This is a genomic window from Geobacillus sp. GHH01 (assembly GCF_000336445.1).
In the GTDB taxonomy this organism is placed as follows: Bacteria; Bacillota; Bacilli; order Bacillales; family Anoxybacillaceae; genus Geobacillus; species Geobacillus zalihae.
Genome location: NC_020210.1, coordinates 390,686 through 448,356, shown reverse-complemented (window position 1 = coordinate 448,356; position 57,671 = coordinate 390,686). Strand labels below are relative to the sequence as shown.

Here is a 57,671-nt window from a genome sequence, read left to right as displayed (position 1 = left end):
CACGGCGGTCAACCTCTCCATCACCTCGCCGTCTTCCATCTGCTCGAGTTCATCAAGCCGCAGCTTCCCCTCGGCAATGAGGCGCGACACATCGACGATATATTCGGCTTTCCGCCCGCTCAGCTGCAAGGCGCGCAAGTCATCGTACGAACGGGCGGCCACTTCTTCCGGGCGCGGGTAAAACCAAACGCCGTCCCGCTCCTCGCCAAACGCTTTCACAAACCGCTCTGTGAGCCGGTAACCGACTTTAAGATGAAGCTGCTGGTGGATCAAACATTTCATTAGGCAAAAATACAAGTCAAAATCGAGCACAAGCGGCAGCCCCTCATACTCGGCAAACAGCGGCGCCAGCTCGGTCGCGCGAAAATGATCATACACCAGAACGAGCGGCGTCCGCCATTGAAATAAATGAGAGACGCGCTCGATGATGTCTTCCTGCCGCTTGGGATGCGGCGCCGAGACGACAAAGCGAGGATCGTCTTTTGTGCCGATGCTTTCAATCACGACCGGCACCTTTAAACCATCGAGATGAAGCGGCACGGTGATGCGCCGCCGCTCTAAATCGACCGCCAGGAGCGGATCCAATGCAAGCCGTTCAAGCGCGTGGGCGAAATCATACGGCGCCGGCACAGTGATCGTTCGTTTCCACATCGTTCTCACCTTTCTCATTTGTCCGTGCCCCTATTATAACGAAAAACGCCCCGTCGAACCAACTTGTTGGCAGGACGAGGCAGCGGCATATGGTTCGGTTGACAGAACGAGGCGGGTTTTCGAATGGTCCAACACACAACGTTTCGTACCGCTTTTGTGCTCAAGTGATGAAAGCGGCTTATGGGCGAAACAGCCACGGATGAAGGCCGGTCTTTTTGGCCATAAGGTCATCAAGGCTGGCGAACGTGTACCCTTGTTTGCGCAAGTCGTCGATCACGTTCGGCAATGCTTCGGCGTTGTCTTTGGACACGGAATGCAACAGCAAAATCGCCCCCGGATGGATTTGTTTCATGATTTGGTCGTAAGCATATTGCCAGCCGCGCTGGCGGTCGGTTTGCCAGTCAACGAACGCCAGCGACCAAAAGACGTGATAATAGCCAAGGTCGCGGGCGAGAGATAACGTCCGCTCGCTGAAAATGCCGCGCGGCGGGCGAAGGTACATCATCCCTTTTTGCCCGGTCAACTCTTCTGTCTTTTCCTTGACTTTTTCCAGCTCTTCGCGCACCTGCTCATCGCTTTCAGTTGTTAAATCGGGATGATGCCACGAATGGTTGCCGATGATATGCCCTTCCGCCGCCATCCGTTTGACTAAATCGGGCGCTGTTTGCAAATAATGGCCGGTGACAAAAAAGGCGGCCGGCACATGTTTTTCTTTCAATACGTCCAAAATTTGTGCTGTATAGCCGTTTTCATAGCCGTTGTCAAACGTCAAGTAAATCGTTTTTTCACTCGTATCGCCTAAATAAAACGCGTCATATTTGGCAAGCAGCTCATCGAGCTCTTTTCCCGCCGACGGGGGCTCGTGGTTTTCGCTTCGCTTCAATCCCCAATGGATCGGCGCATTGCTTATGGCAAAAGCAGGGGCGGGAAAAAGCGCGAGCGCTAAAACGAGAGAAATGAGCCATCTCATGCCTAGTTCCTCCTTGGCCGCCATCTTTTCCTCTTTCTTATTGTTTTCACCCCTGACCGCTTTACGCGCGCCATTTTTTGCAAAAAAAAGCCCCAAAAGCGAGCGCTTTGGGGACAGAGAAGAAAACGGGATCAGCTTGTGAATACCAATAGCCATGTGCTTGAAATTCAGCTCTCCTAGCCATGTGCTTGAAATTCAGCTCTCCCTCTTACTTGAACACCGGCTCTTTGAACTGGGCCAGCTTTTCAAGCGACGATTTTTCCACATCTTCATGCAAGCTGTTGCCGTGCGAATCCATCGTGACAACAGCAGTGAAGTTTTCGACGCGCAAATGCCACATCGCTTCGGGGATGCCAAACTCCAGCAAATCAACGCCTTCCACGGATTTGATGCAATCGGCGTAATATTGCGCCGCGCCGCCGATGGCGTTCAAATACACGCCGCCGTGTTCTTTTAACGCTTGCAGCGTCTTCGCGCCCATGCCGCCTTTGCCGATGACAGCACGGACGCCGAATTTTTTCATGATGTCGCCTTGGTACGGCTCTTCGCGGATGCTGGTCGTCGGGCCGGCGGCTTTGGCGTGCCAGCGGCCGTCTTCGTCTTTTAGCATGACCGGGCCGCAATGGTAAATGATTTGCCCGTTCAAATCGACGGGGGCATCGTGATCCATCAAATATTTATGAATGGCGTCGCGGCCGGTGTAAATGACGCCGCTGATGCGGACGACGTCGCCGACGCGGAGCTTCCGCACTTGTTCTTCCGACAGCGGCGGAACGAGATCGATGACGCGCGCCTCTCCTTGTTCAAGCGCCGCGGCCGCTTCCGCTTTTTCCAACTCTTTTGCAAAATCGACGTCTTCGCCGTCTTGGTACAGCCATTCGATGATCTCACCGGTCGCCGGATCGATTTTCACGCCCATGCGCCGGAACGCCCAGCAGTTGTAGGCGACGGAGACGAAGAAGCTCGCCGGGATGCGATGCATGACGCCGATTTTACAGCCAAGCAGCGTCGATTCGCCGCCAAAGCCCATCGTGCCGATGCCGAGCTTGTTGGCGTTTTCCATAATGTATTCTTCCAGCTGGCGCAATTCTTCGATCGGGTTGACGTCATCAACCGGACGGAACAGCTGCTCTTTCGCCAACTCATAGCCGGATGAGCGGTCGCCGCCGATGCCGACGCCGATAAAGCCGGCGCTGCATCCTTGCCCTTGCGCTTGGTACACCGCATGCAAAATGCATTTGCGGATGCCGTCCAAATCGCGGCCAGCGCGGCCGAGCCCCTCGAGTTCACACGGAAGGCTGTATTGGATGTTTTTGTTTTCACAGCCGCCGCCTTTTAAAATGAGGCGAACGTCAATGTAATCGTTTTCCCATTGTTCGAATTTAATGACCGGCACGCCTTCCCCTAAATTGTCGCCGCTGTTTTTGCCGGTGAGCGAATCGACCGAGTTCGGGCGCAGTTTGCCGTTTTTCGTCGCTTCGGCAATGGCGGCCCGGATCGCTTTTTTCATTTCGATTTGATTGACGCCGACCGGCACTTTGATTTTAAACGTCGGCAAGCCGGTGTCTTGGCAAATGGGAGACACGTTTTCATCCGCCATCTGAATATTCTCGACGATCGTATTGAGCGCCATGGCCGCCCGCGTGCCGGCGTTTTCGCGCGCTTTCGCCCGAGCGATCGCTCGACGGACATCCTTTGGCAACTTCGTAGATGTTTCCACAATCAAGTCATACATGCTTTGCTGGAATTTTTCCATTTGTCTAAACGCCCCTTCCCCTGTTTATCGTCCATATGCAGTTGTCCCATCTTTTCCTATTATACTCCGTTTTCCAGCGTTGTGTAAAAAATCTTTCTTTTCGATCTCATGATTGTTCCATCCTCATCATACGAATGGGGTAGAGGCAAAACATCCAAAACGATTGACAAGCGCTGCTAAGGCGGCTAATAATGAACGATAGGACTTTGTCATGGAGAGAGGAGAAAGTAATGCGTTCATCGACCATACCGGCCATTACGCCGGCGTATGACCCTTGGGAAGCGTACGTCGATATTGAAGAATATGGACAACTACAACTGACGAATATTGAGTTTACCACAACGACGCTTTGCAATATGCGCTGTGAGCATTGTGCTGTTGGCTATACGTTGACAATGAAAGATCCCGAGGCGCTGCCGCTTGATATGTTGCTCCGCCGGCTCGAGGAAATTCCGCATTTGCGGTCATTAAGCATCACCGGCGGCGAGCCGATGCTGTCATTAAAATCCGTCGAACAATACGTCGTTCCCCTTCTCCGCTACGCGCACGAGCGCGGGGTGCGGACGCAGCTTAATTCGAACTTGACGTTGGATTTGTCTCGCTATGAACCAGTCATTCCGTATTTGGATGTGCTCCATATCTCGCACAACTGGGGGACGGTCGACGACTTTGTCGAAGGTGGTTTTGCCATGATGGAGCGGAAGCCGACGCGCGCCCAACGCGAGAAATACTTCCAGCGCATGCTTGACAATGCAAAAGCGCTGGCAAATGCCGGCGTGATGGTATCCGCGGAAACGATGTTAAACAAACGGACCGTCCGCCACTTGGAAGCGATCCACCGCCAAGTTGTCGAGGAAATGGGCTGTCGGCGCCATGAAATCCATCCGATGTATCCGAGCGATTTTGCCAGCGCTTTAGAGACGTTGAGCTTGGACGAATTGCGCGAAGCGATTCACCATTTGCTTGACATTCGCGACGAAAACGTCTGGATGCTGTTTGGCACGCTGCCGTTTTACCCGTGCAGCGACAACGAAGAAGATGTGCGCCTATTGAAGCGGCTGTATGAAAGCAAAAACGTCACCGTGCGCAACGATCCAGACGGACGTTCACGGCTCAATGTCAATATTTTCACCGGCGATGTCATCGTCACCGATTTCGGTGATGAACCGCCGCTTGGCAACATCATTCACGATTCGCTGCCAGACGTGTATGACAAATGGCGGCGCTCAAAGCTTGCTAGGGAGCTTCTTTGCCACTGCCCGTCGGCACGCTGCCTCGGACCGAACGTCCTTGTGAAGCAGACGTATTACCGCGGCGTCGATTTTACGAAGCGGTCCGCGCGCATTGGCCGATAAAAAACGTCAAGGAGCTTTTCCTTGACGTTTTATCTTGGCTGTTCACTCACCACATATGACATGTACAGGCGATCCTGCACCGGAATCCACGCCCCAACCCCTCTTGTCGTCACGTTTTTGACGACAATTTTCTTTTTGTTTCCTTTGAGCACGACGTACACTTCCCCGTATGTTACTTTCCCTTTTTCATTCACCGCCGGAGCGTACGCGTACAAATAACCTATTTTTTTCGCCGGTACGTTGTACGGTTGGTCTTTTTTCGTGCCAAGGCCGACAACCGTGCTGAAAGAGAGCGGCAAGTTCGTCTTTTCCATCGCTTTGTTTAACATCATCCGCTTAACCGCGTCTTCATTCGGCACTTTCACCGTCAACCCGCCGCGGACGTATTTTTGCATTTCTTGTTTATAGTACAACTTTTGCGCCGTATCGCCGCCGCGGTTATCAAGGAAATTCGTGTTGACCTTTTGATATTCCCAGTTCGTCGACGTTTCGATCGACTGGTAATTGAGCGGCCATTGGCCTAAATAAATCGTCGCCCTGAAGCCAATGGCCCATGGCGTGTCGGTCGCCGAAGATTCATTAAAGAGATGGATCAATTCGGGATTCTCAATTTTCACATTCGCCGATCTTAACAGCTGTTTTGTAAACGAGCTCGGTTCCAAATGCGGCAAATCTTGAGTCGGGTTCGGATACGTATTTTCCTTCGATATATCCATCACCGCACCGGGCGCCGGTTTGCCGGCAGCCGCCAGCGCCGAAAACGCCGCCGCATAAAGAAGAAGCACGCTCCCAAACAGCGAAACAGCCCACTTTTTCATCGTCTTCACTCCTTTCTTCCCACGTTATTCACTGTTAGTTTCTTTCAAAATGCGCCGTTTATCCGCGGCGGCGAAAATTTTCCCCGTTTGACGCCCCACTTCCCGCACCCGCAAAAAACACCCGGACGGCGAACGCCCGGATGCAGTCACTTACAGCAAGTAAAAACCGATGCCCATGATCGTATAGGCAGCGAGCAATGTTGCGCCTTCAAACCAGTTCGTATCACCATCATTTGACAGCACGATCATCAAAAGGACGGAAGCAGCCATCGCCACCAGCTCAGGAAGTGAAAAGACAAGCGGCATCTTTTCCGGAAACAAAAGCGAAACGAGCACAAGCACCGGCGCAACGAACATGGCGATTTGCAATGTCGAGCCGACGGCAATTTCCACCGCGACATTCATTTTGTTTTTGTACGCCATAATAACCGCGGAAGCGTGCTCCGCCGCATTGCCGACGATGGCCACGATGATGATCCCGATAAACAGCTCGCTCCAGCCGAATGACTCAGCGACCGTTTCAAACGTGTGAACGAGCCGTTCCGATAAATAGGCGACCGCAACCGTCGCCAGCGCCAAAATGGCGGTCGCTTTCCCTTTGCCCCATTCGGGCTCTTCATGTTCTTCCACTTCTTCTGATTTATGCTGATATACGCCGCGATGGGTGACAAGCCGGAAATAAAGGGCAGCGGCGTAAAGCAAGATCATGATGATCGAAATGCCAACGCTCAACGCGACTTGTTCGCTGTGATTCATATGCATGGTAAACACTTCCGGAATGACAAAAGCGATGAAGATGGCAAAAGTCAGCAGCCCGGCATTATGACGAGCATCATAAATGTTGAATTCTTGCCGCTTATATTTTAGTCCGCCGACAAAAAATGATAGCCCAGCCACCAAAAGCAAGTTCCCGAGCACCGAACCGGTTAAGGAAGCGAGCACGACGTCAATGAGTCCAGCCTGCAAGGCAAAAATGGAAATGATCAGCTCGACCGCGTTGCCAAACGTCGCGTTCAACAGCCCGCCAATGCGCGGTCCGGCGACGATCGCCAAGCTTTCCGTCGCTCGCCCCATGTAGCTGGCGAGCGCAATGATCGTCAAACAGTACAACACAAACATCAAGACAGTCGGCCAATGAAGAAACCCGCCGATGACCGACACCGGCACGCCGATCCATGTCATCCAAGCAAACACCTTGTTCATTTCTCTTCCACCTTTCCTCTTGATTGTTTTCGTTGCATTGACCGCCGTTTCTATGTACGATGGATAAGGGCATTCATTCGCCCTGGGAAACATCCGGCCTCGCTTGTTTGATCGGCCGGCGATTTCAACTGAAATGGGGATGCACGATGCGTTTTGCCATCTTAACCGGGATTGTCGCCGTCTCTGGTCTGTCGCAAGGGATGTTGCTGCCGCTTCTGGCGATGCTTCTTGATGAAAACGGCGTCTCTTCGTCCGTTAACGGGGCGCACGCCGCCGCCCTGTATATCGGTGTCTTGACCATTTCGCCATTTTTGGAACGGCCGCTGAGACGCTATGGCTATCGGCTCCTCATTCTCCTTGGTGGTTTCATTGTAATATGTTCGCTTATTCTTTTTCCACTTTTTCCTTCTCTTTTCTTTTGGCTCGTTCTTCGCTTTGCCATCGGCATCGGCGATCATATGCTTCATTTTGCGACGCAAACGTGGATTACGGACTTTTCGCCGCCGGCGGAGCGCGGACGGCGGCTGTCGCTGTATGGGTGGGCGTTCGGCCTCGGCTTCACCATCGGCCCGCTGTTGGCTTCACTCGCTTCGGTCGAGAAGGCGCTTCCGTTTTATTTAGCTGCTCTCCTTAGTTTCGCCGGTTGGATCGGCGTCTTTTGGCTGCCGAACGAAAAACCAAAGCCGCTTGAACGCTCTTCGTCGGCGGCCGGTCGGTTTATTGGCGCTTGGAAACAGGCATGGCCAGCGCTTTTGTTGCCGTTTGCGTACGGTTTTTTAGAAGCGGCTGTTCATTCCATCTTCCCGCTGTACGCCTTGCGTGAGCGGATGAGCGCTGAGCAGATCGCCTTCATCTTGCCATGCTTCTCGCTTGGGGGCATCATCTTTCAGCTTCCGCTCGGAGCGCTCAGCGACCGGTTCGGGCGGCGCGAGATCATCACCGGTGCACTCTTGGCCGGCGCCGGTTGTTTTTTGATTGCCCTCACTGTCGGTGCGTCCATGGTTGGGTTGGCTGCCTGTTTGTTCACCGCTGGCATGTTTACCGGTTCGCTCTTCTCTCTCGGCATCGCCTATATGACCGACCTGTTGCCGAAAGAACTGCTTCCCGCCGGCAATTTGTTGTGCGGGATGCTATACAGTCTCGGCAGCATGACAGGCCCGCCGCTTGCCGGCAGCGTGGTGGATCTCTCTAGTCGCGCCTTTTTCCTTGCGGTCAGCGCTGTCCTCCTCGTTCCGGCCATTTGCCTCGTCAGCCGCCGGGAACAGGAAACAGCGGCTTGACCGTTTTTTTGTTTTTTATTTTTTATTTTTTCAAAAAAATCGTTGACCATTTTGTTCCCTCTGTTATATAATAAAACCAAGATATCAAGTTTCTGTTTTAAAACAGTATAAAGGAGTGGCGATCATGAGCAGAACGGAACGGAAAAATATGATCGAGTTTATCGAAAAAGTGCGGGGATTGTCGCGCGAGGAACTCGCCTATATGACTGATGCAGAAATTGAATACATTTATGAGCGCTATTACCACCATCACGAAGAAATCGTTGAATAAAGCGGCAGCGGCTCGATGTGCCTGTGTTTGCATGAAAGGAAAGGTGCCCTCAAAAAAGGAAGGGCACCTTTTTTTGATTTCCATCTATACACATAAAACGACCGCCGGGGCACAATATTACAATATGTTGTGGTATGTTGAACGAAGAACCACCTTTTGAGACAGCTTCTTTCAATGATAGCCGTTTTGGCCGTTGGCGCTGCCACTCGTCTTATGCTTTGGTCTGTTTTTTCCTTTTTGCTTCGTGCCCCCGTCTTTTTTCGTATGTTTCGTCATCTTGATCCCCCCTATGCCAAGATCCCTTGCATTGTTACGATATCCCGCCTCGGCACCGTTTATGCACGCTAACGCTGCCGTCTTTTCCCTTCGCGCTCACAGTCAAACATGGCGTTGAGTTCCCCGCCTAAGACAAGAATCATGCCGGACAAATAAAACCAAACCATCAACACGATCATCCCGCCAAGGCTGCCGTACATCGCCGTGTAATCGGCAAAGTTGTTGACATAATACGCGAACGCCAGCGACGCCGCAATCCAGCCGGCGGTGGCAAACAGCGCACCGCGCACGACGTTGACGCAACGAAGCTGTTTGTTCGGCGCGAAATAATAAAGGGCAGTAAAGACAGCAAACAATAACAGCGAACTCGTCACCCAACGAAATGCATTCCAAACATTCAAAAACTGTTGCGACAACCCGAGAGCAGAGAACAAAAACAGCCCGATTATCCGCCCGAAGACCGGAAGCACGAGGGCAACGATGATGACCATGATCATGCCGAGCGTCAACACAATCGACAGCCCGCGTACGATCCAAAACGGCCGGTCTTCTTGCACATCATAAGCGCGGTTGAATGCCCTCATAATGGCACTCATGCCATTAGACGCTGACCAAATCGCTGCGATGATGCTAAACGACAACAATCCTCCGTTTTGCTCATCGATGAGGCGATGAACGTTCGTCTCAATGAGGTGAAGCGCCTCTTTCGGGGCGTATTGCCGCACGAGCGCAAGCACATCTTCATGCGGAATCGGCAAATACGCCAACAGCGTCATTAAAAACAGCAAAAACGGAAAGAGCGACAGAAGAAAGTAATATGCCAATTCCGCCGACAAGCGCGGGATTTCATCTTCCGTAAAACGGCGGGCCAACTCACGGATGAACGCCAAATTTACGACCATCGGCTGCCCTCCTTCCCCGTTTTTCCCTAGACGGGTGCGCCGCCCTCAAAGTCATTTTGTTTCCTCCACACCAAGTCGATGGTCGCGGATGATCCTCTCAAGCAAATGCTCGCACCCTGAGCGGACGAGGCGATACACTTCGGCAAAATTCCCGGTATAATACGGATCAGGCACATCGTCTTTTTCCCGGTCGGGAACAAAGTCAAGCAACCGGGCGAGCACCGCTTTCGAACGGGAGCCAGCCAATCGGCGCAAATCGTTCAAGTTGGCTGCGTCCATGGCGATGATGTAATCAAATTCTTCCAAGTCACGATGGTTCACTTGCCGGGCGCGGATGCCGGAGTAGTCGATCTTATTTTCCGTCAAAACCCTTCTTGTCCCCACATGCGGCGGCTCACCGACATGCCAGCTGCCTGTTCCCGCCGAATCAACGGCAATCAGACCGTCAAGCCCCCGCTCTTTCACCAAATGACGGAAGACCGCTTCCGCCATCGGCGAACGACAAATGTTTCCAAGACAAACAAACAGCACTTTAATCATCCAAACAGCCACCCCTCTCTCTATGTCCACGGTGCTTTCCACCGTTAGTTTTCCTTCATTTCTTTTCATCTAGCCCTTTTTGGCCCTAAAAGGACGGGGATGTCACGACAAAACAACTCCAGCGGGGGAGCGTGTGCGAATGGGCCAACAACTCTTGCGCGCGTTCACGACAACCATTTTGAAGAAAACGCGGTGTTTCACCAACCTTTTAGACTGGCACTATGCATGTGCACCTACATTTTACCACATCATCCGTTTTTCATCAGAAAAGCAAGCCATGCAATCTCTCCCCATTCTTCCTGCACCTATGGTACAATACATAGTAACTTGCCATGAAAGGAGTAAACGAATGGATTTATCAAAACGGTCGGCGGAAAACGTCGCCTACATGATCGAACAGTTGAAGCAAAAGTTGAAAGTGCTGAACTTGGATGCCATCAAGCCGTCCCATTTTTCCGAGGAATGGTACGATGAGTTGAGAGACATTTACGAGATGGTGATGAAACGCGAGACGTTCAGCCCAAGCGAAATGCAGGCGATTGTCGAAGAGCTCGGAAGCCTGCGCAAAAAATAACGCTCCCATCTGCTGTTAGGCAGGCAATGCAGCTGTTTCGTATAAAAACAATTCCTATCGAAAAACTATGATTGACATTATCGTCAATTGTGCTAAAATTTTAATCAATTAAATGACATGCGTTGCATACGTTGCTCGAGAGTGAGGGAGGAATGGGCTCAATGAACTCCGACAACCTGCCGCCTATAGCAAAGTGCCAATTCCAGCTAAAGAAGATCTTTAGTAAAATAAGGGGCTCCCTTTCTCCCGCTCTTTCTGATTCATGCAAGGAAGGATTTTTGCCGCCGAATTGCCGTTTGGCCGCTATATATCCGACTAATTACGTGGATTTTCTTTGATTTTGTGAGGAGGAGAAACCGATGCTCACGTATGATCAGTGGGAAACGGCGGAAAAACCGTCTTTTCCGTCCGATAATGAAACAAAAGGGGCGCTTGACGTCCTGGCCTGGGCGTATCGCGAATACGGCGATGAGATCGTATACGCGTGCAGCTTCGGCATCGAGGGGATTGTGCTGATTGATCTCATCTCTCGGGTCAAACCGAACGCCGAAATTGTCTTTTTGGATACCGGTCTGCATTTTCCAGAGACATACGATACGATCGCGAAAGTGAAAGAAAAATATCCGTCGCTTCGCATCGTGATGAAGCAGCCGCGCTTGACGTTGGAAGAACAGAAGGCGCAGTTTGGCGACGAGTTATGGAAACGCGACCCGAACAAATGCTGTGAGCTGCGCAAAGTCATTCCGCTGCGCGAGGTGCTGACCGGGGTGACGGCGTGGATTTCCGGCTTGCGCCGCGAGCAATCGCCGACGCGGCGGCATGTCGAGTACATTAACAAAGACGACAAGTTCCGTTCGATTAAAGTTTGTCCGCTCATTCACTGGACGTGGAAAGACGTTTGGAATTACGTGTATAAACACGGCCTTCCGTACAACGTGCTCCACGACCGCGGCTACCCGAGCATCGGTTGCGCCCCGTGCACCGCTCCGGCTACAGATCCGAACGACTTGCGCTCCGGGCGCTGGGCTGGCCAAGGAAAGACGGAATGCGGTCTCCATCTCGCCTAAGGAGAGAACATTGACATGCTCCTTGCCATTGCTTTGATCGCATCCTTTTTCTTTGCCATGAACATCGGGGCAAGCGGCGCGGCGGCCTCGATAGGCGTCGCTGATGAATCGGACGCCATTCCGAATCGTCAAGCTGCTGTTTGACAGCGACGTCTATACGGTCATCGCCATCTTGAGCGTCTGCTTGGCGTCATTAGCCTAAAAAAAAGAGCGCTTGCCTCATGAACATGGCAGCGGCATTTCACAACATCTATCAATCTAGGAGGTTATGAACATGAGCGTAAGCATCCCGCATGGCGGCACATTGATCAATCGTTGGAATCCGGACTATCCGCTTGATGAGGCGACCAAAACGATCGAGCTCTCCAAAGCCGAACTGAGCGACTTGGAGCTGATCGGAACGGGCGCCTACAGCCCCCTCACTGGTTTTTTAACGAAAACGGATTACGACGCGGTTGTTGAAACCATGCGTCTTTCTGACGGCACCGTCTGGAGCATTCCGATCACGCTCGCGGTAACAGAAGAAAAAGCGAAAGAGCTCGCCGTCGGCGATAAGGCGAAACTCGTTTATCGTGGCGACGTCTACGGCGTCATTGAGATTGCTGACATTTACCGCCCGGACAAAACGAAAGAAGCGAAGCTCGTTTATAAAACGGATGAACTTGCCCACCCAGGCGTGCGCAAACTGTTTGAAAAGCCGGATGTGTATGTCGGCGGGGAGATTACGCTTGTCAAACGGACCGACAAAGGCCAATTCGCCGCGTTTTATTTTGATCCAGCGGAAACGCGGAAAAAGTTTGCTGAGTTTGGCTGGAACACCGTTGTCGGCTTCCAAACGCGCAATCCGGTTCACCGCGCCCATGAATACATTCAAAAATGCGCGCTCGAGATCGTTGATGGCCTGTTTTTAAACCCACTCGTCGGCGAAACGAAAGCGGACGATATTCCGGCTGACATCCGGATGGAAAGCTATCAAGTGCTGCTGGAAAACTATTACCCGAAAGACCGCGTTTTCCTCGGCGTCTTCCAAGCTGCGATGCGCTATGCCGGTCCGCGTGAAGCCATTTTCCACGCAATGGTGCGCAAAAATTTCGGCTGCACGCACTTCATCGTCGGCCGCGACCACGCTGGTGTCGGCAATTATTACGGTACGTATGATGCGCAAAAAATCTTCTTGAACTTTACGGCTGAAGAGCTTGGCATTACGCCGCTCTTTTTCGAACATAGCTTTTACTGCACGAAATGCGAAGGGATGGCATCGACAAAAACGTGTCCGCATGACGCGAAATACCATGTCGTCCTTTCCGGCACGAAAGTTCGTGAAATGCTGCGCAACGGCCAAGTGCCGCCGAGCACGTTCAGCCGCCCGGAAGTGGCCGCCGTCTTGATCAAAGGGCTGCAAGAACGCGAAACGGTCGCCCCGTCAGCGCGCTAAAGGAGGATGGCGATGAGCACGAACATCGTTTGGCATCACACATCGGTCACAAAAGAAGATCGTCGCAAGCGCAACGGCCATCATAGCGCCATCCTTTGGTTCACCGGGCTGTCCGGCTCCGGCAAATCGACGGTGGCCAATGCCGTCTCCAGACGACTGTTTGAGCTCGGCATTCAGAATTATGTCTTAGACGGCGACAACATCCGGCACGGGCTCAATAAAGATCTCGGCTTTTCCGCCGCCGACCGGACGGAAAACATCCGCCGCATCGGCGAAGTGGCAAAGCTGTTTGTCGACAGCGGCCAGTTTGTGCTGACGGCGTTCATCTCGCCGTTTGCCGAAGACCGGGCGCTCGTCCGCCGCTTAGTCGAAGAAGACGAGTTTATCGAAATTTACGTCAACTGCCCGCTTGAAGAATGCGAAAAGCGCGATCCGAAAGGGCTGTATCAAAAAGCTCGCCGCGGGGAAATCCGTGAATTTACGGGCATCGACTCGCCGTACGAAGCGCCGGAAGCACCGGAGCTGACGATCGAAACACACCGTTATTCGGTTGACGAATGTGTCGAGCAAGTGCTCGCCTACCTGCGCGAGCGAGGAATGATCCCGGATGCGAAAACAGACTGATTCCCCCGTCCTCTGCCAAAAAAGAACGGGAGGTCATTTGACAAGGTCGTTTTCATCCCAAGGCAGACCATTTACAATAAAAGCAGCCGAGCATCCATGCCGTTTTCCGGCGGCTGGCTGAATCATGCACGAAGGGGCTGAAACAACGATGGGCAAAGTATATCTTGTCGGCGCCGGCCCCGGCGACCCGGAACTCATTACCGTCAAAGGATTAAAATGCATCCAGCAGGCGGATGTCATTTTGTACGACCGTCTCATCAATGAAGAGTTGCTTTCATATGCCAAGCCGGACGCCGAACTCATCTTTTGCGGCAAGCTGCCCGGCTTCCATGCCATGCAGCAGGAAACGATCAACCATGCGCTCGTCTGGCATGCCAAAAAAGGAAAAACGGTCGTCCGCTTAAAGGGCGGCGATCCGTTCGTGTTCGGGCGCGGCGGCGAAGAGGCCGAGGCGCTGGCCAAACATGGGATCGAATTTGAGATCGTTCCCGGCATCACCTCCGCCATCGCGGCGGCGGCTTACGCCGGCATCCCTGTCACCCATCGCGCGTTCAGCTCAAGCGTCGCCTTTGTCACCGGGCATCGGCGCGACGGAAGTCGTGACGAGATCAAATGGGAAAGCCTCGCCAAAGGCATCGATACGATCGCCATTTACATGGGGGTTCATCACTTGCCATACATTTGCGGCCAGCTGATGAAATACGGCAAAGCGCCGGAGACGCCGGCGGCGGTCATCGAATGGGGAACGACAACGGCTCAGCGCACCGTCACCGGCACACTCGCGACGATCGCCGGAATCGCCGCCAAAGAAAACATCCAAAATCCGAGCATGATCATGATCGGAGACGTCGTCCGGCTGCGGGCCAACATTCAATGGTTCGAACGGTTGCTTGCGTCATCGGCAGCCGCTGAGGCAACATCGTGAGGCGATGGCGATGGAAGCTGTTTTATATGTCAGCCACGGCAGCCGCATTGCCGCCGCGCGCCATGAAGCGGCGCGTTTCGTCGAACAGTGCCGGAGGGTCATCGATATTCCGATTCAAGAGCTATGCTTTGTCGAGCTCGCGGAACCGGACATTGTCACCGGCGTTGACCGTTGTGTCGCCCAAGGGGCGACACGCGTCATCGTCGTTCCGCTTCTCCTTCTTTCTGCAGGGCATGCCAAACACGATATTCCAGCGGCATTGGACATCGCGAGACGGCGCCATCCGTCCGTTGATATCCTCTGCGGCGCTCCGTTCGGCGTCCATGAAGCGATGATCGACATCATGATCGACCGCATCAGCGAACAGTCCGCACCGCTTGACGGCGAATCGATGATCCTTCTTGTCGGCCGCGGCAGCAGTGATCCAGACACGAAGCGCGACATGTCCGCCATCGCTGCGCTTTTAAAAGAAAAAACGAACGTGCCGCACGTGGACGTTTGTTTTCTCGCTGCCATCCGCCCGACGCTTGATGAAGGGCTCGAACGGGCCCATGCATCGGCGTATCGGCGTGTGTTTGTCGTCCCGTACTTATTGTTTACCGGCGTCTTAATGAAAACGATCGAACGGAAGTTGCAGGGGTTCTCTGTTTCCGACAAAGAGTGGCATTTATGCTCTTACCTAGGCGATCACCCGCGGCTTGTGCTGCTCATTCAACAACAAGTATTATCGCTATCATCCGTAAAAAAAGGAGCTTGAACCATCAAGCTCCTCTTTTCATGTACTTTCCGCCTCATCTATTATATGATGGAAACAGAACAACCGTGATGAAGGAGGACTCATCGGCGTGAAAAGAGTTCATGTCATCGTGGAAGGGCGCGTGCAAGGCGTCGGGTTTCGATACTTCGTCCAACACGAAGCGCTAAAACGGCAGCTGACCGGTTGGGTGAAAAACAATGATGACGGAACAGTGGAAATGGAAGTTCAGGGGGATGAAAGCGCCCTTCAACTCTTTTTGGACACCATTGAAGCCGGAACGATGTTTGCCAAAGTCGCCCGCATGCACATCGAGCCGCGCGATGTCCGCTCCGATGAAAAACAATTTCGCATTATGTACGGGAGCGGCTTTTGACAACTAGGCTCATCCCCTCAAGCAGCGGCCTTCCCGGCTTTTTCGGCCATCGAGCCGGCAGAAGCGCCGGCTCGATGGCCAAAATCCGAAGGGACAGCGTCTTCCTTGCTTTTCTGATCGCCAAACCAAAAGCGGTTCTGCCTTTCCCACGCTTCTCGCCGCTCGATTACGCCGGCCGCAAATGCGGCGCCGCATAGTGGAAATATGTCTCCAAGATGGCCATGTTCGCCTGCTCATTTTTTCCCCGCGCTTCGCGACAAAGCGGGTCGAACATGTCGACAGCGGAGGGCGGGTATTCGCCGCATATGTCCACGCCGAGCACTTTTTTATGGAATAAAAGCAACCGCAGGCAGGCGAGCAACCGGGATAGCGGAATCACTCCTTGATCCCAGTTCGTGACCGCGTCTTCGCGACGAAGAGCGTCTTTATCGATGCTGATATAGATGCTTCCGGTCGGGATGGCCTCGATGAGCGCTTTTGGCCATTCATCATGATCATCAAATGGAAGAACAGTCATTTTCGGAGATAAACGGAGTTGATGCGAAGAAGCAGTTGGGCCAACGATCACGACTTTTTGCAGCCGCGGATGCTTAAGTGCATAGGAGACCCATGAGCCGCACGAAATGACATCATCCCCTCCTTCAGCATCCGTATGGCGGTCAAAAAGCACAAGCGTAAACGGTTCGTTGATTTCTTTAAGCAATAAATACGTGACATAATGGTAGTTGCCGCTGCCGATCAGCACCGCCCCGCGCTTCCGCCGCCGCTCAAGCCGCCGCTCAATTTCAGCAAGCGCCGCTTCGCTGCAATACAAATTCGTCTCCGGCACGTCGGCGAGATCGACCCATTCGTGCGGGAACTGAAACAGCCGCTTTTGCGGCCGGTACACGCCGTCAAAATTCAACACCGTGACACCATTGCCTTGAAACCCCATCGATCATCACCCTTCTTTCGTTGAATCATCATTCAACGCTTTGTAGGTGCGGATGAGTCCAAGATGTGTCTCTTTTTTTATTATACAATAGAAGTCGAAATAGTTCCGCTCACACGCCTCGGTCATGTACAATAATAGAAAAACAAACAGCAAGGAGGGAGCCGCTTGCAACCGATCGACACGGCCGCCGTACAAGAGGCGCTGAATCGTTTTGCCAATCGCGACGTATATATTCATTTGGAAACGACGAACGGAGCATACGCCTCCCATCATAACGATGGCTTTTATTCCGTCGGCGCCTACATCCGCAACGCCTGCATTCGCTTCACCCGCGGCAAGATTACCGGCCCTGGGCCATATCGCGTCGGACTGAAGCTTGATCTTGGCTGGGTGTACGCCGAAGGGCTGACCCATTGGGAATGGACAGAAAAAGGACAGTTGCTGCTAGCAGGCCATGATGATCAAGGGAAATTGGCCGTGGCTCTCGAACTAAGCAACGAACCGTTTGTGTAAGGAGGGAGTTCCGTTGAATGAACGACATGTGCTCGTTGTTTTTCCCCACCCGGACGATGAAGCGTTCGGCGTGTCGGGAACGATTGCCGAGCATGCGCAAAACAGCACGCCGGTGACATACGTTTGCTTAACGCTCGGCGAAATGGGGCGCAATATGGGCGTGCCTCCGTTTGCCAACCGCGAAACGCTTCCACACATCCGCAAGCAAGAACTGGAGGAAGCATGCCGCATTCTTGGCATTCATGATTTGCGCCTGCTCGGCTATCGCGACAAGACGGTCGAGTTTGAGGATGAAGAAGAGCTGGCTGACCGGATCGCCGCCATCGTGGCGGAAACGAATCCATCGCTTGTCATTACGTTTTACCCCGGCTACAGCGTCCATCCCGATCATGACGCGTGTGGAGCCGCTGTCATCCGCGCCTTAAAGCGCTGGCCGAAAGAAGAACGGCCAACCGTCCATTGCGTTGCGTTTGCGAAAAACTGCGAACAAGACCTTGGCCAGCCGGATGTCGTGCGCGATGTCAGCTCGGTGATCGAGACGAAGCTGGCCGCCATTCGCGCCCACCGTTCGCAAACCGAAGGGCTGATGCAGGCAGCCTCCAAGCGCGGCGATGCGCTTGCCTGGCTGAAAACGGAGCGGTTTTGGACGTATCGGTGGGATGATTAAGCGGTCGGACACCGATTTGGGTGGGGGCGCTTTGTTCCGCCCCCCTATTTTCCTATTGGGTGCGATCCCATTGTCCAAACGCATGCAAACATCGCTGTCCGGCCAGGCAGCTGCTATCTTCATCTATAGCCAAACATACGCTTCTTCGGCCAATTCCCCCTTCAGCACAGTGACCGCTTTTCCTTCCAGATGCACTCTCTCCCCCGCCATCGTCACCCGCACAATGCCGCCGCGGGCTGAAGCTTGGTAGCCGACTAACGTCGTTTTCCCAAGCTTGTCCGCCCAATACGGCCCAAGGCAGCAGTGCGCCGAGCCGGTGACTGGATCTTCAGGAACACCAATAGTTGGAAAAAAGCCCGCGATACAAAGTCTACTCCCTCCGTCATCGAGCGGCTTGTTACGATCACACCGAGGGCATCCACTTGTTGAAGCAAGTGAAAATCCGGCTGCAGCTCATGCACGATTCGTTCTGAATCAACTTCCACTAAATAGTCAAACCGGTTTCGTCCGATAAACAGCGGCTTTACCGCCAAGGCGTCGGTGAGCACGGCAGGAGGCGACTCGTCCAACATTGGCGCTTCATTCGGAAAATCAAGCCGAATCCAGCCATCGTTGTTGACAGCCGTTAACACCCCGCTGTTCGTGAAAAAGGCAATCGCTTCATCTCGGCGGTGTTCCCCGCGCTCCCACAGCACATGGGCGCTCGCCAACGTTGCATGGCCGCACAAGTCAACCTCTGCTTTAGGAGTAAACCAACGCAGACGATAGCCGCCCTCATGTGGAACTAAAAAAGCCGTCTCAGACAAATTCATTTCTGCGGCAACACGCTGCATCCACTCATCACGGGCCGGCTGCGGCAACAAGCAGACGGCCGCCGGGTTGCCGGCAAACGGCCGGTCAGTGAACGCATCGACAATATACATCGGAATGTTCATAGCTCTTTCCCTCTTTCCCCATTTCGTTCTTTTTCGTTCGCCAATAGCTGGGCCAACTCTTCATCCCATCGGCCGCGCTGCCGGAAAGAATCAGCAGCGAGCGCCTGAAACAGCCGCTTCCGTCCCTCAGCGTCCTCCACTTCGCGCAATACAACGTCGCGGGCCCGCTGCAAAAACTGAAGATACGGCCCATACTCTTCGCCATACTTCTCCTCAAGCTGGCGGCGAATGCGGCGGGCCACCGCCGGACTTGCCCCCCCGGTCGACACGGCAATGGTAAGCGGACCGCGGCGGACAACAGCGGGAACGTGAAAATCGCATCGCTCCGGGTCGTCCACGACATTTACGAGTTGACCGGGTGTTGCTGCTTGCGCCACCGCTTCATTCACCTTGCGATCATTCGTCGCGGCAATCACCAAAAAGGCCTCCGCCAAATCGTCTGGGTCAAACCGCTTTTTCTTCCAAACGATCATCCCCCCCGCGGCCAACGCTTGAAGCTCCGGCTCCGCTTCAGGCGCAATCATCACGATTTCCGCCCCTGCCTCTAACAATCCATGAATTTTCCTTGCCGCCACCTTCCCGCCGCCGACAACGACCGCGCGGCGGCCGCGCAAATGAAGAACAATCGGATACCCCACGGCGCAACCCTCCCATTCCAGCATCAGGCAGACTGAGTCGGTTTCTGCGCAAAAACAGGCGCAATCTTCCCGGACTGCCTGCCTTGGCAGACAACCAAAAGGCGTTTCCAACCAAAATGTAAAAAAAGAAGCCGTGCATTGAACACGGCCTTTTTCTTCATTATATCATCCTTGTTTCACTTCCTGAAGCCATTTCGCCAACCGTTCATTTTTCTTTTTCATATGCTCAAGCCATTGCGGAAGCAGCTTTTTCATCGCCTCCTGGTCGTTGTTCTCCATCGCTTGCCTCGTTTGTTCATGAAGCTGGTGAAGCTGTTGTTTTTCTTCTTTCGTCATCCACCGTTTCTTTTTATGCAACTGTTTCAGCTCTTGTTTAAACTGTTCTTTGGTGATTTTTTTATTGGCCAGCTGGTCGATGAGCCGGTCAAGCGCTGCTTCGCGCTCTTTTTTCATCTTTTTGCACTTTTCTTTGATGGCCTGTTTCACATTTTCATCGTTCAACTGCTGACGCAACGCGTTCCGCTCATCCAGCACTTTTTTCCATTCTTCTTCCTGCTCAGGCGTATATTTTTGGACCATCTCCATCCACTTTTGCTCGTCAAGTCCCTCATGCTTCCACATATGGCCGACCGGCAAATGCACATCGGCCCCCCCGCCTGCATGGCTTCGAGCAGACACCCATGACGGCATCGCCAGAACGAGCGAAGCAAAAAAGGCAACCCATAATTTTCTCATCATGTGCACTCCTTTTTTCATTTCGTTCACGATCCATCAACGACTAGACAGCTGGGATCAATCATTCTTTATTTTCCCTCCTTTGCGCTGCCTCCTTTCCGATCATTTACTCCTTCCTTATTTTCCCCGTTTTTTGGACATCTTTGCATAAAAAATGAGGAAACCCGCAAAACAATCGTGTTTCCTCAAGATATGAAGGAATCGTCTAGCGAAATTTCTCTTCAATGCGCCGCCCGTAGTCGCGCAATGCCTTCGAGTTTGTCTGCCCCCGTTTCTTCATCAGTTCCGCAAACCGAAGCTGTTTTTCCGTCCGCTTTTTCTCCAGCTCCCGTTTTTCCTCATCATCCTCGCAGCAACGAAGCAAGTCCTCGAGCGTCAAAAGTTCTTTGCGCAACTCCGCTTCTTCCCTCACATAGCCGGCGTTTTTCAGCAACAAATACCCGAGCCGCAGCTCCTCTGGAATGCGGGAAAGGTCTTCAATCTCAAGCGGTTTGCCGAAGCCGGGCAAGTTGTCGAACTCGCCGTTTTTCATCGCCTCGCGAATTTTCTCCTCGGCGATGCGCCAAAATCCGTCCATGTTACGTCAGCTCCTGCGCCTGCCGCCTCACGCGCTGCTCGTTTAAGAACCGGACGAGCTCGTCATACGGAAGCGGCGGGGAAAAATAATAGCCTTGCGCCTCATCGCACCGTTTTCCTTGCAAATAAGCCGCTTCGGTCTCCGTTTCGACCCCTTCAGCCAGCACCTTTACACCTATATTATGCCCGAGTCGGATGATCGCCGGCAAGATGACATCTTTTTTTCCTTGAATATGCTGAACAAACGAACGGTCGATCTTCAGCCGATCGATCGGCAAATCCGTCAAGTAGCTGAGCGAACTGTAACCAGTGCCGAAATCATCCATGCTGATCGTCACACCAAGCCCCTTCAGCTTTGACAAAATATCGAGCGCACGCTCCGTATCCATTGTCATTCGTTCCGTAATTTCCAGATCTAAATGGTGCGGCGGCAGCCCGGTGTCGGCGAGCAGGCCGGCGAGCTTATCCACAAATCGGCGGCTTTCAAACTCGTATGGCGACAAATTTACCGAGACAGACAAGTGCGGAAACCGGTCAAGCAGCTGTTTTGTTTGCCGGCAAGCCGTGCGGATGACCCATTCATTGATCGGGATGATCATGCCGGTCTGTTCGGCAACCGGGATAAACAATGACGGCGAAACCATCCCTTTTTCCGGATGGCGCCAGCGAATCAACGCCTCCATGCCGATCACTTGCCGGTCGTGAAGCCGAATTTGCGGCTGATAGTACAATTCAAATTCCTCATTTTCAAGCGCACGCCGCAAGTCGCGTTCCATCGCCATCTTTTCATTGAGACGAATCGCCATCGGCTCCGTGAAAAAGAGAAAATCGCTCGCCGCTTTTTTTCGCGCCTCGTAGCGGGCAATATCCGCCTTGCGAATCAACGTTTTTGCATCCTCCCCATCTTTTGGGTAGACGCTGATGCCGATGTTCACGGTCACATATAGCTCAAGGCCGTTGACAACGATCGGTTCGTCAGCAGCTTCAATCAACCGTTTCGCTGCTTCCTCCGCTTTTTCATTGGCGCTATCCGGCAGCACAGCGATAAATTCATTTCCGCTCCAACGTCCAACCATAATTCCTTTCTGTTCTCGCCAAAGGCGGGCCAGCTGGAGCAAGACCTCATCTCCAACAGCATAGCCGTAAAAATCGTTGATCGTCTTAATGCCGCTCACTTCCAAAAACATGACAGCCGCTTCTTGGCCATTCCGTTTAGCGCCGGCGAGGCATTGTTCGATCTGTTTATACATCGCTTCCTTGTTCGGGAGACCGGTCAGTTCATCATGGCTGGCAAAGTATTGCAGCCGCCTTTCGTTTTGCTTCTGCTCGGTCAAGTCGCGGACGGCAGCAACCATCACATTTTGCCATTCGTAATCGTAACGGCGCTGCAACACTTCCGCCGGAAACACCGTTCCATCCTTTCGGCGCAGTTCGATTTCAAACCGCTTGCGCTCCCCATCCGAGCGAGCTTCTGTCATCGACCCTTGAACTACAAGATCATCTACAGGCAAATGAACCAATTCACTTTCTGTATAACCAAGCAAGCGACACGCCGCCTCATTGACTTCGATAATTTTGCCGCCCGCATAGACGATCAAGCCTTCCGTCGTCATTTCCGCCAGCCTCCGCAGTCGATGCTCGTTGGATGCGAGCGTTTTTTTATAGACAGCCAACGCCTTCCGTTCCATTTGTTGATGCAAAGCGAGCAAATAGGCAACCGCTGACGCCAAAAACATGGCCATCATCGTCCACAGGGCCTTTTTCCGTCCTCGTTGCAAATGTTGCTCATACGTTTTGGCATCAAAATCGATGCCAACAACCGCATCCACTGTCCCGTCCGATTGACGAATCGGCATAAACGCGCTGATGCTCCTTCCCCATTCATCCGTTGTCGGATGCTGTTCCATCGCAAACCGGCCGTGGAACGCCTCTTCGATCTCTGGAAAATGGCGGCGGTAAACTGTCCCAGGTGGAACCGCTTGTTCCTTTTCGCCGTCGATGCGGCCGTTCCGATTGTAGTCAGTCGCTGGCGCTGCCACGAAATATAGCTCACCGTGTTCATTCTTTTTTAACGTATACACGCTCAACACGCGGCCATAATGTTGCCAACGCTCCAGCACCGCCATCACCGTGTGATACGCAGGCAGATGTTCCGCCCTTTCATCGAGCCGTTCGTGCCCCATGGCGGCCAAATCGCCGGCGATCATGCCGGCGATTTGCTTTGTGGCTTCCTCATATTCACGATGTTCTTGTTTTTCAGCATAATGGATATAGATCATCCCTGCCCCTAAAAAAAGCAAGGAAACGGTGGCAAACACAACAGTCAGTCTCGGCGCCGCCAGCCATGGGATGCCTCCCCAGTGCCGTTTTGCCATCCAATGGCCGTATACATAGACACCGCCGACCGTTAAAAAAAGGCCAAAAATATACAAGATATATTCCAGTTGATTCGACATCCTCCATCACCGTCATCGATTCTTCGACGCTTTGCTTTCATTATAAGACGACCATTCTTCGCGCTGCCTCCCTCCACCGTTCCTATTTGTTCGACAGCTTACGACATTCATCTACCGGTCATAGGACTCGGGTATGAGACACCGTTTCCACGCTTACGACCATAAAGCCAGGTCGGCCGAAACGAAAAGATCTATCTATTGGTATAAGCCTTTAGGACGAGGTGCTATATTTGTAACGGCGCTGTAACATTATTTAATCCAACTGTAAAAAACAAGTCTAGTTTCCTCTGCTATACTCTAGTTGAGAGACGTCGAATCGGAAAAGATTTTGTCGGGGGTTAGGGGAAATGAAAAAATGGTATTCTCTCCTGTTCGTATCCATGATCGTTCTATTTTCCTCCTTCTTTGTAAGCACTTCCAGTTCTGACGCAGCCGCCAACAAGACGAGGCTGATCGCCGAGGCCAAAAAACTGGTCGGCACTCCGTATCGGTATGGTGGCACAACGCCAAAAGGATTTGACTGCTCGGGATTTGTTTACTATACCCATAAAAAAGTCGGCGTCACGTTGCCGCGCACGTCCAAAGAAATGTATAAAAAAGGAAAATACGTACATAAATCGAAATTGCAACCAGGGGATTTGGTGTTTTTTGACACTTCGAAACAGACAAAAGGCATCTCCCACGTTGCCATCTACATTGGGAACAATCAAGTCATTCATGCCGTTTCCCGCGGTGTCAAAATCGACAGCTTAAACAGCAGCTATTGGAAAACAAGATATGTCGGAGCCAAGCGTCTGTAGCGGTTCATTGCAAAAGCTCTCTGTCATATTAAGCGCGCTTAATAGGCAGGGGGTTTTTATTATGCAAAAAAAAAGCGGCCCTCCGAAACCGAAGGGCCCAATATATATTCATAGGGGATCGGGGGAATACTTGGAAAACGTTACGCTATTATTCATTTCCTCCCTTTTCGTCTTTTATACATGAAAACAAAAAAATTTTTTATGATCCCCAGCCGCAACAGCTTCTCCCTCTCGTTTCGACAATGTGGACATAAAACCGCCGTTCTTGTCGAATGGTATAGATGATGACTGGTTGTCCGTTCATCGATTTTTGACAAAGGCAGGTGTTTCCGTTGTTCGCTTCCTCACAGCTGGGCGTTGATTTAGGGACGATGAATGTCAGGCTGTTCAGCCAGACGAAAGGGCTTCTGTTTGACGAACCAGCAACAGTCGCCTATAACCGCCAGGCGGACAAGCTCATGGCAATCGGCCAAAAGGCAAAACAAATGATCGGCAAAACTCCGCCCCATGTTGAAGTGACGTATCCATTGCGAAACGGCGTGATCGCTGATTTTGACCGCGCCAAGGCGCTGTTGCAGCAAGTCTTTAAACAATCAAGCAAACAGCTCGGCCTCGCTTTCAAAAAACCAGACGTCGTCATGAGCGTCCCATTCCACGCCACCTCCGTCGAGCGCCGCTCTTTTTACGAAATCGCCAAACATTGCGGAGCAAAGCATATTCAGTTTATTGAGGAACCCGTCGCAGCCGCCATCGGCGCAGATTTGCCGGTCGGCGAGCCAGTCGCGAATGTCGTCGTCCATTTAGGGGCCGGCAAAACAGAAGCCGCGATTATCTCGTTTGGCGGCGTTGTTGCCTGCCGCTCGCTTCGCATCGGCGGCAACCAGCTTGACGAAGACATTATGCAATATGTCCGCCAGCACTACAGTTTGCTAATCGGCGAACAGACGGCCGAACAAGTGAAAATCGAAATCGGCAGCGCCCCGGGAACGGTCATGGAACAGTCGGTGACGATCCATGGCCGCGATTTTGTCACCGGCTTCCTCAAAGCGGTGTCCTTGGACCCAACCGAAGTGCAAACGGCCATCAAAGAATCGCTTTGGCAAATCGCCGAAGCCATTCGCGCTGTTCTTGAAGAATGCCCGGCCGAACTGAGCGGCGACATCATCGACCGCGGCGTCGTGCTCACCGGCGGAGGCGCCTTGCTGCATGGCATCGAGCAATGGCTGAGCACGGAACTGCACGTGCCCGTGCATGTCGCGCCCAATCCGGCTGAAGCGGTCGCCATCGGCACAGGGAAGGCGCTTCGGGCGATGCCAAAGCGCCTCGATGCAGCGCTGTAGCTTATTTCCAACTCCCAATCATGGAAGCAACTCAAAGCCCCCGCGTCATCGCGGGGGTTCTTGTTAGACCGGCTATGGACATCCCTGGCGCGCAAGAGGCCGCTCACTGTGGTGTTAGGACGTCTGCCAAATGCGCTCCTCCCCTTGCGCTGCCTGTGCTCCCTCGGCGGCCTCAAGCAGCAAGTCCACAATATGGACGGCGCGGACGCTTCCTGACAGCCCGGCCCGTTCAATGCCAAGTTTCATTTGCAGCAAGCAGCCTGGGTTCGCCGTCACGATCGTCGTCGCTTTCGTTTGTTTCGCCATTTCCATTTTGTAGTCTAAAATTTGCATTGACATCTCCGGTTCCACAAGGTTGTAAATGCCGGCCGATCCACAGCAGCGGTCAGCATCTTTCATCTCGCGGAACTCGACGCCGTCAATCGCCCGCAACAAACGGCGCGGGGCTGCCGCTGTTTTCATAACGTTGCGCAAATGGCACGAATCTTGGTAGGTGACCGTTTGCGGCGCCACGCGGAGCGGCCGTTGATGAAATCCCAGCTCGACAAGCACTTCGGAAATATCTTTCACTTTCGCCGCAAACGCCGCCGCCCGTCCGCGCCATTCGGGATCGTCTTTTAGCAAATGTTCATATTCCAACAAAAACGCCCCGCAGCCGCCGGCGTTCGTCACAATGTAGTCGACGTCGAGCTGCTCAAAAGCGGCAATGTTTCGCTTTGCCAGCTCTTTCGCCATCTCCTTCTCCCCGCCATGCCCATGCAATGCTCCGCAGCACCCTTGGGACGGCGGAATGATGACTTCGCAGCCGGCGAGCTGCAACAGACGCAGCGTCGCATCGTTTGTCGCCATAAACATCGTATCCATCAAGCAGCCGGCGAAAAAGGCGACCCGTTTTTTCACCGCATCATCTGGGTTGAAGCGATGCGGCCGGTTTTTCATCTCTTTTGCGGTCGGCACGTCCGGCAACACGCGCTCCATTTGCCGGAACGAGGCCGGAAGCAGGCGAAGCAGCCCGGTTTTGCGGGCAAGCGTCCGCAAGCCGGAGCGCTGATACCAACCGAGAAGCGCCGTCGCCTTCCGCATCCGTTCTTGATGCGGAAACAGTCCGGCAAACACAAGCTTGCGGATGAGGCGAACCGGAAGCGGCATTTTTTTATGCTGGGCGATAATGTCACGCGCCTCTTCCAACAGATGGCCGTAGCGGACGCCGGACGGACAGACTGGTTCGCACGCCCGGCATCCTAAACATAAGTGGAGCGCTCGTTCCACTTCCTCGTCCGGTTCAATCAAACCGTCCACGACCGCTTTCATCAACGCAATCCGCCCGCGCGGCGATTGGGCTTCTTGCCGCCCCGATTCGATATACGTCGGGCATGATGGCAGGCAAAAGCCGCAACGCATGCAGTTCATCAGCTCATTTTCATCCATCCGTTCTTGAAACGCTTTTTGAATGAGCGCTCGTTCTGTCTTCGTTGTCATCGTGCCACCACCACCCGTTTTCTCGTGCTTTTGGCGAACACTTTGCCCGGATTCATAATATTGTTCGGGTCGAGCGCCTGTTTGACCGCTTTCATGGCGGCAATGCCGGCCGGACCGAGCTTCCATTCCAAATACGGCGCTTTCATCACCCCGACGCCGTGTTCGCCGGTAATCGTGCCACCCAATTCAATCGCTTTGGCGAAAATTTCTTCAAACGCTCGTTCCACCCGCTCCATTTCTTCACGATTGCGGGCGTCGGTCGGACAGGTCGGGTGCAAGTTGCCATCGCCGGCATGGCCGAACGTACAGATCTTCAACTGGTACTTCTCGGCAATTTCATTGATTGCTTTGACCATTTTGGCGATTTCCGAACGCGGCACGGTTGCGTCCTCTAAAATCGTCGTCGGCTTTAAGCGCGCCAACGCCGACAGCGCCGCCCTCCGCGCCGTCCGCAGCGCCTCTGCTTCTTCCTCCGAACGGGCGAGTTGAACGGACACCGCCTGCTCGGCCCGGCAAATATCGGCCATCTTTTTCATATCGCGCTCTACCACTTCCTTCGGCCCATCCTGCTCAATGAGCAAAACGGCTTTCACATCGGTCGGCAAGCCGATGCGGGCGAAATCTTCGACCACTTCCAATGTCGGCTGGTCCAAAAACTCGAGCGTCGCTGGAATGATCTTGTTGGCGATGATTTTCGACACCGAACGGGCGGCCGCCTCCAAATCTTGATAAAGAGCGAGCATCGTCTGCTTCGTCTCTGGCATCGGAATAAGTTTTAACGTCGCTTCGGTGACAATGCCAAGCGTTCCTTCCGATCCGACAAACAGACGGGTTAAGTCATAGCCAGCTACATCTTTTGCCAGCTTGCCACCGGTGCGGATGACATCGCCGTTCGCTAGGACGACTTCCAACCCGAGCACATAGTCGCGTGTCACCCCGTATTTCAGGCCGCGCAAGCCGCCTGAGTTTTCGCTGATGTTGCCGCCAATCGTTGAAATTTTCATCGACCCCGGATCCGGCGGATAAAACAATCCTTTTTCTTCAACGGCTTTCGCCAAATCAAGCGTCACCACTCCTGGCTGAACGGTCGCGGTTAAGTTTTCCTCATCAATTTCCAAAATGCGGTTCATATGGTTAAACAGGAGAACGATCCCGCCTTCGATCGGACACGTGCCGGCGCAAAGGTTCGTTCCTGACCCGCGCGGCACGATCGGGATGCGATACTCGTTGCAAATTTTCGCAATTTCCGCGACCTCTTTCGTATTTCGCGGCGCAATGACCGCATCGGGGAGCGACTGAAACTGCGGAGTCGCATCATACGAATAGACGAGCCGCCCCGTTTTCGTGTCATCGTAGTTTTCAGCTCCCACGACTTGAATCAACCGTTTTTTCGCTTCATTTGGAATCAATGGTCTCACCCTTTCCACATCCATTTGCATTCGCCGACAGCGGAAAAGGGGCCGGGCTTGGCGTCTGTTTCCATCCAGGCCAAGCCTCGTCCCCCTTCGCTGCCGTTACGGAATCATCCACGACAATACCGTCGATTGCAGGTACACGAGAATACCAATCAAGATAATTAAGAATATGCTATGTTTGACCGTAAAGCGGAACAAGTCGGACTCTTTGCCGGTCAAGCCGACGGCCGCGCAGGCGACCGCGATCGACTGCGGCGAAATCATTTTCCCGACGACGCCGCCCGATGAGTTGGCCGCCAACGCCAGCACCGGATCCATGCCGATCGATGTTGCCGTCACTTTTTGCAAATTGCCAAACAATAAGTTCGACGACGTATCCGAACCGGTGATAAACACGCCGAGCCAGCCTAAAATCGGCGAGAAGAACGGGAACAACGGGCCTGTTTTGGCCAACGCCATCCCAAGCGTCGTGCTCATGCCTGACGAGTTGGCGATGTAGGCAAAGCCGACGACCGAAGCGATCGTCACAATCGGATATTTCAGCTCGTTAAGCGTTTCCACAAACGTGCGTCCCCAATCTTTCCACGAGATGCCGATGATGAACTTGGTGACGACCGCCGCCAACAAAATCGCCGTCCCAGCCGTGCCGAGCAGCTCAAGCTTATACACCGCCGCAATCGGCTGACCGCTTGGGTTCAAAATTTGGTTATTGAGCCCCGGCACAGGCGGCATAAACGTCAAATGGGCTCCGATGGCATTGACAAGCTTGAGCAAACCGTTTGTTCCTTCATAATGGCCGGTGAGCGCCGCTTTCACCTGCGGGATGCCCCAAAGCGAGATCAACGCCGTCAGCACAAGAAACGGCGACCAAGCGCGGAATACTTCCCCGCCGCGGTGCGCAGCGCGAGCGGCCTGCCCAGCAGCCGCCACTTCCGATTCCGATGCGAAACGGAACGTGCTTTTTGGCTTCCAATATTTCAAAAAGACGGCCAGCGCGACGATTGAAACAATCGAGGACAAAATGTCCGGCAGCTCCGGTCCTAAAAAGTTCGATGTCAAATATTGCGTGAGCGCGAACGAAACGCCGGAGACGATAATGGCCGGCAACACTTCGACTGTCTTTTTCCATCCTGCCATAATCAAAACGAGATAGAACGGAATGAACACCGATAAAAACGGCAGCTGCCGCCCGACCATTTTCGAAATTTCCATCGCCGGCACACCGGTCGGCCCTTCCATCGAGATGATCGGAATCCCGACCGCCCCGAACGCCACCGGCGCTGTGTTGGCGATCAAACAGATGCCTGCGGCGTACAGCGGGTTGAACCCCAACCCGGCAAGAAGCGCCGCTGAAATCGCCACCGGCGCGCCAAACCCGGCCGCCCCTTCCAAAAACGCTCCGAACGAAAAGGCAATCAGCAGCGCCTGCAGCCGCCGGTCTTCGGTGAGCGAGACAACCGAATTGCGGATAATGTCAAAATGGCCGGTCTTCACCGTCAGCTTGTATAAAAAGACAGAGGTGATGATGATCCAGCCGATCGGGAGCAGCCCGTACACCGCCCCTTGCGTCACCGACATGACCGCTTTGCCGGCCGGCATCCTGTAAGCGATTACAGCCAACACCAAAGCAAGCAGCAACGTCGTCAGCCCGGCGACATGCCCTTTCATCCGCTTGACAGCCAGCGCCCAAAAGAAATACAAAATCGGAATGAGTGCCACAATGGCCGATAACCAAAGCTGGTCGGCGATTGGCGTGAAGTCCTGCTTCCACATGCGGTTTTCTCCTCCCCTTTGCGCCTGACTTCGCGGCGTTTGCGATGGATCGTCCGCCCATCCTTTTCATTCTAGTCTTCTAGTCATCAGATGACCGGATAAGAAACGCCGTCTGTCTCACATTATAAAAGTACTCAACAAAAAAGACAATAGTATTTTTTCATTTTTCTAACTTTTTTCTCTTATCCCCTTCTCCTTTCCGTCCGCAAAAAAGCGCTTGTCCTTCCCCTTTATGCTGTATCATAATAGACAGTGCGGATGCATTGCTTTTGAAAACGGGAAATCCATTCTTCCGAACATTGAGGTGGAACCATTGGCATTTAAACGAATCAAAACGAAAAAAATCTATGAAGAAGTGGCCGAAGCGATTTTTGATATGATCAAAAACGGCGAGCTGAAACCCGGTGACAAACTTGATTCCGTCCAGCAGCTCGCTGAGCAATTTCAAGTTGGGCGCGCCGCCATTCGCGAGGCGCTCACTGCCTTGAAAGCAATGGGGTTGATCGAACTGCGGCAAGGAGAGGGGACGTACGTCCGTGAGTTCGATCCGACGATGATGACGTTTCCGTTATCCATGGCGGTCTTAATGAACAAAGAAGATATTTGGCATTTGCTTGAAGTGCGCAAGCTGCTTGAGGCAGGAGCCGCCTCGCTCGCCGCCTCCAAACGGACAGAGCGCGACCTTGAGGCGATGGCACAAGCGCTCCGACAAATGAAAGAAGGCATCGGCAGCGATGAGCTTGGGGAGAAGGCCGATTGGGCGTTTCATATGGCCATCGCCGAGGCGTCGCAAAATCCGATGCTCACAAGCATCATGAACAGCGTCTCCGGCATGATCGTTGAAACGATGCGGGAAACGCGCCGCATTTGGCTGTTTTCGAAACAAACGACGACCGAAAAGCTGCTTGCCGAACACCAAGCGATTTTCGAAGCCATTCGCGACCAAAATCCGGACGCCGCCCGGGCGTGCATGCTTGAACATTTGACCAATGTCGAAAACGTATTGCGCCGCTACATTCGCACTCAGCAGCCAAACTGAGTGCGTTTTTTGCAAAAAAGAGCTACGAATCTGAAAAAATGGTTTATAATAGACATATAGTCATCAGATGACCTGCTCACCCATCCCCAAAAAACAGGAGGGAGAAGAAGTGAAAGTATCGTTGTTTGTCACTTGCCTCATCGACCTCTTTTACACGAATGCCGGCAAAGCGACCGTCGAACTGCTCGAGCGGCTCGGCTGCGAGGTTGATTTTCCGGAGGCGCAAACGTGCTGCGGCCAGCCCGCGTATAACAGCGGTTATGTCAAAGAGTCAAAAGAAGCCATGAAACAGATGATGCGCGCGTTCGCCCACGCTGATTACGTCGTCACCCCATCCGGCTCGTGCGCGGCGATGTTAAAAGAATATCCGCACATTTTCCACGGCGACCCGGAATGGGAAGCGGAGGCGAAACGGCTCGCAGCGAAAACGTACGAGCTGACGCAATTTCTCGTTGACGTCCTGAAAGTCGAAGATGTCGGCGCCTCGCTTCACGGGCGGGCGACGTACCATACGTCTTGCCATATGACCCGCCTTCTTGGCGTGAAAGACGCACCGCTCCGGCTGTTGGAACATGTCAAAGGGCTTGAGCTCGTTCCGCTGCCGAACGCCCACCAGTGCTGCGGGTTTGGCGGCACATTTTCTGTCAAAATGGGGCCGATTTCCGAACAAATGGTCGATGAAAAGATCGGGCATATCGAAGAGGTGGAAGCAGACTATTTAATCGGCGCCGACTGCGGCTGTTTAATGAACATCGGCGGCCGCATCGGGCGGCTTGGCAAACCGATTCGCGTCATGCATATCGCCGAAGTGCTCAATCAACAAAAGTAAGAGAGGGGGACTCGGACATGCCGATGAAAATTGAAAACGGTCCGTTTTGGAAGCGGGTCGAGGAAAACTTGCAAAATGATTTTATGCGCGGGGCGGTCGCCGGCATGCAAGACCGCGGCTATGTGCGGCGGCTTGGCGTCATCGAAGAGCTCGGCCATTGGGAGGAGTGGCGCTCGCTCGCCGAACAAATCCGAAAGCATACGCTGGAAAACTTGGACTATTATTTAATGCAGCTCAGTGAAAACGTTGCCAAACGAGGCGGCCACGTTTTTTTCGCCCAGACGGCTGAAGAAGCGAACGACTACATCCGCCGCATCGCCTTGGAAAAACAGGCGAAAAAAATCGTCAAATCAAAATCGATGGTGACCGAAGAAATCAACTTAAACCCGGTGCTCGAAGCCATCGGCTGCCAAGTGGTCGAAACGGACCTTGGCGAATACATTTTGCAAATCGATGACCATGACCCGCCGTCGCATATCGTGGGTCCAGCGCTCCATAAAAACAAAGAGCAAATCCGCGACGTCTTCCGCCGCAAGCTCGGCTATACGAAGTCGTCCGATCCGGTTGAACTCGCCCGCCATGCCCGTGAGATGCTGCGGCGCGACTATTTGACCGCTGACATCGGCATCACCGGGTGCAACTTCGCCATCGCCGAATCGGGCTCGATCACGCTCGTCACGAACGAAGGCAACGCCGACTTGGTGACCGCATTGCCGAAAACGCAAATTACCGTCATGGGGATGGAGCGGATCGTTCCGACGTTTGAGGAGATGGAAGTGCTTGTGAGCATGTTGACACGCAGCGCCGTCGGGCAAAAACTGACGAGCTACATCACCGTTCTCACCGGTCCGCGCGACGAAGGAGACGCTGACGGTCCGGAAGAATTCCATCTCGTCATCGTTGACAACGGACGCTCCTCGATTTTAGGGACGGAATTCCAGCCCATATTGCAATGCATCCGCTGCGCGGCTTGCGTCAACGTTTGTCCAGTATATCGCCATATCGGCGGCCATTCGTACGGCTCGATTTACTCCGGCCCAATCGGAGCGGTCTTGTCGCCGCTGTTGGGCGGTTACGACGACTACAAGGAGCTTCCGTACGCGTCTTCCCTTTGCGCGGCCTGTACGGAGGCATGCCCGGTGAAAATCCCGCTTCACGAGCTTCTCATCAAACATCGCCAAATCATCGTCGAGCGGGAAGGAAAAGCGCCGGTCGCAGAAAAACTGGCGATGAAAGCGTTCCGCCTCGGGACAGCCTCATCGTCGCTCTACCGCTTCGGCACGAAATTCGCACCGAGCGCCTTCGCACCGTTTGTAGAGGACGGGCGCATTACGAAAGGCCCCGGCCCGCTCAAAGCGTGGACGGAAAGCCGCGAATTTCCGGCGCCGAGCAAAGAACGGTTCCGTGACTGGTTCCAAACACGCCAAAAAGGAGGGAATCCATCATGACGCGTGGCACCATTCAAAACCGCGATGCGTTTTTGCAAACCATCGCCGAGCGCCTTGGAAGAGCCCCGCGCCTGTCCGGCGTCTCCCGGCCGCAATGGGACTGTGCGCCGCAATGGACAGTGTTTGCCGGCTATAGCCAAGACGACTTGCTGAACGTGCTGCAAAAACAATGCGGATTGATCCATACCGATTACATCGAGACGACAAGCGCCGAACTTGCCGGCGCACTGAGGCGGCAAGTGGCCGCCTATGGCGGCGGTCCGGTCATCGTGCCGGATGACCCGCGCTTTGCCGAGTACGGGCTGTCCGCTCTGCTTCAAGACGAATGGCCCGCGGAACAAACGACCGTCCATATTTGGAATCCGGCGCTTGGACGCCAAAACATTGACGCCGCCGAGCAGGCGAACGTCGGCATCGCCTTCAGCGACATCACGCTCGCGGAATCAGGGACAGTCGTGTTGTTTTCGCGCAATGAACAAGGGCGGGCCATTCACTTTTTGCCGAAAACATATATCGCCATCGTCCCGAAAAGCACGGTCGTGCCGCGCATGACGCAAGCGGCGGCGGTCATTCACGAGCAAATCGAAAAAGGCGGGCTCGTCCCGTCGTGCATCAACTTCATCACCGGCCCGAGCAACTCGGCCGACATTGAAATGAACTTAGTCGTCGGCGTTCACGGCCCGATGAAAGCGGCGTATATCGTCGTCACCGACCGCTGACCAAAACGAAACGGTGCCCTTTCTTGATCATGGGGCACCGTTTTTTCTTCAATATTGCCGGCTGACATCGACCGCATTGGCAAGCGGTTCGCCGGTTTCGATGCAACGGAGCGTGTCTAAAATGCTTTGGGCGGCGTCTTCGGCTGACGTGAGCGCCGCGATATGCGGAGTGATGATGACATTCGGATGAACCCATAGCGGCGAGTGCGGCGGAAGCGGCTCTTCTTCAAACACATCGAGCACGGCGAGGCGCACATTTCGGTTTTCCAACGCGCCGACAAGCGCCGTCTCATCAACCGTCGCCCCACGCCCAACATTGATAAAGCCCGCGTTGTGCAAACAGGCAAAAAACGTCTCGTCAAAGAGATGATGCGTTTCCTTGGTGAGTGGAAGGGCCGCGATCACCCAATCAGCACGGGCAAGCGCTTCCCCCGCCTCTTCATGGCGGTAAACAACCGAAAACGGCGGCGTGTCTCGGCCGCTTCGCGAGACGCCGATCGGGGAAACCCCAAATAAACGAAGCGTTTCCGCGATGCGCCGGCCGATTTCGCCTGTCCCGTAAATGACAACCCGCTGTTCGCCAAGCCGCTTCGGAGCGAACGGCTTCCATTGCCGCTGCTCTTGATGCCATGCATACACGTCATGGCATTGGGCGTCGCGCAGCAAGTAGCTGAGACAATATTCGGCGATCTGCTCGCCGAACGAGCCGACCGTCCGCGTCAGCAACACGTTCTTCTTCCATTCCCGCTTCCACAAAAACGCGTCAACACCCGCGCCGAGGGAATGCACCCAGCGGAGCGAGGCAAGCGAAAACGGCCCGGCCGGACGAAAGCCGACGTACGCATCCGCCCAGGCGAAATCATTGGCCGTCAATTCTTCTTCCGCCACAAAGCGAAACGCTTTATCGGGCCGCTTGTCCGGAAGAAGGGCGGCAAGCTCGGCATAAAGCCTTCCTGTCACAAGAATGCGTTGGATGTCCATGACGTCAAACCACCCCTCAACCGTTCAAATCAATGTACCTTCCTCACGCTCAGCTCTTTTATTCGTGATATAGCCGGCCGCCAATACCACAATTGTCACGCCGGCGGCAACCACATAAACGAACGGGCCGTAAGAAAGATGAAGCCAATGAAGCACCCCTTCATCCCCCGCCATCATCTTTCCGGCCGTCCACGCCAAAATGCCGGAGCCGACATACGCGATCCAGCGGTGTTTTTCCATAAGACGCACGATCGCTTTTGAGCCAAAAATCATGATCGGGATGCTGATGGCGACCCCAAGCGCAAGCATACCCAGATGCCCTTCCGCCGCCCCGGCGACGGCGACGACATTGTCCAAGCTCATGACCGCATCGGCGATGATAATCGTCATGATGGCTTTCAGCAAACGGTCCGCCGCTTGCACATTGGCCTCCTCCTCCCGCTCAACGAGCACTTTATAGGCGATCCAGACAAGCAGCAACCCTCCGGCGAAGTGAACGAACGGGATGTTGAGCAAAAAGACGATGACCGCCGCAAACAAAATGCGCAGCATCACTGCCCCGGCCGTTCCCCAAAAGATCGCCTTGTTTTGCTGGTCTTTTGGCAGCCGCCGCGTCGCCATCGCGATGACAACCGCATTATCCCCCGACAAAATGATATCAATCGCAATAATTTTCCATAGCGCCAACAGCGCCGCGGCCGAAATCGTCAACAAAAGCCCCCCTCCCCTTTGCCTTTCTTCTTCATCATACTGCAAATTGGACTAGAGGACAACTGTGGAATAGTCTGTCCATGCTCTCGCCCTAACCAATATGGGAAAGGCTCTCTGCATCGTCCGAACTTCGCAGAAAAAGTGAAGGAAGCAAACCATCTTCACTGATGACTGCTTCCCTATCTCTAGCGGAAAAGGTCTATATCACTGCCATTTTTTCAAACACCTATCCTTGAACGCTCCCATGCCTCTACGCCCACTATGCTTTGCCCTTTTCTAAGCTTTCGTTTCATCGCGGAGGGAGTGATGTTTTGCCCTTTCGCTCAACCACGCAGCCACCGCTTCAATGTCATTGGAAAAGACGCGGTCAGCTGTAATGGAGGAAACCATGCGGCGCGCCTCATGGTAAAACCGCCGCGTTGACGGGGCCATGCGCTCGATGCCGCGTTCCTCCACCGCCTGCAAAGCGCAAATGAGCTCAATCGCCAACACTTTTCGAGCGTTTTGCACGATCATGTACGCATGGCGGGCGGCGGTCGTTCCCATGCTGACATGGTCTTCCTGGTTGGCCGATGACGGAATCGAATCGACGCTGGCCGGATGGGCGAGCGTCTTGTTTTCCGATACGAGCGAAGCGGCGACATATTGCATAATCATTGCTCCCGACTGCAAGCCAGGCTGTGGGCTTAAAAACGGCGGCAAGCCTTCGCTAAGCTGCGGATTGACGAGCCGTTCGATGCGGCGTTCGCTGATGTTGGCCAGCTCCGCCACCGCGATTTTCAACAAATCCATGGCGATCGCAACGGGCTGGCCGTGAAAGTTGCCGCCAGAGAGCACCGTCCCGTCCGCAAAAATAAGCGGATTGTCCGTAGCAGCGTTCATTTCGATTTCAAGCGTTTCCTTCACATAACGAAGCGCCCTAAGCGACGCTCCGTGCACTTGCGGGAGGCAGCGGATGGAGTACGCATCTTGCACGCGCCGCTCCCCTTGCCTTGTTGTGAGTTGGCTGCCAGCTAAGTAGCGGCGCAGCCGTTCCGCCACCTTGGCCTGTTCCTGAAACCCGCGGGCTGCGTGGATGCGGGCGTCAAACGCGTCCACAATGCCATAAAGCGCCTCAGTCGTCAGCGCCGCGATCCATTCACTGTCATACGCCAGTTGTTCCGCCTCTAAGTAAGCAAGGGCTCCGACGGCCGTCATCGCCTGCGTGCCGTTAATAAGCGCCAGCCCTTCCTTCGCTTGCAAAGAAAGCGGCGAAATCCCTGCTTTTGAGAGCGCCTGATGAGCAGACATCCGCCGCCCTTCGTACATCACGTCACCCTCGCCGACCAGCGCCAGCGCCAAATGGGCGAGCGGCGCTAAATCGCCGCTCGCGCCGAGGGAACCTTGCTGCGGCACGATCGGATGGATGCCGGCGTTCAAAAACGCGAGCAGCTGCTCAATGACCGCCGGCCGCACGCCGGAATACCCTTTTAACAACGCATTGGCTCGCAAAAGAAGCATCGCCCTCACGACATCTTCGGCAAACGGCGCGCCGACCGCGCAGGCGTGCGAACGGAGAAGATTCAGTTGCAGCTGCTCAAGACTGCTCCCTTCAATGCGCACATCGGCGAGTTTGCCAAAACCCGTATTCACGCCATAGATCGTCCGTCCATTGGAGATCGCTTGCTCCACTGCCGCGCGGCTTTTCGCGACCGCCCTCATGCTTTCCTCCGCAGCCGCCACCCTCTCCCGCTCATAGACAACACGTCTTACCTCATCAATCGTCAATGTATGTCCGGTCAACACAACCATCATTCCCATCCCCTTTCATCCTATTTCGCGCAGAAGACTTCCACTTCAACGACCAAAGAAAGTAAGTGGGAGAGGAATGCGCGTTCCCCCTTTCTTTTGTGTATGATAGAATAAAGACGTGGAGAAAACCGTTCAATAAAGGCACTCCAATCACGGCTGCTCGATGGATGGAGTTGGCTGCAGGAAACGTTGCAACCGTCAAACATCGAGCGTAGGTCTGTCTGTTGTGTGTGGAAGCCAAGTACTGCCAACAGACACACCGAGAGAATCGGTAACGATGCAGGCATGACCTGCGTCGTTGGGCAGCTGTCAACCTGCCCCTAATGCAACCCCAAGTCAAGGAAGGAGGACGAAGTCCGTTTGCACTTCTGGGGAGTTGCAAGCCTCCACTTCAAGCGTGAGCGAAGTGGGGGTAGTTGACTGGTTTTCCCAATCAAGCTCCTTTCCCAATTAAAAAGGAGGCGCCTGCCATATGGCAGCATTCGCCTCCTCATGACTCATCGCTCTAGGCATGGATCGCTCCTATATATGATTGATTCCGAGCCCGGCCGCCTCGTGCTCGAGCCCGCGCACCGGGGCGCCGATCGTCCCGTACAACGCAACGGCGATCCATTCCCCTTCGTTCGGTTGTTCATACGGCATACCGCGCACGACGGCGAAACGAAGGCCAGCGGTTCTCAACAAATCTCCCAGCTCTACCTGCCCCCTCGTCACGCCATGCACCGCCTCTAAAATCGCATGGTATAAGGCGTGCATCTCGCGGTACAAGCCGCCGTCCACCACTCCATGCCGCTTTGCCGCCGTCTCAATCGCCGCGACGATTTTGTGCGGCTCCATCGCCCCGACCCGCCCTTGGCAATAGCGCCACGAAAGCGCCTCAAGCTGGTTGAGGATCGGGTCTTCCTCTCCCTCGTCCAGCATCGCCAGCAGCAATGCCAGCCGGCCGATGCGCGCTTGTCTTGGTTCCATGGCTTCTACACACCTATTGGTCTTTTTTTCTATTGTATGATGACAATGAAAGCGATGTCAATGATGAATTTCCATTTTTTAGCACATTAAAACATTAACAGGCTGAACGATCGCCTTTATACTTCTGGATGGAAAATAGTTAGAAACATCTGCCTCGTGGCGAGCTATGGGCGACTCCCTCTTCTCGTCTTACCATGATCAATTCCGGTTTCCATTTTTTTGATTATATGATATCATATAAGTATCAAATTGACACTATTAGGGGGATAGGTTATGAGAGAACAAGAAGCATGGCGCATAGATGGATTTATCGGCATCGGATGCATCGCTCTTTTCGTTCTGGCTGGTTTTGTCAGCCTCATTCAAGCGCAGCTCTTATTGGCCGTTTTCTGCTTCGCCCTTGCCGCCTTCTTGGCGACTGGCATCACGATCGTTCAGCCGAATCAAGCAAAAGTGATCATTTTTTTCGGCCGCTACTTTGGCACGATTCGCGACAGCGGGCTGTTTTTCACCGTGCCGCTCACCGTTCGAAAGAAAGTATCGCTGCGCGTGCGCAACTTCACGAGCAACAGGTTGAAAGTGAACGATGTTCAAGGCAATCCAATTGAAATCGCCGCCGCCGTCGTCGTCTTCCGCGTCATCGATTCAGCCAAGGCGGTGTTTGACGTTGATGATTATGAACAATTCGTCGAGATTCAAAGTGAAGCCGCTATCCGCCATGTGGCGACAAAATATCCGTACGACACGTTTGAAGACGACAACGAGATCACGCTGCGCGGCAATGCGGATGTCATTTCTGATGTGCTTGCCCAAGAATTGCAAGACCGGCTGCGCATTGCCGGAGTTGACGTGATGGAAGCGCGCCTCACCCACTTGGCCTACTCGCCGGAAATCGCGGGCGCCATGCTCCAACGCCAGCAAGCCGCCGCCATTTTGGCCGCCCGGAAAAAGATCGTCGAAGGCGCCGTCTCGATGGCGCGCATGGCGATCGAACAGCTTGACAAAGAAAACGTTTTAGAGTTAGATGATGAACGAAAAGCCGCAATGGTGAACAACTTAATGGTGGCGATCGTCTCCGAGCGCGCCGCCCAGCCGGTGATCAATACCGGCAGTCTATACTGATGGTTGTGGAGTGCGATGGCAGCGAAAAAACAATTCCCTTTGCGCATTGATTATGACCTGTACGCCATACTAGAGCAATGGGCGCAGGACGAGTTTCGCAGCGTCAACGCCCAAATCGAGTATTTGCTGCGGGAGGCGGCAAAGCGCGCTGGACGGCTCGGAAAAGGAAAAAACGATCCAAAACAAGGAAGCTAGCCAATGACGGCTGGCTTCTTTTGTTTTTCAGTCATGGGCATTTGTTGCCGAAATATAATGATAGCAGAGCTCTTTTTCGAAAGGGGGACGACCTGATGGCCCACCCGCTGCCGCCGCTTACAACCATTACGAAATCTTATGGATCGTCCGTCCCACCGCGCTTTCAACAGCTCAGCCGCCTTTGGCGCCATGCGGAAGGAGGATGAGCATGGAAAGCTACTATGCTGTGCTCGAAGCGATCGCCGGCGCACCAGGCGACGGCGTGTTAGCCATCATCATCAGTGTGGAAGGCTCGGCTTATCAAAAAGAAGGAACATGCATGTGGATTGGCGCAAACGGGGAAACGGTCGGGCTGCTGAGCGGCGGCTGCCTGGAAGAAGCAGCGGCAGCTTACGCGCGTGAGATATTGGCGAACCGCCAGGCAGCCGCTGTTTCGTTTGACTTGCGGACTGAGGATGATTGGTCGTGGGGGCAGGGCGCCGGCTGCAACGGCCTCGTCCACATTTGGCTCGAGCCGGTCACAAGCGACGCAAAACTCGATTGGCTGGCGCTCAAGCGTTGCCTTGACCGCGGCGAACATGTACTGATGGTCCGAAGCATCTTGTATCCAGACGAGCGGCCGTTTTTCCAAAGCGAAACAGGCGAACAATTCGGCGGTTGCCGTCGGACGCCGCATCGGGAATGGCGCGAATGGCTTCACAAAACGCCGTTTTATCAAGGGCGAAGCGGTTTGTACGAAGTGGACGGGGAAACATTTTACGTTCAGCACTTTTGGCCAAAACCGCGCCTTGTCGTATTCGGCGCCGGATCAGACGCCCCGCCGCTCGTCTCAGCGGCCAAAGCCGCCGGGTTCTCCGTCACCGTAAGCGATTGGCGCCCAGCGTTTTGCCATCCATCCCACGTGCCGGACGCCGATGCCTTCGTCATGGGCTTTCCCCATGAAACTGTTCCGCGGCTTCGCCTAAACGAGCGCGACTTTGTTGTCATCATGACCCACCAGTTTGAACGCGACCGCGAACTCGTTTCCTTGTTAGCCGACATGCCACTCGCTTATCTCGGTGTGCTCGGTCCGCGGCGGCGCACGGACCGCCTCTTTCCTTCCGGCTCGACGCCTCCATTTGTCCGTTCGCCGGCAGGGCTTTCCATCGGCGCACGCGGTCCGTATGAGATCGCCGTCAGCATCACTGCCGAATTGATCAGCGTCCTTCGCAGGCGGTCAACGGAGAGAGTATGATGAGTCGCCCAACCATCGCTGGCATTTATTTGGCGGCTGGAGAAAGCCGGCGGATGGGAACGGATAAACGCGCTTTGCCCTGGGGGGAAAGCACGCTGGGCGCTGCCGGCCTTCAGGCTGCGCTTCATTCTTGCCTTGCGCCCGTCATCGTTGTCGTCCCTCCAGACGATGCGCTCGCGTGGCTTCCGGCTGAACTTCGGAATCATGAAAAGTGCCGCTTCGTCCGTTGCGCAGCCCATCATGGCGGTCAAGCGCATTCACTTGCCTGCGGCCTGCAAGAAGCAATCGCTAGCGGGGCCGACGCCGCCGCTGTGCTGCTCGCCGATCAGCCGTTTGTCACGTCTGAAACGATCGAGGTGCTGGCCGGCCTTTATCGCCGCCACCGTCCTGATTACGTCGCCTTCGCCCGCTTCGGCACGCCGATGCCCCCAGTCATTTTTGGAAAACAAATGTTTCCTTCCCTGCTTTCTCTAAAGGGCGATGCCGGCGGGCGTGCGCTCCTTCGCGACCCCCACTGGCGCGGCCTTTTGTATGAAGGCGGCGAAACAGCCAGCCTCGACATTGACACGAAAGATGATTATAAACATGCCGTCATCGTTCGAGAAAAAAAGGAGGGACGCCCCCATGGCCGTCGGTAAAAGCATCATCCGCAAAGAAGCATGGGATAAAGTGACCGGCCGGGCGAAATATACGAACGATTTCAAAGAACAGGGGATGCTTCATGCCTCTTTGGTGACAAGCCCATACGCCCATGCGCGCATCCTCTCGCTGGAGGCACGCCGCGCGCTCGCCGCCCCCGGCGTCCGCGCCGTCGTGACCGGCGAGGGGCTGCCGCTTACCGGTGAAGACATGCGCGACCGCCCTCCGATCGCTTTCGACAAAGTACGCTACTATGGAGAGGTTGTGGCGGTCGTCGTCGCCGATACGCTCGTTCAAGCCGAACAGGCGGCCCGCCTCGTCCGCGTCGTTTACGAACCGCTTCCGGCGGTCGGCTCGCCGCGTGAGGCGTTGAAAAAGGGCGCTCCATTATTGCATGAACACCTCGACCGTTATGAAAAAAACAAAACGACTCATCCTGAGCCGGGGACAAACGTCGCCCACCGGACGAAAATCCGAAAGGGCAACATTGAACAAGGGTTTGCGGAAAGCGACGTCATCGTCGAAACGAGCGTATCGTTCGCCCCTTCCGATCATATCGCGATGGAAACACGCTGCGCCACGGCGGAAATTTGGCCGGATGGCACGATCCATATCTCTGCCTCTTCGCAGTCGCCGTTTATGATCAAGAAGTTGCTTCATACGTATTTTGGCGAAGAAACCGGCAAAGTCATCGTTCATACGCCTCTTGTCGGCGGCGCCTACGGAGGAAAAGCGCCCGTCCAGCTTGAGCTGCTTGCCTACCTTGCCTCCAAAGCGGTCGGCGGCCGAAAAGTGAGCGTCTGGAACAGCCGCGAGCATGACATGGTCACTTCGCCCGTCCATATCGGTTTGGAGGCAACCGTCAAAATCGGCGCGACAAAAGAGGGCTTGTTCAAGGCCATGGAAATCTTATTTCTATTTGACGGCGGGGCTTATTCCGACAAGGCGATCGATGTCAGCCGCGCCGCAGCCGTCGATTGCACCGGCCCGTACCATGTCGAAAACGTCTTTTGTGATTCATTGTGCGTCTATACGAATCGCCCGTACGCGACGCCGTTTCGCAGTTTTGGCCATTGCGAACAGGCATTTGCCGTCGAGCGGGCCATCGATGAATTGGCACGAACGCTTCAACTTGACCCATGGGAGGTGCGGCGCAAAAATGCCATCCGCCCGGGGCATACGACCCCGACGCAAGTGCGGCTCACGAAAAGCAACGTCGGCAACATATCAGCCTGCCTCGACCGGTTGCGCGAGCTGATGCGCTGGGACGAATGGCAGCGCGTCGAAGTGGACGCCTATACGGTAAGAGCAAAAGGAATCAGCGCCGGCTGGAAAACATCGACGATCGACACCGACGCGAGCTCGGGCGTCATCTTAACGTTCAACTCCGACGGCAGCGTCAACGTCATCTCCGGCGTCGTCGAAATCGGAACGGGCACGAAAACGGTGCTCGCGCAAATCGTCGCCGAACGGCTGAAGATGGATGTCGATCGTGTCCATGTCAAAATGGATATCGATACACAAACGACGCCGGAACATTGGAAAACAGTCGCCAGCCGCGGGACGTTTATGGCCGGACGTGCGGCGCTTGCCGCTGCCGACGACGCCATCCGTCAGTTAAAAGACATCGCCGCCTGCGTCTTGCGGGCCTCGCCGGACGATTTGGAAGTCGGGTTCGGGCGCGTCTTTTTGCGCGATGACCCGGCCATCTTTCTTCCGATCAAAGACATCGCCTATGGCTACAAGTTTCCGAACGGCAACGCCATCGGCGGGCAAGTGATCGGGCGCGGCCACTACATTTTGCGCCGCTTGACCCCGCTTGATCCGGAGACCGGCGCCGGCCAACCGGGACCGGAATGGGGCGTATGCGCCGAAGGAGTGGAAGTTGAGTTCAACCGTCGCGACTACACGTATCGCATTGTCAAAGCGTATGCGGTCATTGATGCCGGCAAAGTGCTCAACCCAAAGGCAGCGCTTGGCCAGGCCATGGGAGCGATGAGCATGGGGCTGAGTTTTGCCAGCCGTGAAGGGTTTCTTTTTGACAACGAACAGCGCGTGTTAAACCCGCAGCTGCGCACATACCGGCCGATTCGCTTCGGCGAACATCCGGAGTATATCGTCGAGTTTATCGAAACGCCGCAAATCGATGCCCCATACGGTGCGCGCGGCATCGGCGAACACGGCTTGATCGGCATGCCCGCCGCCTTGGCAAACGCCTTGTCGCTCGCTGCCGGCGTGCCGCTCAATGAACTGCCGCTTGTGCCTGAACTCATTTGGCGGAAACAGAAAGGGGACTCCTATGGTTCCGTTTGACTTTGCCTACTACCGGCCGCAGTCGATCGCCGAAGCGACAGCGCTGTTTGCGGCGCTCGAGCGGGACGGAAAACGACCGCTCTACTACGGCGGCGGCACGGAGATCATCACGTTGTCTCGTTTGAACCTTGTCCGCACCGCGGCCGTCATTGACATAAAATCGATCCCTGAGTGCCGGGCGCTTGAGGCGAGCGCCGATCCTCTCGTGCTTGGAGCGGCGCTCTCCCTCGCCGAGCTCGAAGAAGCAAATCCGTTCCCGTTATTGACAAAAGCGGCGCGAGAAGTCGCCGACCGGACAGCGCGCAACCAAATTACGCTCGGCGGCAACATTTGCGGGCAAATTTTTTACCGTGAGACCGCACTGCCGCTATTCGTCGCCGAGGCGGATGTCATCATCGCCGGACCATACGGCATCAGGCAATGCCGCTTCCTTGACTTGTTTCATCAACAGCTGCAGCTTGGCCGCGGTGAATTTGTCGTCCAGTTCAAAGTTGACCGTGCCACCGCCACCCTGCCCCATTTCCACCGCAAGCGCCGCAAGCAAGGGGAAGTCGGCTACCCGCTTGTGACGATTGCAGCGCTGAAAAAAGACGGGACGGTTCGCGCTGCTCTAAGCGGCGTCTGTCCGTTCCCGTTCCGCTCCGCTGAAGTTGAGGCGCATGTAAACGACCGGAGCCGCCCAGTTGGTGAACGAATCCAAGCAGCGGTTGACGCCTTCCCGCGCCCGATTTTGCACGATATTGAAGGCTCGGCAGACTACCGGCTGTTCGTGGCCGCCCAGCTGCTTGAAGATATGCTTCGTGAGCTCGGAGATGAGGAAACCGTCTAAACAGGAGGTGAGCATGCGGACATGGAGGAAACGACAAAGCGGGAGCTTGTGCTGCACGTTAATGGAGAACGAAGATCGATCGTCGCTCGCCAAGCCGAAACGCTGCTGTTTGTTTTGCGTGATGGGCTGGGGCTGACCGGGGCCAAGCCAGGCTGTTTGAACGGCGACTGCGGCGCCTGCACCGTCTTAGTCGACGGCACGCCGATCAAATCATGCATGATGCTCGCGATTGAGACAGTCGGCAAAGAGATCACCTCGATCGAAGGGCTTGATGATGCCCCCATTCAGCACGCCTTCGTCCGCCACTTCGCCTTTCAGTGCGGCTATTGCACTCCTGGATTCATTATGAACGCCCACGCGCTCATCGAGCGGCACCCAAACGCCGATGAGGCGACGATTCAAGAATGGCTGGAGTCGAATATTTGCCGCTGCACAAGCTATCAAGAAATTGAAGCGGCGGTCAAAGAAGTGCTCGAAGCCAAAAAAGCAAAACCAACAGATCCTTGACGAGCAATGGATATCCCGCACCCAATCGGGATATTCTTTTTTGATGCGGTATACATCTCATCGAAAAGGCTGGTGATTTACTAGGGCAACAGCTTCCCGGAATCGCTTCTCAAGTAGAAAATCCTTGTAGCATCAGCCCCTATTTTCACACGTTCACCCATCGATCAAGGAAAACAGCGGTTTTTCACCGGCCTTCTAAATAGCTATTGACAAAAATATAACGTTAACGTTAATGTTATGTTTGTAAAACAGATCGTTCACTGTGATCACGGGAAAGCGAGGGGCCCCGAATGGAGCGATTCAAAATCGATGACGTCGCCAAAGCAACCGGCCTAACAAAACGGACGATTCGCTATTATGAGGAGATTGGCTTGATCAAGCCGCCGGCGCGCAGCGAAGGCGGCACACGCCTTTATACAGCTGAGGACATCGAACGGCTGAAAAACATCGTTGCCGCGCGCGAAGTGCTCGGCTTTTCGCTGCAGGAGCTGCAGCATTTTTTGGCGCTGAAAGAAACGATGGAGACGCATCGGGCGGAATATCGACATGCGGCTGCTGGGAGCGAAAAACGGCGTGAACTGGAACAAATCAGCGCTGGATTGCGTCGGCAAATCGCCATGCTGGAAGAGAAAATGAAGAAGATGGCCATGCTGAAGCAAGAGCTGGAACAAATGGCAGAGCGGGTAGACGCCCTCTTGCAAGAAAGGAGAGAAGAATAGTGGAGGAAGGGAGAAAAACAAAGGCGCGATGGATTACCGTCGCCGCCGCCTTTTTAGCGTTTATGGGCATCGGGATCGTCGACCCGATTTTGCCGGTCATCGCCGAAAGCATCGGCGCCACCCATTGGCAAGTCGAAATGTTGTTTACCGCCTACATTTTGACGATGGCGGTCATGATGATCCCGGTCGGTCTTGTTGTCAACCGTATCGGCGATAAACAAATGATGGTGATCGGGCTTGGCCTCGTTACGATTTTTTCGTTGTTGTGCGGCTTTGCTTCTACTATCCCGCAGCTGTCGCTCTTTCGCGCCGGCTGGGGATTGGGCAATGCGACGTTTTTCGCCACAGCCATGACGTTGTTGATCGCGTTGACGCCGCAGGCAAGCACCGCGGTCGGCCTGTATGAAGCGGCGATCGGCCTCGGCATGGCCGGCGGTCCGCTCGTCGGCGGACTGCTTGGCCAACATTCATGGCGCTATCCGTTTATCGGCACGAGCGTCTTGATTTTCATTGCCTTTTTACTCGTCACCTTTTTCGTCTATGATCCGAACAAAGGAAAGCCGAAAAAAGCGGTCGGCCTGCAAGAAATGCGGCGGTTGCTTTCGTTCCCGCCATTTTTAAAAGGGGCGGTCGGCGGCATGCTTTACTATTACGGCTTTTTCGTCGTATTGGCGTATTCGCCTTTGATCATTGGACTGTCGGCCATCCAAATCGGCCTCGTTTTCTTCGGCTGGGGGCTCTGCCTTGCTTATGGCTCAGCGGTGCTCGCCCATCAGCTTGAGAAACAATATGAACCAAGGGAAATTTTGCCATACGGTTTGCTGATGTTCGCAGCCTTATTGCTGCTTCTTGTAGTCGCCAAGCCGACATGGCTTATGGTAACGCTCATCATTTTGTCTGGGCTCGTCTCCGGACTCAACAACGCTTTGTTTACAAGCTATGTGATGGAAACATCGCCATATGAGCGGGGAGTGACGTCCGGCACGTACAACTTCGTCCGCTGGCTCGGAGCGGCCATCGCTCCGGTGCTGTCCGGCATCATCGGCCACACCATTTCCTCAAAAGCACCGTTTATGGTCGCCATGGCGCTGGCGCTCATCGCCTTTCTGTTCCTTTCCTGGCGCAAGCGCAAGACTTCGGCACCCAAAACGGCATAGCCGTAAAAAAAACAGGCGATCACAATCATTTCGCGTCTAAAATCAGAAAACGCCCGTTCCAGACGGGAACGGGCGTTGTTCACAATTCGCTTCCCGGCCGCAGCCATTTTGTCATCGTGTTCGCGGCGGCGAAGCATTGCCCTTTTTCACGAAACTGCTTCCATCCTCCTGCTTATGGCGCTCGCTGTTCAGCTATGAACCGTCCGCTTCTCGCTGATAAGAACGCCGCGTTTTTTCATCTCGTCCATATACACATCCCCCGGAACGATTTGCTCCGGCGGATAGACGCCGCGCTTTGTGATCACCCCGCGGCCGATGAGCTGAGCGACAGCAGAAATCGTGTAGGCCGTCGTACGCGCCATCGCCGTCACTTTATTTTCGCGGTCATTGAACGTGACGGTTTCGTATTCAAGCACCGTTTCTTTTCCATCTTTCCGACCGCCGACGATGACCCGAAGCAACACCACATCATCTTTTCCTTTCAAATCAAGCAGCGGCTTCAGGACGGAAAGCAGCACATCGCGCGGTTTGACTTTGCATCCATTGACCTCCACTTCCACATCATTGCGCGTCAAATTCAAATCGACGAGCAGCTTAAATTTTTCTGCATGGCCGCGGTAGCGGATCGTTTTGTACTCGAGCCGCTTCAAGTTCGGAAACGAGCGCGAGAGCGTCGACGTCCCTCCTGAGGTATGAAACGCTTCAAGCGGCCCAAACCGGTCGAAATAAATCGGCTCGACTTCCGAAAGCGACGGCACTTCCTGCTTTTGGCCGTTGCGGATAATGAGAGACGGATCGGTGTAATGGTCAAGCAGCCCTTCCAAGGAAAACACATGGTTGTACTCGAGCGGCGGCTCAGGGCGGACGGGGATGCCGCCGACATACAGTTGGATCGATTCGACTTCATCAAGCTGGCTTGCCCCATAGCCGGATAAAATGTTGATCATCCCCGGCGCGACGCCAAGATCCGGAATGATCGTCACCCCCGCTTTCTGAGCCTCCTCGTGCATTTCAAGCACCCGGTCGGTGATATGGCCGATATGGCCGCCTAAATCGACAGAATGGACGCCCGCTTCGATCGCCGTTTTCGCCACCGTTTCGTTAAACTGGTAAAACAAGGCGTTGACAACCACATCGTGCCCTTTCATGAAAGCCGACAGCTGCCGCTTGTCGCTGGCATCCACCCGCACAGCGGCAAGCTTTTCGGAATGAAGCTGCCGCACCGTCTGCTCCACTTTAGCCAAATCGACATCCGCCAGCGTCACCGCCTCAACATCTTGGCTTTGCACTAAATCGCGCGCCGCTTCTTTGCCCATCAGCCCCGCTCCAAGCACGAGCACTTTCATCGTTCTTTCCCCCTCTGTCACCGATTCTTTGCCATACGCTCATATGACAGCCGCTTTTTTCACATCTTTGCCGCGGCCGCTGCTTCGATTCACGATATAGGTTCCACGTTGATCTTCGCTTCTCTTTTGCCGGCGATGTTGCAAGCGACAGCCCGGTTCAATCATCGGTATCGATTTGCGCCCGTTGCAGCTTGCCGCTGAAATCGACATAAATGCTCCGCCATTCGGTGAAGACGTCAAGCGCAGCGACGCCGGAGTCGCGGTGGCCGTTGCCCGTCCCTTTCGTGCCGCCAAACGGCAAATGAATTTCCGCTCCCGTTGTGCCGGCGTTGACATACACGATGCCGGTGTCCAAATCGCGCATCGCTCGGAATACATGGTTGACATCGCGTGTGAAAATGGCGCTTGACAGCCCATAATCGACGCTGTTGTTGACGGCGATCGCTTCGTCCAAACTGCGGACGGACATGATCGATACAACCGGGCCGAAAATTTCTTCGCGGGCGATGCGCATATTCGGCGTGACATCGGTGAAAATCGTCGGCGCGTAATAAAAGCCGCGCGCATAGTCGCCCTCGCGCAATATATAGCCACCCACAAGCAGTTTCGCCCCTTCTTCTACGCCAATGCGCACGTAGCGGTCGATTTTTTGCAGCGCCTCTTCATGGATGACGGGTCCGACTTTGACCGTTTCATCCAACCCGTTGCCGATTTTCAATGCTTTCACGGCTTCAAGCAGACGCCGCTCAAGCTCCTGTTTCACCCGCTCATGGACGATGACCCGGCTGCACGCCGTGCACCGCTGGCCTGATGTGCCGAACGCACTCCAGATGATGCCGTCAACCGCCAATGTCAAATCGGCATCATCCATGACGATCACCGCGTTTTTCCCACCCATTTCGAGCGACACTTTTTTCAACAGCCGTCCGCATTTTTCCGCAATCATCCGCCCGACTTCATTCGATCCGGTAAATGAGATGACCTTGACATCAGGATGCTCGACGAGCGCATTGCCGACTGTCGGCCCGTCACCGTGGACCACATGAAACACTCCCGGCGGCAAGCCCGCTTCTTCAAAAATGCGAGCTAATTCCTGCGCCATGATCGGTGTCTCGGGCGCTGGCTTCCATACGACCGCATTGCCGGCCACAATCGCGGGGAACGACTTCCACGTTGCGATGGCAATGGGAAAATTCCATGGAGTGATGATGCCGACCACTCCAACCGGCGTGCGGACGCTCATGGCAAATTTGTCTTTCAGTTCAGACGGCGTCGTATCGCCGAACAGCCGCCGCCCTTCCCCCGCCATATAAAACGCCATATCAATGCCTTCCTGCACTTCGCCGCGCGCTTCCTCAATCACTTTGCCCATTTCCATCGTCAACAGCCGTGCCAATTGTTCTTTCCGCTCCTTTAGCAGCATGCCGACTCGATATAAAACTTCCGCGCGTTTCGGCGCCGGCACGAGCGCCCACTGTCTTTGCGCTTCTTTGGCTGCTTGAACGGCCTCGTCAATATCGTTTGGCCCGGACATCGCCACCTCGGCAATCGTTTCCCCCGTCGCCGGATTGATCACCGGCGCAAATTGCCCGGTGCTTGGCTCCTTCCATTCTCCATTGATATAGTTTTGGATTTTCACTGTATACTCCCCCCATTTTTCTAGATGATTTATTGAGATAATTTATACATTGAACGCCGAGCGATGATCGTCAGGACTTCCTCTTGGCCCGCAAGTCCTGGATCGTGGCGGCCACCGAAATGTGGTCCGGATCGGTCAACACCTCAATCACCGTCGGCTTCTTGGCCTCAAGCGCCAACAGAAGCGCTTCCGTGAACTGTTGTTCCGTCTGTACTTGGAACCCGCGGCCGTTTAGGCATTCTGCCAAACGGGCAAACGACACGCGGCCTAAATCGGTGCCGATGACCCGCCCCGGAAACTGCAATTCTTGATGCATGCGGATGGTGCCGTACATATGATTGTTAAACACAATGCTGATGATCGGAATATCGTATCGAGCGGCCGTTTCCAACTCCTGCACCGTCATCATAAAGCCGCCATCCCCGGATAAAGAAACGACGGTCCGGTCGGGAAAGGCCAGTTTCGCGCCAATGGCCGCCGGCATGCCATATCCCATCGCTCCCGACGTGGGGCCGATGTACGTGTGCCCATCCCCAAACGGGAAAAAAGCATGAAGCCAACCGGCGAAATTCCCGGCATCGTTCGTAATGACCGCATTTTTTGGCAAATGGCGCGCCAAACTCGCCATCACAACTTCATAGAGATTGCGATGTTCCACCGGCAGCCTGGCCGTTTGTTCGTACCGTTTCCTCCGTTCAGCCGCCCATTCTTGCCAAGACGGCCGCACCGCGATATCGAGCAAACGGGACAGCACTTCCTGACAGTCAGCCCAAACCGCGAGATCCGGTGCATACACTTTTCCGAATCCATCGCTGTCGATATCGATGTGAATCAGCGTCTGATTGGGAGAGAGCAAACGGTAATCTTGTGTCGTCACTTCCGATAGCCGCGTTCCCAACGCCATCACCACATCCGCCTGCTCGGCCGTTTCCATGACCGCTTTGGGCGCCCCTAGACCTAGGTGTCCGACATAGCACGGATGGTTGTGGGGAAACACGTCATGCCGCCGGAACGCCGCCATGACCGGAAGTGCATACTTTTCCGCCCATAAGCGCAGCAATTGCTCGGCTCCCGACCATTTAACGCCGCCGCCGGCAATCACGAGCGGCCGTTTGGCGCGCTTCAGAATCTCTTCAATGTGCTGTATATCCTCTTGCCTTGGTGCCGGCTTCGGCACATCAGTCTCGGCTATCACTGCTTCCGCTATCGTTTTGGAAAAGACATCTTCTGGCAGTGAAACGACGACGGGGCCGGGCCGCCCTGTTTTCGCGGTGCGAAACGCCCGTTGCACCAGCTCTGGCACCCGCTCGGCTTCGCGAATTTCGACCACCCATTTGGCGATCGGACGAAAAAACGCTTCCATATCGACTTCCTGAAATCCTTCACGCCCTAGGAAGCGGCTGTTCACTTGCCCCAAAAACACGACCATCGGAGTGGAATCTTGCCTCGCGGTATGGACGCCAATCGCCAAATTCGCTCCGCCAACCGCCCTTGTAGCCAGCACGACGCCGCACTTTTGCGACGCTTTCGCATACCCTTCCGCCATAAAGGAAGCACCCCCTTCATGGCGGGCGGAGATGAACTCGATGGATGGCTCATCATAGATGGCATCAAGCAGGGGCAAATAACTTTCCCCCGGCACACCAAACACATAACGGATTTGTTCCTGTTTGAAACATTCGACGATGGCTTGAGCCACCGTGATGTGACGCATCGTTCTCTTCATGGCGCCGATTCCTCCCAATCCACTTGCTTCCATCGTTCAACGGCTTGCTCTAGACGCTCCATCGGCGCTGACAGCGATACGCGGACATATCCTTCCCCTGCGGATCCAAACGCTGTTCCCGGTGTTACGATGACTCCCGCTTCTTCCAGCAGTTTGGCGGCAAATCGTTCGGACGAGTATCCGTCATAGACCGGGATCCATAAGAAAAAGGTCGCTTTCGGCCGCTGCACGTCGATGCCCAGTTCTCGAAGTCTCTCGGCCATCCTATTCATGCGTTGTTCATAAATGCGGCTATTTTCTCGAATAAACGTCCGTCCGTTCGTCAAAGCGGCCACCGCCGCCTTCTGGATCGGAATAAACTGGCACGTATCCGTGTTGCTCTTGATCACCGAAAGCGCTCGAATCATGTCCCGGTTTCCGACTACGTATCCGATGCGGCAGCCGGCCATGTTATAGCTTTTGGACAACGATCCAAATTCCACCGCCACTTCCTTTGCCCCGTCCACCTGCAAAATGCTCGGCGCTTGAAAACCAGCAAACGTCACGAACGAGTAGGCCGCATCATGAGCAATGAACATCCGGTGGCGACGGGCAAGTGAAACGGCTTCGGCCAATACATCCAAATCGACAGCGGCGGCCGTCGGATTGCTCGGATAATTGAGAAACATGATTTTCGCTTGGTCATAAACGGACGAGGGAAGCGCATCAAACCGAGGAATATAACCATGTTGCGCATCGAGCGGCAGCGATAGGCTCTGGCCGCGGGCAAAATGGACGGCCGTCCGGTAGACAGGATAGCCCGGATCAGGCACTAAGGCGAGCTCGCCGGGATTGAGAACGGCTTGCAGCAAATGGACGATTCCTTCTTTCGAGCCGATTAACGCCAACACCTCGGTCTCCGGATCGAGCTTGACGCCATATTCCCGTTCATAAAAACGCGCGACCGCTTCCCGATACTCCCTGCAGCCGCCATACGGCGAATACGTATAGTGTTCTGGCGCATCGAGCGCTTCTTTCAACGCTTCGATGACAAAGGAAGGGGGCGGCAAATCGGGGGCGCCGATCCCTAAATCAATGACATCGACCCCGAGCTTTAGCAGTTCTTCTTTTTTCTTCTGAAATCGGGAGAACAAATATGGCGGCATCGTCTGCACAATATCGGAAAATGTGTTCAATCCCATCCCTCCTCATGGCCCTTCGTTTCAGTTTATGCGCACGCCCATCACCCTCATGCCCGTCTCACGTTCAAGAAGCAGCCTATAATACCAATGGCTTTCTCACATCAAGACATCATCAAAATCTTTTTTCTCGAAAAGCGGTCGATGCAGGAGAAGTGGTTATTTTTTCACTAAGCTGCTAGAAAAACGCGATCAACCTTCTGAAACCCGGCCCTTTCGCCATAAAAAGAAGCGGCCGGCATCATCCACGGTTCGATGACGCAACTGGCCGCTGTCTATGGAAGCGAAGCGCCGGCGAAGGCGCCGCGATAGACTGCGCAGTTTTCCCCGCATGATCATTCTATGACTCAAAATTTGCACCTTATGCCATTATCATAATCAATCCGAAACGATTTGTAAATATATTTTTTAAAAATTATATATTTTTAAAATAATAAGGAACCGCACCAATTTGCAGAACAAACAAGAGGGGCGATGAACGTTCGCCCCCCTCCGCTGCTTCGATCAGCACCGAGCGTTTTCCAGCTCATGCTTTTTCCGTTGATCGAACTTCCATATTCTCTCCACCATGCCGAGCATCGCAGCCCGCTTCTTGTCATTGATACAGCGACGAGCCTTGCCGAATAAATTGTTGCGCTTTTTCTTTCATCCCTTCCTCTTTGATTTGCCGCTGCAGCTCGTGCGAAATGTTCATCGAACAAAACTTCGGCCCGCACATCGAACAAAAATGAGCTGTTTTCGCCGCCTCGGCCGGCAATGTTTCATCATGGTACTCACGAGCCCGTTCCGGGTCAAGCGACAAGTTGAACTGGTCGTTCCAGCGAAACTCAAAGCGCGCTTTCGAGAGCGCATCGTCACGCTGCTGGGCGGCCGGATGCCCTTTCGCCAGATCAGCCGCATGGGCGGCGATTTTATAGGCCACGACCCCGGCGCGTACGTCCTCTTTATTCGGCAGCCCTAAATGCTCTTTCGGCGTTACGTAACAAAGCATCGCCGTTCCATAAGCGCCAATGATGGCGGCGCCAATCGCCGACGTGATGTGATCGTATCCCGGCGCGATGTCGGTGACAAGCGGCCCTAACGTATAAAACGGCGCTCCATGGCAAATGTCCTGTTCCCGCTCGACATTTTCGCGAATTTTATGCATCGGAATGTGGCCCGGCCCTTCGATCATCACCTGCACATCATGCTTCCAGGCGATTTTCGTCAGCTCGCCAAGCGTTTCCAGTTCGGCAAACTGCGCCTCATCGTTCGCATCGGCGATGGAGCCGGGGCGCAAGCCGTCGCCAAGGGAGATCGCGACATCGTATTGTTTCAAAATCTCGCAGATTTCTTCAAAATGCGTATACAAAAAGTTTTCTTCATGATGGGCCAAACACCATTGGGCGATGATCGAGCCGCCGCGCGAGACGATGCCGGTCGTCCGGTTGGCGGTGAGCGGAATGTAATGAAGCCGCACACCGGCGTGGATCGTCATGTAGTCGACTCCTTGCTCCGCCTGCTCCATCAACGTCTCACGATACACGTCCCACGTTAACTTCTCCGGCACCCCTCCTACCTTTTCGAGCGCCTGATAAATCGGCACCGTTCCCACGGGGACCGGCGAATTGCGGATGATGTACTCGCGTGTTTCATGAATGTGTTTGCCGGTCGACAAATCCATGACCGTATCGGCGCCCCAACGCACCGCCCAAAGCAGCTTTTCCACTTCATCTTCAATCGAGGATGAAACGGCCGAGTTGCCGATATTGGCATTAATTTTCACATGGAAACGACGGCCGATGATCATCGGCTCACTCTCGGGGTGATTAATGTTCGCCGGAATGATCGCCCGTCCGGCCGCTACTTCCTGGCGAACGATTTCGGGGTCGATTCGTTCACGGATGGCGACGAACTCCATCTCTGGTGTGATGATTCCCCGTTTGGCATAATGCATTTGCGTTACGGTTTTTCCGGGCTTTGCCCTCAATGGACGGCGCACGAACGGCAGCGGGCGGACGCCGGCGGTCGCTGATGGCTTCACTTCTTCGACATCGCCGCGCTCAACAATCCAGTTGCGGCGAAGAGGCGGCAATCCTTTTTCGACGTCCGGCTCAAAATGAGGATCGGTGTATGGACCGGTTGTGTCATAGACGCGCACCGGCTCGTTTTCCACCGTTCCTTGCGGCGTTTTCGTCGGCGACAACACGATCTCTCTCATCGGCACGCGCACATCCTTGCGCGATCCTTCAATGTACACCTTGCGGCTAGCTGGAAATGACATGAACGAGCGGATGTTTTCCATGCGGCTTTCCTCCTTTGAAATGGTGGTTGAGACCTGCAGCCGCACCAGCAAAAGAGAGGCAAAAACGGGGGATATTTACGCAAAAACGGGTTCCGCAAAACGAACGGAACCCGATCAAGGCAAAAAGGCCAAATGAACAGCCTGTGCGTCCATCTGTTCCCGCTGCCTGCTTCCCTACGCTGGCATGACCCAGATCAGGTTCAAAGGGTCAAAGAACTTCATCGCGTTCTTTTCTCAGCCCGGCTCTCGGACTCCCCCAGCAGATAAGCGTATCACAATGATGACTGACTTTTTTATTTTATCAGGCAATTGGCAAAGATGCAAACCATTTTATTCCAAACGTTGACTCCCACACGTCGTTTGAAAGCCCCTCTTTCTCGAAGAAAGCGTCCTTTTCCTCACTCACACAGAAAATTTCTTCAGCATTGCCCGCATCTCGTCCGCCATCTGACCGAGCGATGTCGACGAAGAGGCGATTTCCTCGACGGAAGCCATTTGTTCCTGCGTCGCTGCCGATACGTTGGCCGCACCGGACGCTGACTGTTCGACAATATTGGTCATCTGTTGGAGTGCGTCGTTCACTTGGCGGGCATGCTCCGTCATTTGCTCGATGGCGGACGATACTTGTCCAATTTGTTTGCTCACTTGGCCGACCTCCTCGCGAATATGGGCAAATGATTGGCCGCATGCCGCCGCCACGTTCAATCCTTTCGCCACTTCGGAGATCACCTGTTCGGCAGACGCAACCGCCCGCTTCGTTTCTTCTTGAATGTAACCGATCAGCTCGGAAATTTGTTGCGCTGAGCGCGCTGATTGTTCTGCGAGCTTCCGCACTTCATCCGCGACAACCGCAAACCCTTTCCCTTGCTCGCCGGCGCGCGCCGCTTCGATCGCCGCATTGAGCGCCAACAAATTCGTCTGCGACGCAATGCCGGTGATCGCTTCCGTAATCTGTCCAATCTCGTTGGAGCGCTCCCCAAGCCCTTTCACCACCTGGCCGAGCGTTTGCACATGATCGTAAATGAACTGCATTTGCTCGGACATTTGTCCGATTGACTGCTTGCCGTCCTCTGCTTTCGCCGATGTTTTCTCAGCCCGGTGCGCCACTTCTTTCGTATGGAAAGCGACGTCGCTCAATGTTTGGGAAATATCATGCACGGACGCGGCGGTGGTGCGGACAGCATCGGCCTGCTCCTCCGCACTTGCCGCAAGCGTTTCCATCGTTGTCGCAATTTGCTCTGTCGCTTTCGTCGTCTGTTCGGCGACGGCGGCAAGCTGCTGAGAATATTGCGCTACTTCTTCGGCATGATGTTGGATTTGCCCCATCACACTTTGCCAAGCGTTTGCCATATCGTTTAACGACGCCGCAATCGGCCGCAGCTGCTGCACGCGATCAAGCGGTATGCGCACCGTCAAATCTCCGCTTGTCATCTTGCCTAAATGTTCGTTAATAACGGCAATCGGGGCAACAAACCGTCGATAGTTGAGCGTTGCCGAAACGAAGCCGAGCATCGCGCCAAACAGCACCGTAGCAACAAGCGTCCACCAAAATGCCGCCCCGCGAATGCCGTTGACCAGGCATGTGGCCATGCCGATCGCCGCTGTGCCAGGGATGACGATGAACATGGTGCGGATGATATAACTTGCTAATGACAAAACGCTCTCCTCCTTTTGCCATGATGCAAACACCTTTCTTATTTCTTTACCACATAAATAGATTCGTGAATGAACGTTCATTTTCCTTCCTAGCCCTAATCATGAATAGGGGTGGTTGCAAAGTTTTCTGATCTAACAAGGACCCGCTCAAAAACATCATGCTTTTGATCGCCTATAATCGGTGACGAAAATAAGAAAAGGCGCCCCGTTCGATTGGGGCACCACCTGTTGTTTTCCGCTTTACACCGCCGGTTTTTCCGTTGTCACATACGTTCCAGCGATAAAATCGTGAATGGAGCGTTTGTCTTCTCTCGCCGCGACCATAATCGCACTAATGATGAGACCAATGCCGAACGTGATAAAGTATACGAGTCCGCCAACGAACGAGCGCAAAAACATCGTGCCGATGCCGACTTTTCCGCCGTTGACTTTCGCAATCCGGATGCCAAGCATCCGCTTGCCGACCGTATATCCGTACCAAACAGCCGGAACGATTAACGCGTAAAGGATGTTCGCTAATGACGTAAACCAGTTCGTTTCCCAACTGCCAGTGATGAAATAGCCGATGATCGAAATCGGAATACCGACGACAATCGCATCCA

Annotated in this window: 54 protein-coding genes, 1 pseudogene and 2 riboswitches (2 of these 57 running past the window's edge); of the genes and pseudogenes, 28 read left to right on the top strand and 27 right to left on the bottom strand. The window is 54.3% G+C overall.

Annotated elements, in window-relative coordinates; genetic code table 11:
- From GHH_RS02250 to GHH_RS02240, 3 genes are all read right to left on the bottom strand, one after another.
- Positions 1–651 carry the 5' portion of a DNA-3-methyladenine glycosylase gene (locus GHH_RS02250; protein ID WP_015373942.1) on the bottom strand. The gene continues 216 nt to the left of window position 1, outside the view, so 651 of the gene's 867 nt are visible here — the first part of the coding sequence; it begins with the start codon at positions 649–651; its stop codon lies beyond the left edge, outside the window.
- 178 nt (positions 652–829) lie between these two features.
- Positions 830–1,621 carry a delta-lactam-biosynthetic de-N-acetylase gene (gene pdaA, locus GHH_RS02245; protein WP_015373941.1) on the bottom strand — a complete coding sequence of 264 codons (792 nt, stop codon included), beginning with the start codon at positions 1,619–1,621 and terminating at the stop codon, positions 830–832.
- Between the two features lie 208 nt (positions 1,622–1,829).
- A complete protein-coding gene (locus GHH_RS02240) occupies positions 1,830–3,377 on the bottom strand; it encodes a fumarate hydratase (protein ID WP_015373940.1) in 1,548 nt (515 codons plus the stop codon).
- A 230-nt stretch (positions 3,378–3,607) separates the two neighbouring features.
- On the opposite strand from GHH_RS02240, the gene yfkAB reads away from it, so the two are divergent.
- Positions 3,608–4,732: a radical SAM/CxCxxxxC motif protein YfkAB gene (gene yfkAB / locus GHH_RS02235; RefSeq protein ID WP_015373939.1), complete on the top strand. Its 1,125-nt coding sequence runs from the start codon at positions 3,608–3,610 to the stop codon at positions 4,730–4,732.
- Positions 4,733–4,761: 29 nt separating this feature from the next.
- On the opposite strand, the gene GHH_RS02230 is transcribed toward yfkAB, so the two are convergent.
- Complete coding sequence (locus GHH_RS02230) at positions 4,762–5,550, bottom strand: YfkD famly protein (protein ID WP_015373938.1); 789 nt, start codon at positions 5,548–5,550, stop codon at positions 4,762–4,764.
- 150 nt (positions 5,551–5,700) lie between these two features.
- Positions 5,701–6,753, bottom strand: a complete 1,053-nt coding sequence (gene cax, locus GHH_RS02225) for a calcium/proton exchanger (protein WP_015373937.1) — start codon at positions 6,751–6,753, stop codon at positions 5,701–5,703.
- Positions 6,754–6,899: 146 nt separating this feature from the next.
- Between cax and GHH_RS02220 the strand changes: the two genes are divergently transcribed.
- On the top strand, positions 6,900–8,033 hold the full coding sequence (locus GHH_RS02220; RefSeq protein WP_015373936.1) for an MFS transporter: 1,134 nt from the start codon (positions 6,900–6,902) through the stop codon (positions 8,031–8,033).
- A gap of 124 nt (positions 8,034–8,157) precedes the next feature.
- Positions 8,158–8,304, top strand: a complete 147-nt coding sequence (locus GHH_RS02215) for a BH0509 family protein (protein ID WP_011229925.1) — start codon at positions 8,158–8,160, stop codon at positions 8,302–8,304.
- Positions 8,305–8,648: 344 nt separating this feature from the next.
- Here GHH_RS02215 and GHH_RS02210 read toward each other — a convergent pair whose 3' ends face one another.
- Positions 8,649–9,482, bottom strand: a complete 834-nt coding sequence (locus GHH_RS02210) for a YihY/virulence factor BrkB family protein (protein WP_015373935.1) — start codon at positions 9,480–9,482, stop codon at positions 8,649–8,651.
- Positions 9,483–9,533: 51 nt separating this feature from the next.
- The gene (locus GHH_RS02205; RefSeq protein ID WP_013146347.1) at positions 9,534–10,022 is read right to left on the bottom strand and encodes a low molecular weight protein-tyrosine-phosphatase; all 489 of its coding nucleotides are present in this window, start codon (positions 10,020–10,022) and stop codon (positions 9,534–9,536) included.
- Positions 10,023–10,371: 349 nt separating this feature from the next.
- Between GHH_RS02205 and GHH_RS02200 the strand changes: the two genes are divergently transcribed.
- The 7 genes from GHH_RS02200 (at position 10,372) to GHH_RS02165 (ending at position 15,777) form a co-directional block, all read left to right on the top strand.
- The gene (locus GHH_RS02200) at positions 10,372–10,596 is read left to right on the top strand and encodes a DUF1128 domain-containing protein (RefSeq protein ID WP_011229922.1); all 225 of its coding nucleotides are present in this window, start codon (positions 10,372–10,374) and stop codon (positions 10,594–10,596) included.
- Between the two features lie 129 nt (positions 10,597–10,725).
- Positions 10,726–10,830, top strand: a riboswitch (SAM riboswitch).
- Positions 10,831–10,955: 125 nt separating this feature from the next.
- Complete coding sequence (locus GHH_RS02195) at positions 10,956–11,663, top strand: phosphoadenylyl-sulfate reductase (RefSeq protein WP_015373933.1); 708 nt, start codon at positions 10,956–10,958, stop codon at positions 11,661–11,663.
- Between the two features lie 274 nt (positions 11,664–11,937).
- Positions 11,938–13,098 carry a sulfate adenylyltransferase gene (gene sat / locus GHH_RS02185; RefSeq protein WP_015373931.1) on the top strand — a complete coding sequence of 387 codons (1,161 nt, stop codon included), beginning with the start codon at positions 11,938–11,940 and terminating at the stop codon, positions 13,096–13,098.
- A gap of 12 nt (positions 13,099–13,110) precedes the next feature.
- Positions 13,111–13,722, top strand: a complete 612-nt coding sequence (cysC, locus tag GHH_RS02180) for an adenylyl-sulfate kinase (RefSeq protein WP_015373930.1) — start codon at positions 13,111–13,113, stop codon at positions 13,720–13,722.
- A gap of 148 nt (positions 13,723–13,870) precedes the next feature.
- Positions 13,871–14,647, top strand: a complete 777-nt coding sequence (cobA, locus tag GHH_RS02175; protein ID WP_015373929.1) for a uroporphyrinogen-III C-methyltransferase — start codon at positions 13,871–13,873, stop codon at positions 14,645–14,647.
- 10 nt (positions 14,648–14,657) lie between these two features.
- The gene (locus tag GHH_RS02170) at positions 14,658–15,404 is read left to right on the top strand and encodes a sirohydrochlorin chelatase (RefSeq protein WP_015373928.1); all 747 of its coding nucleotides are present in this window, start codon (positions 14,658–14,660) and stop codon (positions 15,402–15,404) included.
- A gap of 88 nt (positions 15,405–15,492) precedes the next feature.
- Positions 15,493–15,777: an acylphosphatase gene (locus GHH_RS02165; protein WP_013146356.1), complete on the top strand. Its 285-nt coding sequence runs from the start codon at positions 15,493–15,495 to the stop codon at positions 15,775–15,777.
- A 166-nt stretch (positions 15,778–15,943) separates the two neighbouring features.
- On the opposite strand, the gene GHH_RS02160 is transcribed toward GHH_RS02165, so the two are convergent.
- Entirely contained in the window at positions 15,944–16,711 is a 768-nt protein-coding gene (locus GHH_RS02160; protein WP_015373927.1) for an arginase family protein, read from the bottom strand.
- Positions 16,712–16,876: 165 nt separating this feature from the next.
- Between GHH_RS02160 and GHH_RS02155 the strand changes: the two genes are divergently transcribed.
- Positions 16,877–17,224 (top strand): YojF family protein, encoded by a 348-nt coding sequence (locus GHH_RS02155; RefSeq protein ID WP_013146358.1) that lies wholly within the window; start codon positions 16,877–16,879, stop codon positions 17,222–17,224.
- Positions 17,225–17,237: 13 nt separating this feature from the next.
- Positions 17,238–17,891 (top strand): bacillithiol biosynthesis deacetylase BshB2, encoded by a 654-nt coding sequence (gene bshB2, locus GHH_RS02150; protein ID WP_015373926.1) that lies wholly within the window; start codon positions 17,238–17,240, stop codon positions 17,889–17,891.
- A gap of 123 nt (positions 17,892–18,014) precedes the next feature.
- On the opposite strand, the pseudogene GHH_RS02145 reads toward bshB2, so the two are convergent.
- The 5 genes and pseudogenes from GHH_RS02145 to GHH_RS02125 form a co-directional block, all read right to left on the bottom strand.
- Positions 18,015–18,826 (bottom strand): annotated as a pseudogene (locus GHH_RS02145) (PhzF family phenazine biosynthesis protein).
- Positions 18,823–19,464: a bifunctional precorrin-2 dehydrogenase/sirohydrochlorin ferrochelatase gene (locus GHH_RS02140; RefSeq protein ID WP_015373924.1), complete on the bottom strand. Its 642-nt coding sequence runs from the start codon at positions 19,462–19,464 to the stop codon at positions 18,823–18,825. The pseudogene GHH_RS02145 and the gene GHH_RS02140 overlap by 4 nt, the downstream one beginning before the upstream one ends.
- Before the next feature lie 165 nt (positions 19,465–19,629).
- Positions 19,630–20,199, bottom strand: a complete 570-nt coding sequence (locus GHH_RS02135; RefSeq protein ID WP_015373923.1) for a hypothetical protein — start codon at positions 20,197–20,199, stop codon at positions 19,630–19,632.
- A 205-nt stretch (positions 20,200–20,404) separates the two neighbouring features.
- Positions 20,405–20,776 carry a DnaJ family domain-containing protein gene (locus GHH_RS02130; protein WP_013144260.1) on the bottom strand — a complete coding sequence of 124 codons (372 nt, stop codon included), beginning with the start codon at positions 20,774–20,776 and terminating at the stop codon, positions 20,405–20,407.
- 1 nt (position 20,777) lies between these two features.
- A complete protein-coding gene (locus tag GHH_RS02125) occupies positions 20,778–23,231 on the bottom strand; it encodes a bifunctional diguanylate cyclase/phosphodiesterase (RefSeq protein ID WP_015373922.1) in 2,454 nt (817 codons plus the stop codon).
- 347 nt (positions 23,232–23,578) lie between these two features.
- Here GHH_RS02125 and GHH_RS02120 point away from each other — a divergent pair, with 347 nt between their 5' ends.
- Positions 23,579–24,031, top strand: a complete 453-nt coding sequence (locus GHH_RS02120; protein WP_015373921.1) for a C40 family peptidase — start codon at positions 23,579–23,581, stop codon at positions 24,029–24,031.
- 332 nt (positions 24,032–24,363) lie between these two features.
- The gene (gene mreBH / locus GHH_RS02115) at positions 24,364–25,371 is read left to right on the top strand and encodes a rod-share determining protein MreBH (RefSeq protein WP_015373920.1); all 1,008 of its coding nucleotides are present in this window, start codon (positions 24,364–24,366) and stop codon (positions 25,369–25,371) included.
- 114 nt (positions 25,372–25,485) lie between these two features.
- Here mreBH and GHH_RS02110 read toward each other — a convergent pair whose 3' ends face one another.
- From GHH_RS02110 to GHH_RS02100, 3 genes are all read right to left on the bottom strand, one after another.
- Positions 25,486–26,850 carry a (Fe-S)-binding protein gene (locus GHH_RS02110; protein ID WP_015373919.1) on the bottom strand — a complete coding sequence of 455 codons (1,365 nt, stop codon included), beginning with the start codon at positions 26,848–26,850 and terminating at the stop codon, positions 25,486–25,488.
- Positions 26,847–28,283: a glycolate oxidase subunit GlcD gene (gene glcD, locus GHH_RS02105; RefSeq protein WP_371198462.1), complete on the bottom strand. Its 1,437-nt coding sequence runs from the start codon at positions 28,281–28,283 to the stop codon at positions 26,847–26,849. The genes GHH_RS02110 and glcD overlap by 4 nt, the downstream gene beginning before the upstream one ends.
- 81 nt (positions 28,284–28,364) lie before the next feature.
- Positions 28,365–30,038, bottom strand: coding sequence for an L-lactate permease (locus GHH_RS02100; RefSeq protein WP_015373917.1), 1,674 nt, complete (start codon positions 30,036–30,038; stop codon positions 28,365–28,367).
- 313 nt (positions 30,039–30,351) lie between these two features.
- Between GHH_RS02100 and GHH_RS02095 the strand changes: the two genes are divergently transcribed.
- From GHH_RS02095 to GHH_RS02080, 4 genes are all read left to right on the top strand, one after another.
- A complete protein-coding gene (locus tag GHH_RS02095) occupies positions 30,352–31,077 on the top strand; it encodes a FadR/GntR family transcriptional regulator (RefSeq protein WP_015373916.1) in 726 nt (241 codons plus the stop codon).
- A gap of 109 nt (positions 31,078–31,186) precedes the next feature.
- Complete coding sequence (locus tag GHH_RS02090; protein WP_015373915.1) at positions 31,187–31,906, top strand: (Fe-S)-binding protein; 720 nt, start codon at positions 31,187–31,189, stop codon at positions 31,904–31,906.
- Between the two features lie 17 nt (positions 31,907–31,923).
- Positions 31,924–33,354 carry a LutB/LldF family L-lactate oxidation iron-sulfur protein gene (locus GHH_RS02085; RefSeq protein ID WP_015373914.1) on the top strand — a complete coding sequence of 477 codons (1,431 nt, stop codon included), beginning with the start codon at positions 31,924–31,926 and terminating at the stop codon, positions 33,352–33,354.
- Entirely contained in the window at positions 33,351–34,073 is a 723-nt protein-coding gene (locus GHH_RS02080; protein ID WP_015373913.1) for a lactate utilization protein C, read from the top strand. The genes GHH_RS02085 and GHH_RS02080 overlap by 4 nt, the downstream gene beginning before the upstream one ends.
- A gap of 48 nt (positions 34,074–34,121) precedes the next feature.
- Here GHH_RS02080 and GHH_RS02075 read toward each other — a convergent pair whose 3' ends face one another.
- The 4 genes from GHH_RS02075 to hutP form a co-directional block, all read right to left on the bottom strand.
- Positions 34,122–35,054 carry a D-2-hydroxyacid dehydrogenase gene (locus GHH_RS02075; RefSeq protein WP_015373912.1) on the bottom strand — a complete coding sequence of 311 codons (933 nt, stop codon included), beginning with the start codon at positions 35,052–35,054 and terminating at the stop codon, positions 34,122–34,124.
- A gap of 24 nt (positions 35,055–35,078) precedes the next feature.
- A complete protein-coding gene (locus tag GHH_RS02070; protein WP_041470636.1) occupies positions 35,079–35,765 on the bottom strand; it encodes a TerC family protein in 687 nt (228 codons plus the stop codon).
- Positions 35,766–36,041: 276 nt separating this feature from the next.
- Positions 36,042–37,556 carry a histidine ammonia-lyase gene (gene hutH / locus GHH_RS02065; RefSeq protein WP_041470393.1) on the bottom strand — a complete coding sequence of 505 codons (1,515 nt, stop codon included), beginning with the start codon at positions 37,554–37,556 and terminating at the stop codon, positions 36,042–36,044.
- 522 nt (positions 37,557–38,078) lie between these two features.
- Positions 38,079–38,525 carry a hut operon transcriptional regulator HutP gene (gene hutP, locus GHH_RS02060; protein WP_015373909.1) on the bottom strand — a complete coding sequence of 149 codons (447 nt, stop codon included), beginning with the start codon at positions 38,523–38,525 and terminating at the stop codon, positions 38,079–38,081.
- A 273-nt stretch (positions 38,526–38,798) separates the two neighbouring features.
- Between hutP and GHH_RS02055 the strand changes: the two genes are divergently transcribed.
- The 9 genes from GHH_RS02055 to GHH_RS02015 all read left to right on the top strand — a co-directional run bounded on the left by GHH_RS02055 (position 38,799) and on the right by GHH_RS02015 (position 47,240).
- Entirely contained in the window at positions 38,799–39,647 is an 849-nt protein-coding gene (locus GHH_RS02055; RefSeq protein ID WP_015373908.1) for an SPFH domain-containing protein, read from the top strand.
- 15 nt (positions 39,648–39,662) lie between these two features.
- Entirely contained in the window at positions 39,663–39,842 is a 180-nt protein-coding gene (locus GHH_RS02050; protein ID WP_015373907.1) for a hypothetical protein, read from the top strand.
- A gap of 208 nt (positions 39,843–40,050) precedes the next feature.
- On the top strand, positions 40,051–41,076 hold the full coding sequence (locus GHH_RS02045) for an XdhC family protein (RefSeq protein WP_015373906.1): 1,026 nt from the start codon (positions 40,051–40,053) through the stop codon (positions 41,074–41,076).
- Positions 41,076–41,714 carry a xanthine dehydrogenase accessory protein PucB gene (pucB, locus tag GHH_RS02040; RefSeq protein WP_041470391.1) on the top strand — a complete coding sequence of 213 codons (639 nt, stop codon included), beginning with the start codon at positions 41,076–41,078 and terminating at the stop codon, positions 41,712–41,714. Before GHH_RS02045 ends, pucB begins: the two co-directional genes overlap by 1 nt.
- On the top strand, positions 41,701–44,028 hold the full coding sequence (locus GHH_RS02035) for a xanthine dehydrogenase family protein molybdopterin-binding subunit (protein ID WP_015373904.1): 2,328 nt from the start codon (positions 41,701–41,703) through the stop codon (positions 44,026–44,028). Before pucB ends, GHH_RS02035 begins: the two co-directional genes overlap by 14 nt.
- Positions 44,015–44,857, top strand: coding sequence for a xanthine dehydrogenase family protein subunit M (locus tag GHH_RS02030; RefSeq protein WP_015373903.1), 843 nt, complete (start codon positions 44,015–44,017; stop codon positions 44,855–44,857). Before GHH_RS02035 ends, GHH_RS02030 begins: the two co-directional genes overlap by 14 nt.
- 21 nt (positions 44,858–44,878) lie before the next feature.
- Positions 44,879–45,364, top strand: coding sequence for a (2Fe-2S)-binding protein (locus GHH_RS02025; RefSeq protein ID WP_015373902.1), 486 nt, complete (start codon positions 44,879–44,881; stop codon positions 45,362–45,364).
- Positions 45,365–45,654: 290 nt separating this feature from the next.
- Positions 45,655–46,083: a MerR family transcriptional regulator gene (locus tag GHH_RS02020; RefSeq protein ID WP_015373901.1), complete on the top strand. Its 429-nt coding sequence runs from the start codon at positions 45,655–45,657 to the stop codon at positions 46,081–46,083.
- On the top strand, positions 46,083–47,240 hold the full coding sequence (locus GHH_RS02015; RefSeq protein WP_015373900.1) for an MFS transporter: 1,158 nt from the start codon (positions 46,083–46,085) through the stop codon (positions 47,238–47,240). The genes GHH_RS02020 and GHH_RS02015 overlap by 1 nt, the downstream gene beginning before the upstream one ends.
- Positions 47,241–47,428: 188 nt before the next feature.
- Here the strand turns inward: GHH_RS02015 and GHH_RS02010 are convergent, their stop codons facing one another.
- The 5 genes from GHH_RS02010 to thiC form a co-directional block, all read right to left on the bottom strand.
- Entirely contained in the window at positions 47,429–48,586 is a 1,158-nt protein-coding gene (locus tag GHH_RS02010) for a saccharopine dehydrogenase C-terminal domain-containing protein (protein ID WP_015373899.1), read from the bottom strand.
- Between the two features lie 157 nt (positions 48,587–48,743).
- Positions 48,744–50,225, bottom strand: a complete 1,482-nt coding sequence (locus tag GHH_RS02005; protein WP_015373898.1) for an aldehyde dehydrogenase family protein — start codon at positions 50,223–50,225, stop codon at positions 48,744–48,746.
- Positions 50,226–50,295: 70 nt separating this feature from the next.
- Positions 50,296–51,951 (bottom strand): thiamine pyrophosphate-binding protein, encoded by a 1,656-nt coding sequence (locus tag GHH_RS02000; protein ID WP_015373897.1) that lies wholly within the window; start codon positions 51,949–51,951, stop codon positions 50,296–50,298.
- Complete coding sequence (locus tag GHH_RS01995) at positions 51,948–53,126, bottom strand: aminotransferase class I/II-fold pyridoxal phosphate-dependent enzyme (RefSeq protein ID WP_015373896.1); 1,179 nt, start codon at positions 53,124–53,126, stop codon at positions 51,948–51,950. Before GHH_RS01995 ends, GHH_RS02000 begins: the two co-directional genes overlap by 4 nt.
- Positions 53,127–53,724: 598 nt before the next feature.
- On the bottom strand, positions 53,725–55,413 hold the full coding sequence (gene thiC / locus GHH_RS01990; protein WP_015373895.1) for a phosphomethylpyrimidine synthase ThiC: 1,689 nt from the start codon (positions 55,411–55,413) through the stop codon (positions 53,725–53,727).
- Here thiC and GHH_RS19070 point away from each other — a divergent pair.
- Complete coding sequence (locus GHH_RS19070) at positions 55,391–55,549, top strand: hypothetical protein (protein WP_155266780.1); 159 nt, start codon at positions 55,391–55,393, stop codon at positions 55,547–55,549. The two genes, thiC and GHH_RS19070, sit on opposite strands and share 23 nt — an antisense overlap.
- Positions 55,550–55,567: 18 nt before the next feature.
- Positions 55,568–55,681, bottom strand: a riboswitch (TPP riboswitch).
- A 134-nt stretch (positions 55,682–55,815) separates the two neighbouring features.
- Here the strand turns inward: GHH_RS19070 and GHH_RS01985 are convergent.
- Both GHH_RS01985 and GHH_RS01980 read right to left on the bottom strand, forming a co-directional pair.
- Entirely contained in the window at positions 55,816–57,069 is a 1,254-nt protein-coding gene (locus GHH_RS01985; protein WP_015373894.1) for a methyl-accepting chemotaxis protein, read from the bottom strand.
- A gap of 240 nt (positions 57,070–57,309) precedes the next feature.
- A protein-coding gene (locus GHH_RS01980; protein ID WP_015373893.1) for an RDD family protein crosses the window boundary here: on the bottom strand, positions 57,310–57,671 show its 3' portion. Its footprint extends 52 nt past the window's final position; 362 of the gene's 414 nt are visible here — the last part of the coding sequence; the start codon falls outside the window, past its right edge — the gene reads right to left on this strand; its stop codon occupies positions 57,310–57,312.

Excerpts from the sequence above, each read along its gene's own strand:
- GHH_RS02240 (WP_015373940.1), bottom strand. The coding sequence starts at position 3,377 with ATGGAAAAATTCCAGCAAAGCATGTATGACTTGATTGTGGAAACATCT.
- thiC (WP_015373895.1), bottom strand. The coding sequence starts at position 55,413 with ATGGAAAACATCCGCTCGTTCATGTCATTTCCAGCTAGCCGCAAGGTG.
- GHH_RS02030 (WP_015373903.1), top strand. The coding sequence starts at position 44,015 with ATGGTTCCGTTTGACTTTGCCTACTACCGGCCGCAGTCGATCGCCGAA.
- GHH_RS02210 (WP_015373935.1), bottom strand. The coding sequence starts at position 9,482 with ATGGTCGTAAATTTGGCGTTCATCCGTGAGTTGGCCCGCCGTTTTACG.
- GHH_RS02220 (WP_015373936.1), top strand. The coding sequence starts at position 6,900 with ATGCGTTTTGCCATCTTAACCGGGATTGTCGCCGTCTCTGGTCTGTCG.
- GHH_RS02200 (WP_011229922.1), top strand. The coding sequence starts at position 10,372 with ATGGATTTATCAAAACGGTCGGCGGAAAACGTCGCCTACATGATCGAA.
- GHH_RS02160 (WP_015373927.1), bottom strand. The coding sequence starts at position 16,711 with ATGGGGTTTCAAGGCAATGGTGTCACGGTGTTGAATTTTGACGGCGTG.
- GHH_RS02230 (WP_015373938.1), bottom strand. The coding sequence starts at position 5,550 with ATGAAAAAGTGGGCTGTTTCGCTGTTTGGGAGCGTGCTTCTTCTTTAT.
- GHH_RS02110 (WP_015373919.1), bottom strand. The coding sequence starts at position 26,850 with ATGACAACGAAGACAGAACGAGCGCTCATTCAAAAAGCGTTTCAAGAA.
- GHH_RS02130 (WP_013144260.1), bottom strand. The coding sequence starts at position 20,776 with ATGGACGGATTTTGGCGCATCGCCGAGGAGAAAATTCGCGAGGCGATG.
- GHH_RS02125 (WP_015373922.1), bottom strand. The coding sequence starts at position 23,231 with ATGTCGAATCAACTGGAATATATCTTGTATATTTTTGGCCTTTTTTTA.
- GHH_RS02035 (WP_015373904.1), top strand. The coding sequence starts at position 41,701 with ATGGCCGTCGGTAAAAGCATCATCCGCAAAGAAGCATGGGATAAAGTG.
- cax (WP_015373937.1), bottom strand. The coding sequence starts at position 6,753 with ATGAACAAGGTGTTTGCTTGGATGACATGGATCGGCGTGCCGGTGTCG.
- hutH (WP_041470393.1), bottom strand. The coding sequence starts at position 37,556 with ATGGTTGTGTTGACCGGACATACATTGACGATTGATGAGGTAAGACGT.
- GHH_RS02120 (WP_015373921.1), top strand. The coding sequence starts at position 23,579 with ATGAAAAAATGGTATTCTCTCCTGTTCGTATCCATGATCGTTCTATTT.
- sat (WP_015373931.1), top strand. The coding sequence starts at position 11,938 with ATGAGCGTAAGCATCCCGCATGGCGGCACATTGATCAATCGTTGGAAT.
- GHH_RS02080 (WP_015373913.1), top strand. The coding sequence starts at position 33,351 with ATGACGCGTGGCACCATTCAAAACCGCGATGCGTTTTTGCAAACCATC.
- GHH_RS02135 (WP_015373923.1), bottom strand. The coding sequence starts at position 20,199 with ATGAGAAAATTATGGGTTGCCTTTTTTGCTTCGCTCGTTCTGGCGATG.
- GHH_RS02025 (WP_015373902.1), top strand. The coding sequence starts at position 44,879 with ATGGAGGAAACGACAAAGCGGGAGCTTGTGCTGCACGTTAATGGAGAA.
- glcD (WP_371198462.1), bottom strand. The coding sequence starts at position 28,283 with ATGGATGTGGAAAGGGTGAGACCATTGATTCCAAATGAAGCGAAAAAA.
- GHH_RS02055 (WP_015373908.1), top strand. The coding sequence starts at position 38,799 with ATGAGAGAACAAGAAGCATGGCGCATAGATGGATTTATCGGCATCGGA.
- GHH_RS02000 (WP_015373897.1), bottom strand. The coding sequence starts at position 51,951 with ATGAAGAGAACGATGCGTCACATCACGGTGGCTCAAGCCATCGTCGAA.
- GHH_RS02075 (WP_015373912.1), bottom strand. The coding sequence starts at position 35,054 with ATGGACATCCAACGCATTCTTGTGACAGGAAGGCTTTATGCCGAGCTT.
- GHH_RS02020 (WP_015373901.1), top strand. The coding sequence starts at position 45,655 with ATGGAGCGATTCAAAATCGATGACGTCGCCAAAGCAACCGGCCTAACA.
- pucB (WP_041470391.1), top strand. The coding sequence starts at position 41,076 with ATGAGTCGCCCAACCATCGCTGGCATTTATTTGGCGGCTGGAGAAAGC.
- pdaA (WP_015373941.1), bottom strand. The coding sequence starts at position 1,621 with ATGAGATGGCTCATTTCTCTCGTTTTAGCGCTCGCGCTTTTTCCCGCC.
- GHH_RS02050 (WP_015373907.1), top strand. The coding sequence starts at position 39,663 with ATGGCAGCGAAAAAACAATTCCCTTTGCGCATTGATTATGACCTGTAC.
- cobA (WP_015373929.1), top strand. The coding sequence starts at position 13,871 with ATGGGCAAAGTATATCTTGTCGGCGCCGGCCCCGGCGACCCGGAACTC.
- GHH_RS02100 (WP_015373917.1), bottom strand. The coding sequence starts at position 30,038 with ATGTGGAAGCAGGACTTCACGCCAATCGCCGACCAGCTTTGGTTATCG.
- yfkAB (WP_015373939.1), top strand. The coding sequence starts at position 3,608 with ATGCGTTCATCGACCATACCGGCCATTACGCCGGCGTATGACCCTTGG.
- cysC (WP_015373930.1), top strand. The coding sequence starts at position 13,111 with ATGAGCACGAACATCGTTTGGCATCACACATCGGTCACAAAAGAAGAT.
- hutP (WP_015373909.1), bottom strand. The coding sequence starts at position 38,525 with ATGGAACCAAGACAAGCGCGCATCGGCCGGCTGGCATTGCTGCTGGCG.
- GHH_RS02045 (WP_015373906.1), top strand. The coding sequence starts at position 40,051 with ATGGAAAGCTACTATGCTGTGCTCGAAGCGATCGCCGGCGCACCAGGC.
- GHH_RS02195 (WP_015373933.1), top strand. The coding sequence starts at position 10,956 with ATGCTCACGTATGATCAGTGGGAAACGGCGGAAAAACCGTCTTTTCCG.
- GHH_RS02010 (WP_015373899.1), bottom strand. The coding sequence starts at position 48,586 with ATGAAAGTGCTCGTGCTTGGAGCGGGGCTGATGGGCAAAGAAGCGGCG.
- GHH_RS02170 (WP_015373928.1), top strand. The coding sequence starts at position 14,658 with ATGGAAGCTGTTTTATATGTCAGCCACGGCAGCCGCATTGCCGCCGCG.
- GHH_RS02215 (WP_011229925.1), top strand. The coding sequence starts at position 8,158 with ATGAGCAGAACGGAACGGAAAAATATGATCGAGTTTATCGAAAAAGTG.
- GHH_RS02085 (WP_015373914.1), top strand. The coding sequence starts at position 31,924 with ATGCCGATGAAAATTGAAAACGGTCCGTTTTGGAAGCGGGTCGAGGAA.
- GHH_RS02205 (WP_013146347.1), bottom strand. The coding sequence starts at position 10,022 with ATGATTAAAGTGCTGTTTGTTTGTCTTGGAAACATTTGTCGTTCGCCG.
- GHH_RS19070 (WP_155266780.1), top strand. The coding sequence starts at position 55,391 with ATGAACGAGCGGATGTTTTCCATGCGGCTTTCCTCCTTTGAAATGGTG.